The organism is Streptomyces mutabilis (genome assembly GCF_014649815.1).
Taxonomy (GTDB): domain Bacteria; phylum Actinomycetota; class Actinomycetes; order Streptomycetales; family Streptomycetaceae; genus Streptomyces; species Streptomyces mutabilis.
Genome location: NZ_BMTT01000008.1, coordinates 225,842 through 283,512, shown reverse-complemented (window position 1 = coordinate 283,512; position 57,671 = coordinate 225,842). Strand labels below are relative to the sequence as shown.

44 protein-coding genes and 2 tRNA genes (1 of these 46 cut by a window edge) are annotated in these 57,671 nt (G+C 71.4%); 30 read left to right on the top strand and 16 right to left on the bottom strand.

The annotated features are described in order from the left end of the window. The 3 genes from IE142_RS19160 to IE142_RS19150 form a co-directional block, all read right to left on the bottom strand. Positions 1-201 carry the 5' portion of a DUF3107 domain-containing protein gene (locus tag IE142_RS19160; RefSeq protein ID WP_043380210.1) on the bottom strand. 27 nt of this gene lie to the left of the window's left edge, so only the first 201 of its 228 coding nucleotides appear in the window; its start codon is at positions 199-201; its stop codon lies off the left edge, out of view. Between the two features lie 156 nt (positions 202-357). Next, positions 358-999, bottom strand: coding sequence for a TetR/AcrR family transcriptional regulator (locus tag IE142_RS19155; RefSeq protein WP_043383261.1), 642 nt, complete (start codon positions 997-999; stop codon positions 358-360). 214 nt (positions 1,000-1,213) lie between these two features. Further along, entirely contained in the window at positions 1,214-1,435 is a 222-nt protein-coding gene (locus IE142_RS19150; protein WP_043380209.1) for an Rv3202a family protein, read from the bottom strand. A gap of 246 nt (positions 1,436-1,681) precedes the next feature. On the opposite strand from IE142_RS19150, the gene IE142_RS19145 reads away from it, so the two are divergent. From IE142_RS19145 to moeZ, 7 genes are all read left to right on the top strand, one after another. After that, positions 1,682-2,704: an alpha/beta fold hydrolase gene (locus IE142_RS19145; protein ID WP_191886895.1), complete on the top strand. Its 1,023-nt coding sequence runs from the start codon at positions 1,682-1,684 to the stop codon at positions 2,702-2,704. Positions 2,705-2,712: 8 nt separating this feature from the next. After that, positions 2,713-4,404: a DUF3152 domain-containing protein gene (locus tag IE142_RS19140; RefSeq protein WP_191886894.1), complete on the top strand. Its 1,692-nt coding sequence runs from the start codon at positions 2,713-2,715 to the stop codon at positions 4,402-4,404. 214 nt (positions 4,405-4,618) lie between these two features. After that, entirely contained in the window at positions 4,619-6,601 is a 1,983-nt protein-coding gene (locus tag IE142_RS19135) for a DUF3492 domain-containing protein (protein ID WP_229830670.1), read from the top strand. Beyond that, complete coding sequence (locus tag IE142_RS19130; protein ID WP_229830669.1) at positions 6,598-7,755, top strand: hypothetical protein; 1,158 nt, start codon at positions 6,598-6,600, stop codon at positions 7,753-7,755. Before IE142_RS19135 ends, IE142_RS19130 begins: the two co-directional genes overlap by 4 nt. A 99-nt stretch (positions 7,756-7,854) precedes the next feature. Next, on the top strand, positions 7,855-8,889 hold the full coding sequence (locus IE142_RS19125) for an SDR family oxidoreductase (RefSeq protein WP_191886893.1): 1,035 nt from the start codon (positions 7,855-7,857) through the stop codon (positions 8,887-8,889). Continuing rightward, positions 8,877-9,635, top strand: coding sequence for a spherulation-specific family 4 protein (locus IE142_RS19120; RefSeq protein ID WP_191886892.1), 759 nt, complete (start codon positions 8,877-8,879; stop codon positions 9,633-9,635). The genes IE142_RS19125 and IE142_RS19120 overlap by 13 nt, the downstream gene beginning before the upstream one ends. A 63-nt stretch (positions 9,636-9,698) precedes the next feature. Then, positions 9,699-10,877, top strand: a complete 1,179-nt coding sequence (moeZ, locus tag IE142_RS19115; RefSeq protein ID WP_191886891.1) for an adenylyltransferase/sulfurtransferase MoeZ — start codon at positions 9,699-9,701, stop codon at positions 10,875-10,877. Positions 10,878-12,764: 1,887 nt separating this feature from the next. Here the strand turns inward: moeZ and IE142_RS19110 are convergent. The 3 genes from IE142_RS19110 to IE142_RS19100 all read right to left on the bottom strand — a co-directional run bounded on the left by IE142_RS19110 (position 12,765) and on the right by IE142_RS19100 (position 18,939). Next, the gene (locus tag IE142_RS19110) at positions 12,765-14,306 is read right to left on the bottom strand and encodes an alpha/beta hydrolase (RefSeq protein WP_191886890.1); all 1,542 of its coding nucleotides are present in this window, start codon (positions 14,304-14,306) and stop codon (positions 12,765-12,767) included. A 137-nt stretch (positions 14,307-14,443) separates the two neighbouring features. Next, on the bottom strand, positions 14,444-16,009 hold the full coding sequence (locus IE142_RS19105; RefSeq protein WP_191886889.1) for an alpha/beta hydrolase: 1,566 nt from the start codon (positions 16,007-16,009) through the stop codon (positions 14,444-14,446). Between the two features lie 122 nt (positions 16,010-16,131). Beyond that, positions 16,132-18,939 (bottom strand): lysylphosphatidylglycerol synthase domain-containing protein, encoded by a 2,808-nt coding sequence (locus IE142_RS19100; RefSeq protein WP_191886888.1) that lies wholly within the window; start codon positions 18,937-18,939, stop codon positions 16,132-16,134. Positions 18,940-19,124: 185 nt separating this feature from the next. Between IE142_RS19100 and IE142_RS19095 the strand changes: the two genes are divergently transcribed. The 5 genes from IE142_RS19095 (at position 19,125) to nudC (ending at position 29,985) form a co-directional block, all read left to right on the top strand. Beyond that, positions 19,125-19,514, top strand: coding sequence for an MGMT family protein (locus IE142_RS19095; RefSeq protein WP_306432574.1), 390 nt, complete (start codon positions 19,125-19,127; stop codon positions 19,512-19,514). Positions 19,515-19,861: 347 nt separating this feature from the next. Further along, positions 19,862-23,611, top strand: coding sequence for an ATP-dependent helicase (locus tag IE142_RS19090; protein ID WP_191886886.1), 3,750 nt, complete (start codon positions 19,862-19,864; stop codon positions 23,609-23,611). Between the two features lie 215 nt (positions 23,612-23,826). Beyond that, positions 23,827-27,471: an ATP-dependent helicase gene (locus IE142_RS19085; RefSeq protein WP_191886885.1), complete on the top strand. Its 3,645-nt coding sequence runs from the start codon at positions 23,827-23,829 to the stop codon at positions 27,469-27,471. A gap of 10 nt (positions 27,472-27,481) precedes the next feature. After that, the gene (locus IE142_RS19080) at positions 27,482-28,885 is read left to right on the top strand and encodes a dipeptidase (protein ID WP_191886884.1); all 1,404 of its coding nucleotides are present in this window, start codon (positions 27,482-27,484) and stop codon (positions 28,883-28,885) included. Positions 28,886-29,040: 155 nt separating this feature from the next. Beyond that, positions 29,041-29,985 carry an NAD(+) diphosphatase gene (gene nudC, locus IE142_RS19075; RefSeq protein ID WP_191886883.1) on the top strand — a complete coding sequence of 315 codons (945 nt, stop codon included), beginning with the start codon at positions 29,041-29,043 and terminating at the stop codon, positions 29,983-29,985. Positions 29,986-30,071: 86 nt separating this feature from the next. Here nudC and IE142_RS19070 read toward each other — a convergent pair whose 3' ends face one another. Next, on the bottom strand, positions 30,072-30,314 hold the full coding sequence (locus tag IE142_RS19070; RefSeq protein ID WP_004983675.1) for a mycoredoxin: 243 nt from the start codon (positions 30,312-30,314) through the stop codon (positions 30,072-30,074). A 202-nt stretch (positions 30,315-30,516) separates the two neighbouring features. On the opposite strand from IE142_RS19070, the gene IE142_RS19065 reads away from it, so the two are divergent. The 4 genes from IE142_RS19065 to IE142_RS19050 all read left to right on the top strand — a co-directional run bounded on the left by IE142_RS19065 (position 30,517) and on the right by IE142_RS19050 (position 34,066). Then, positions 30,517-32,718: an ATP-dependent DNA helicase UvrD2 gene (locus IE142_RS19065; protein WP_191886882.1), complete on the top strand. Its 2,202-nt coding sequence runs from the start codon at positions 30,517-30,519 to the stop codon at positions 32,716-32,718. A 196-nt stretch (positions 32,719-32,914) separates the two neighbouring features. Continuing rightward, positions 32,915-33,202, top strand: a complete 288-nt coding sequence (locus tag IE142_RS19060; RefSeq protein WP_370466377.1) for a hypothetical protein — start codon at positions 32,915-32,917, stop codon at positions 33,200-33,202. Positions 33,203-33,377: 175 nt separating this feature from the next. Beyond that, a complete protein-coding gene (locus tag IE142_RS19055; RefSeq protein WP_073724386.1) occupies positions 33,378-33,746 on the top strand; it encodes a WhiB family transcriptional regulator in 369 nt (122 codons plus the stop codon). Beyond that, positions 33,743-34,066 carry a putative WhiB-interacting protein gene (locus IE142_RS19050; RefSeq protein WP_191886880.1) on the top strand — a complete coding sequence of 108 codons (324 nt, stop codon included), beginning with the start codon at positions 33,743-33,745 and terminating at the stop codon, positions 34,064-34,066. Before IE142_RS19055 ends, IE142_RS19050 begins: the two co-directional genes overlap by 4 nt. Positions 34,067-34,173: 107 nt before the next feature. On the opposite strand, the gene IE142_RS19045 is transcribed toward IE142_RS19050, so the two are convergent. Both IE142_RS19045 and IE142_RS19040 read right to left on the bottom strand, forming a co-directional pair. Continuing rightward, entirely contained in the window at positions 34,174-35,571 is a 1,398-nt protein-coding gene (locus IE142_RS19045; RefSeq protein ID WP_191886879.1) for an ABC1 kinase family protein, read from the bottom strand. Next, positions 35,564-36,778: a TOMM precursor leader peptide-binding protein gene (locus IE142_RS19040; protein WP_191886878.1), complete on the bottom strand. Its 1,215-nt coding sequence runs from the start codon at positions 36,776-36,778 to the stop codon at positions 35,564-35,566. The genes IE142_RS19045 and IE142_RS19040 overlap by 8 nt, the downstream gene beginning before the upstream one ends. 268 nt (positions 36,779-37,046) lie before the next feature. Between IE142_RS19040 and IE142_RS19035 the strand changes: the two genes are divergently transcribed. The 4 genes from IE142_RS19035 to IE142_RS19020 all read left to right on the top strand — a co-directional run bounded on the left by IE142_RS19035 (position 37,047) and on the right by IE142_RS19020 (position 41,056). After that, positions 37,047-37,643, top strand: a complete 597-nt coding sequence (locus IE142_RS19035) for a M48 metallopeptidase family protein (RefSeq protein WP_191886877.1) — start codon at positions 37,047-37,049, stop codon at positions 37,641-37,643. A gap of 149 nt (positions 37,644-37,792) precedes the next feature. After that, the gene (locus IE142_RS19030) at positions 37,793-39,589 is read left to right on the top strand and encodes a TerD family protein (RefSeq protein ID WP_191886876.1); all 1,797 of its coding nucleotides are present in this window, start codon (positions 37,793-37,795) and stop codon (positions 39,587-39,589) included. A 13-nt stretch (positions 39,590-39,602) separates the two neighbouring features. Further along, entirely contained in the window at positions 39,603-40,283 is a 681-nt protein-coding gene (locus IE142_RS19025) for an AIM24 family protein (protein WP_030974882.1), read from the top strand. 17 nt (positions 40,284-40,300) lie between these two features. Then, entirely contained in the window at positions 40,301-41,056 is a 756-nt protein-coding gene (locus IE142_RS19020; RefSeq protein WP_191886875.1) for an AIM24 family protein, read from the top strand. Between the two features lie 60 nt (positions 41,057-41,116). Here IE142_RS19020 and IE142_RS19015 read toward each other — a convergent pair whose 3' ends face one another. Both IE142_RS19015 and IE142_RS19010 read right to left on the bottom strand, forming a co-directional pair. Beyond that, positions 41,117-41,632, bottom strand: coding sequence for an NUDIX hydrolase (locus IE142_RS19015; RefSeq protein WP_191886874.1), 516 nt, complete (start codon positions 41,630-41,632; stop codon positions 41,117-41,119). Further along, the gene (locus tag IE142_RS19010; protein ID WP_191886873.1) at positions 41,629-43,083 is read right to left on the bottom strand and encodes a zinc-dependent metalloprotease; all 1,455 of its coding nucleotides are present in this window, start codon (positions 43,081-43,083) and stop codon (positions 41,629-41,631) included. Before IE142_RS19010 ends, IE142_RS19015 begins: the two co-directional genes overlap by 4 nt. 192 nt (positions 43,084-43,275) lie before the next feature. On the opposite strand from IE142_RS19010, the gene IE142_RS19005 reads away from it, so the two are divergent. From IE142_RS19005 to IE142_RS18990, 4 genes are all read left to right on the top strand, one after another. Beyond that, positions 43,276-44,397, top strand: coding sequence for an SDR family oxidoreductase (locus IE142_RS19005; protein WP_191886872.1), 1,122 nt, complete (start codon positions 43,276-43,278; stop codon positions 44,395-44,397). A gap of 132 nt (positions 44,398-44,529) precedes the next feature. Further along, positions 44,530-44,991, top strand: a complete 462-nt coding sequence (locus IE142_RS19000) for a molybdenum cofactor biosynthesis protein MoaE (protein WP_043380156.1) — start codon at positions 44,530-44,532, stop codon at positions 44,989-44,991. A 165-nt stretch (positions 44,992-45,156) separates the two neighbouring features. Beyond that, a complete protein-coding gene (locus IE142_RS18995; protein WP_167343791.1) occupies positions 45,157-45,321 on the top strand; it encodes a hypothetical protein in 165 nt (54 codons plus the stop codon). 49 nt (positions 45,322-45,370) lie between these two features. Next, positions 45,371-46,465: a YlbL family protein gene (locus tag IE142_RS18990; protein WP_191886871.1), complete on the top strand. Its 1,095-nt coding sequence runs from the start codon at positions 45,371-45,373 to the stop codon at positions 46,463-46,465. 39 nt (positions 46,466-46,504) lie between these two features. Here IE142_RS18990 and IE142_RS18985 read toward each other — a convergent pair whose 3' ends face one another. Next, complete coding sequence (locus tag IE142_RS18985; protein ID WP_191886870.1) at positions 46,505-47,047, bottom strand: PPA1309 family protein; 543 nt, start codon at positions 47,045-47,047, stop codon at positions 46,505-46,507. Positions 47,048-47,211: 164 nt separating this feature from the next. Between IE142_RS18985 and IE142_RS18980 the strand changes: the two genes are divergently transcribed. The 4 genes from IE142_RS18980 (at position 47,212) to IE142_RS18965 (ending at position 52,718) form a co-directional block, all read left to right on the top strand. Beyond that, complete coding sequence (locus IE142_RS18980) at positions 47,212-50,199, top strand: UPF0182 family membrane protein (RefSeq protein ID WP_191886913.1); 2,988 nt, start codon at positions 47,212-47,214, stop codon at positions 50,197-50,199. A 74-nt stretch (positions 50,200-50,273) separates the two neighbouring features. Continuing rightward, positions 50,274-50,347: transfer RNA gene (locus IE142_RS18975), tRNA-Met, on the top strand. Between the two features lie 240 nt (positions 50,348-50,587). Then, positions 50,588-52,396, top strand: coding sequence for a tetratricopeptide repeat protein (locus IE142_RS18970; RefSeq protein ID WP_191886869.1), 1,809 nt, complete (start codon positions 50,588-50,590; stop codon positions 52,394-52,396). A 248-nt stretch (positions 52,397-52,644) separates the two neighbouring features. After that, a tRNA-Met gene (locus IE142_RS18965) sits at positions 52,645-52,718 on the top strand. A gap of 129 nt (positions 52,719-52,847) precedes the next feature. Here IE142_RS18965 and IE142_RS18960 read toward each other — a convergent pair. After that, complete coding sequence (locus IE142_RS18960; protein ID WP_029393677.1) at positions 52,848-53,264, bottom strand: Fur family transcriptional regulator; 417 nt, start codon at positions 53,262-53,264, stop codon at positions 52,848-52,850. A gap of 143 nt (positions 53,265-53,407) precedes the next feature. On the opposite strand from IE142_RS18960, the gene IE142_RS18955 reads away from it, so the two are divergent. Continuing rightward, on the top strand, positions 53,408-54,859 hold the full coding sequence (locus IE142_RS18955) for a catalase (RefSeq protein ID WP_191886868.1): 1,452 nt from the start codon (positions 53,408-53,410) through the stop codon (positions 54,857-54,859). Positions 54,860-54,945: 86 nt separating this feature from the next. On the opposite strand, the gene IE142_RS18950 is transcribed toward IE142_RS18955, so the two are convergent. Together IE142_RS18950 and hisN are read right to left on the bottom strand one after the other, a co-directional pair. After that, positions 54,946-55,347 (bottom strand): CBS domain-containing protein, encoded by a 402-nt coding sequence (locus IE142_RS18950; protein WP_043380147.1) that lies wholly within the window; start codon positions 55,345-55,347, stop codon positions 54,946-54,948. Between the two features lie 132 nt (positions 55,348-55,479). Beyond that, positions 55,480-56,280: a histidinol-phosphatase gene (gene hisN, locus IE142_RS18945; protein WP_191886867.1), complete on the bottom strand. Its 801-nt coding sequence runs from the start codon at positions 56,278-56,280 to the stop codon at positions 55,480-55,482. A 374-nt stretch (positions 56,281-56,654) separates the two neighbouring features. Here hisN and IE142_RS18940 point away from each other — a divergent pair, with 374 nt between their 5' ends. After that, positions 56,655-57,266 carry a TetR/AcrR family transcriptional regulator gene (locus IE142_RS18940; protein ID WP_191886866.1) on the top strand — a complete coding sequence of 204 codons (612 nt, stop codon included), beginning with the start codon at positions 56,655-56,657 and terminating at the stop codon, positions 57,264-57,266. 7 nt (positions 57,267-57,273) lie between these two features. Here IE142_RS18940 and IE142_RS18935 read toward each other — a convergent pair whose 3' ends face one another. After that, positions 57,274-57,597, bottom strand: coding sequence for a DMT family transporter (locus IE142_RS18935; RefSeq protein ID WP_019326978.1), 324 nt, complete (start codon positions 57,595-57,597; stop codon positions 57,274-57,276). Positions 57,598-57,671 lie beyond the last annotated feature (74 nt).

Sequence of the window (57,671 nt, the reverse complement as noted above, 5' to 3'; positions counted from 1 at the left end):
CGGGGACGGCTCGCCGATCTCGATGTAGGCGAGACGGTCGGCCGGCACCAGGACCTTGCGGCCGTGTTCGTCCACGAGGCTCAGCAGCTGAGACTTGCCGGCCAGTGCCTCGGCCACCACACGCTCGACCTCCTCGGCACTCTGACCGCTCTCCAGAACGATCTCGCGGGGCGCGTGCTGCACGCCGATCTTGACCTCCACGGCTATGTCCCTCCGACGGTCAGTGAAGTGCGCGATCTTCCGCGCTGTACCCAGCACACATTAGCCCGGTGAGGGGACGTACACGCTGCGCCGGAGAACGCCAGGAGCGAACACCCGACGGGAACAGGAGTCGCGTGCGTCCCGCCGTCCTGCCGGTCAGTGCTGCTCGGTGCCGTGCAGCGGGAAGCCGGCGATGCCCCGCCAGGCGAGCGAAGTCAGCAACTGCACCGCTTGGTCGCGCGGCACGCTGCGGTCACTGTGCAGCCACGAGCGGGCCACGACCTGGGCGAGGCCGCCCAGCCCGGAGGCCAGAAGCATCGACTCGGCCCGCGAGAGGCCGGTGTCCTCGGCGATGACGTCGCAGATGGCCTCGGCGCACTCGTTGGTGACCTTGTCGACGCGCTCGCGCACGGCCGGTTCGTTGGTCAGGTCCGACTCGAAGACCAGGCGGAAGGCGCCGCCGTCGTCCTCGACGTACGCGAAGTAGGCGTCCATCGTCGCCCGGACGCGCTGCTTGTTGTCGGTCGTCGACGCGAGCGCGTGCCGCACGGACTGGATGAGGGCCTCGCAGTGCTGGTCCAGCAGGGCGAGGTAGAGGTCGAGCTTGCCGGGGAAGTGCTGGTAGAGCACCGGCTTGCTGACGCCGGCCCGCTCGGCGATGTCGTCCATCGCGGCCGCGTGGTAACCCTGGGCCACGAATACTTCCTGTGCGGCGCCCAGCAGCTGGTTGCGTCGGGCTCGGCGGGGAAGGCGTGTGCCCCGCGGGCGTACCGCCTCTGTCTGCTCGATGGCTGTCACGCCGCCTCCCATAAGTCGTCCTCGTGCGGTGTGCGCCGCGTCGCCATCGTACTTTTCGGTAACCGCGGTGTGTGCGGTGCGAGCGCAGAATTTCACGGACCGGACGGTGGCGAAAGTCGCACAACTGGTTTCAAAAGGGTTCGGGCCGGGCAGAAATCACCCTCCTTCCTGCTCGGCGAGTCTTTCGCCGCTGATCCGCGGCCGTACCGGCCGCTCACCGGTAGTCGTCCTCGTCGTGCGAGACGACCCGGGCCTGCTCCGCCAGGTCGGCCTCGTTGGCGCGGTCCGGTTCGTGACCGGTGAGCGGATCGTCGCGCTCCGGTGCGATGTCCGCCTTCTGCTCGGCGGCGTCGGCGTCCGGTGCCTCGACGTCGAACTCCTCCGCTTCCGGCGCCTCGTCGTCGAAGGTCTCGGGGTCGGTCGGGTCGACGGTCATGCTGGGCTCCCTTTCTACGAACGTCCCTGAAGTGCAGGGGCCACACGCGGGTGCCCACTCCATGAGCGTAGGAGACACCCGATCCGGACGCCATGCGTCGTCCGCGGTGGCGCGGTGAGGGGGTACCCAGTGCGCCGCCGGCGCACCCGCGGTGCCGGCGCGAGTGCCCCGGTGATCGCTCGACGCCACGGCCCCTGTGATGGCGAACACATGAACCACTGCGTGATCGTCTCGTAACATTGCCGCATGTCTTCGACCGAGCCGCCGTCCGCGTCGCCCGCCAACGTGCTGCCGAAGGTCGCGGCCGTCAAGGTCGCGGACGGTGAGCGTCTCAGGTCGGTCCACCTGCCCGGCATCACCCTGACGGTGCGCTCGCGCCCACCCGCCCGCGCGGGACTGCCGCCGGCGCTCTACGTCCACGGTCTCGGAGGCTCCTCGCAGAACTGGTCGGCGCTCATGCCGTTGCTGGACGGCGTCGTCGACAACGAGGCCGTCGACCTGCCCGGCTTCGGCGACTCACCGCCACCGGACGACGGCGACTACTCGATCACGGGTCACGCCCGCGCGGTCATCCGATACCTCGACGCCTCCGGACGCGGCCCCGTGCACCTCTTCGGCAACTCGCTCGGCGGCGCCGTCACCACCCGCGTCGCCGCGGTGCGGCCCGACCTGGTGCGGACGCTGACCCTCGTGTCGCCCGCGCTGCCGGAGATCCGCGTGCAGCGCACCGCCGTGCCGACGGGACTGCTGGCGGTGCCGGGGGTGGCGGCACTGTTCACCCGGCTCACTCGGGAGTGGACCGCGGAGCAGCGGGTGCGCGGCGTGACGGCGCTCTGCTACGGCGATCCCGGCAGGGTGAGCGAGGAGGGCTTCCGCAACGCCGTCGAGGAGATGGAACGGCGGCTGCGACTCCCGTACTTCTGGGACGCGATGGCGCGCTCCGCCCGCGGGATCGTGAACGCCTACACGCTGGGCGGCCAGCACGCGCTGTGGCGACAGGCCGAACGGGTTCTCGCACCCACGCTCCTGGTCTACGGTGGACGGGACCAACTCGTCGGCTACCGCATGGCCCAGCGGGCCGCCCGCGCCTTCCGTGACTCCCGGCTGCTCACCCTGCCGGACGCGGGCCACGTGGCGATGATGGAGTATCCGGAGGCCGTGGCCACGGCGTTCCGCGAACTCCTCGCGGACACCGGGAAGCCGGCGGCCGTCGAGAGGACCGACGGGGTCGTCGAGGGCGAACCCGCCAACCAGAGCACAGGAGGCTGAGGCGCGACGTGGGACGCCACAGCCGACGCGGACCCGCATCCGAGCCCGCCGGCGCGGACACTTCCGCGCGGGAGAACCGGTCCGGCCTGCTGGGCCGCCGTCGGGCGCCCGAACCCCCGGCCGGGGAGCAGACGCCGCCGGGTGGCACGCCCGGCGCGCGATCTGGCGCGATACCGGGTGGGCCCCGGGGCTGGGTCGGCGGTGACCCGCAGGGTTACGCAGCCCAGGGGCGGGGGCCGGGGCCGAGGGAGGACACGCCGGCGCATGGGTTTCCGCAGGTCGGGTACGGGACGCCGGCGCACGGATCTCCACGCATACCAGACGGGACGCCGGCGCACGGAATCGCACGGGCCGCTGACGGTGTGCCGGTGCCCGGCCGGGCGAGGGGTGTGGACGGTACGCCGGCGCGGGGCGTTCCCAGGCTGCCGGACGGCACGCCGGCCCACGGTGTGCCGCGCGTTCGGGGCGGCCATCCCGAGCAGCGCGAACCCGGAGGCGGCTGGGGAGAGTTGAGCGGACGGTCCGGTGCGGGGTACGCCACTCCGGCGGGACCGCCCGCCGGCCCGCCCGCGCGCTCCGGGCCTCCCGGCGGGCCCGCGGGGCCAGGCGGTCCCTTCCCGCGGCAGCGGCAGGCGCCTCCGGGAGGGCCTCGTCAGGCGCCCCCGCAAGAACCTCGCCGGAAACCTTCAGGAGGGCCTCGCCAGGAGTACCTGGACGCCTTCGACGTGGACGGCGACGTCTTCACGCCCCGCTCCCCGCGCCGTACGGCCGTGTCCGCGCAGCCCGCCGATTCTTACGCCGCCGTCACCGACTGGAGCGCCGGCGACGGGCCCGGTGGCCGAGGGCCCGAGACCGACGCCGACGACGCGCCGCCCTCGGGCGAACCGGCGCCGGCCAAGGGCGGCAAGGGCAAGACCTTCACCGGCATCGCCGCGGCCGCCGTGACCACCGTGCTGGCGGTCGTCGTGGCCGGGCAGGTCGCCGACAGGCCGGACGGCGAGGGCGTGCGGTCGCAGTCCGCCACCGACCAACCCCGCGGCGCCCACGACTCCGCGTCGCGGACGGACGACAGGCTGACGCCCTCGGCGCCCGAGACGCAGTTGACGTACGAGCAGAAGATGGGCAAGACGTACCCGCTCAGTGCCACGCTCAAGGGTTCCGGCGAGTTCGAGGCGATCCCCGGCATCGCGAACGGGCCGGGGAAGGGGCAGCTGCACACCTACCGCGTGGACGTGGAACAGGGGCTCGGTCTCGACGGCGCGCTCTTCGCCGAGGCCGTCCACAAGACGCTCAACGACGACCGGAGCTGGGCCCACAACGGCGCCCACTCCTTCACACGCGTCTACTCCGGAGAGCCCGAGTTCGTGATCACGCTGGCCAGCCCCGGCACCACCGCCGAGTGGTGCGCCAAGTCCGGCCTGGACACGACCGTGGACAACGTGTCCTGCGACTCGGCCGCCACCCAGCGCGTGATGATCAACGCCTACCGGTGGGCGCAGGGCGCCGAGCCGTACGGCGACGACATCCACGGTTACCGGCAGATGCTGATCAACCACGAGATCGGCCACCGCATCGGCTACAACCACGTCACCTGCGACAAGGACGGCGAACTCGCCCCGGTCATGCAGCAGCAGACCAAGTTCATCGACCACGACGGAATCGACTGCCGCCCCAACCCCTGGGCCTATCCGAACGGTTGACCCGAAGGCGTGGCCGCCGCGTCGCGCGGAGTAGCCGCTTGATCCCTTAGCGCGACCGAACGTCATCCGCACGGGAAAGTTACGACCGTTCACCCCTTTTGGTGGCGCGATGGACAACCGTCCATCGCGCCACCGCCTTGTCCGCATACGTTCGTCCCGCTGCGAGCCGCCGGGCAGACGGCGGCTCCCTGGACGGGAGATCGGGGGTGCGCGCGTGCGCATCGGACTGCTTACGGAGGGTGGCTATCCGTATGTGAGCGGTGAGCCCGGGCTCTGGTGCGACCGGCTCGTGCGCGGGCTCGAGCAGCACAAGTTCGACGTCTACGCGCTCACCCGCAGCGAGCGTCAGGAGGCCGAGGGCTGGGTTCCGCTGCCGCCGCAGGTCGACCGCGTGCGCATCGCGTCGCTGTGGGACGCCGAGGACGACGGGGTCGTGTACGGACGGCGTACGCGCCGGCGCTTCGCCGAGTGTTACGGCGAACTGGCCGCGAGCCTGTGTGCGACCGCTCCCTTGAAGGCCTTCGGGGTTGCGGAGACGGCGGCGCCGCGAGCGGAGGCAACCGGTACCCACGACCACTTCGCCCATGAGGCGGACCGTTTCGCCAACGCGCTGTACGGCCTCGCCGAACTGGCCCGCCACGAGGGCGGCCTGCACCGCGCACTGCGCTCGGAGACCGCCGTACGTGCCCTGGAACGCGCCTGTCGCGCGCCCGGCGCCCACCGCGCCGCGCGCGAGGCGCGCGTCCCGGATCTGCTCACCGTCGCCGCACGCCTCGAACGGGCCCTGCGCCCCCTGTCGCTCGACTGGTACGAGGACGACGGCCTGGGTGCCGTCGACCTGTGCCACGCGGCCTCCGGCGGCACCGCCGCCCTGCCGGGCCTGCTCGCCCGGCACTTCTGCGAGGTGCCGCTGCTGGTGACCGAGTACGGGGTGCGGTTGCGGGCGCACTACCTCACGGAACCCGATGCGTCACCACCCGTACGGTTCCTGCTGGCCGCCTTCCACGGTCGGCTGGCCGCCGAGACCTACCGGAGCGCGGCCCTGATCACGCCTGGCAACACGCATGCCCGACGCTGGCAGGAGCGCTGCGGAGCCGAGCGCGCCAAGCTGCGTACGGTCCACCCGGGCATGGACGCGGCACCCTTCGCCGAGGCGGGCGAGTCGCCGGAGTGCGCCGATCCGCACACCCTGGTCTGGGTCGGCCGGGTCGAACCGGCCAAGGACCTCGTCTCGCTGCTGCACGCCTTCGCGGAGATCCGCCGGGCGGAGCCCAAGGCCCGCCTCAGGATCGTGGGCGGCCCGTCCGGATCCGAGGGCGCGGCCTACCTCGCCCATTGCAGGAACCTGGCCGCGCAGCTCTTCCCCGACGAGGCCGACGGCCCGCACGCCGTCGGCAGCAATCCGGTGTCTTTCGAAGAGACCGGCGGGCCGGAACTTCCCTCTCGCGCCGAGGCGTACGCGTCGGGAGCACTGGTGGTCCTCTCCAGCGTCGTCGAGGGGTTCCCGGCCGGCCTGGTCGAGGCCATGTTCTGCGGCCGGGCGACGGTGTCCACGGACGTCGGCGCGGTGGTGGAGGCCATCGGCGGCACCGGGCTCGTCGTGCCTCCGCGCAACCCTCGGGCACTCGCCGAGGCGTGCGTCGCCCTGCTGCGTGATCCCGAGCGCCGTGCGCGCCTGGGCGCCGCCGCGCGCGCCCGCGCACTGGAGCTGTTCACCGTCGAGCAGAACATCACGGCATTTCACAACATTTACCTCGACATCCTTTCGCGTACACCCGCGCGCCGCGTCGTCCTCGACGACACCGGTGAGCCACTGCCGTTCTCCGTCCCCGCCGAGGCACACGTCCCCGGGCGCTGGACGGACGCCAAGGTCCGTGCCGTGGCGCGAGGGGGCCCGGCCTGGGCGACGGACACTCCCGTCCGGGCCACGGTCCGGAGCTCGGAGACCGACGGGTCCCCCGGATCCGGGGGACCCGGGGGTTCCGGGGCATCGGAATCGGCTACTGGGGGAGGCCGGGCGGCGGTTCCGGCGTCGGTGGTCGAGGTGGCCGGGGCGGCGGTTCCGGCGTCGGTGGTCGAGGGGGCCCTGACGGTAGTTCCGGTGTCGGCGGTCGAGGGGGCCGGGGCAGCCTCCGGTTCCGTGGCCGAGGAGTCGCGAGCCACCGCCTCGGTTTCCGCGACCGAGGGGATCCGATGAGCGGCCTCGGTGAACTCGGTCCCGACCGGGGCCCGGTCCGGACCGAGGAGGTCGGTACACAGGTGCCGTCCGCCGCGCGCCGCGTCGCCGCGGACCCGGTGAAGGCCCTGATGCACCGGCACCGCGATCTCTGCGAACGCGCAGTGGACCCACTGGAGATCGTGGCCGGACTGGAGGCTCACGGCATCACCGACCGGACCGCCGCACGTTTCCGGCACCGGGACGTCTTCTCCCTCGCCGAAGAGATGTACGCCCGCGTCCCGCGCGACGCCGACACGCCCCCGCGCCCCACGGGCCGACCCACCCCCCGGGTGCAGACCGCCTGGGTCGTGCTCGCCGTGCTGCCGGGCGCCCTGTGCGCCGCCGCGGTGGCCGCCCTGCGCCTCACCGACGGCCGGCCACGCCTGGTCGCGGCCACCGCCGGAACGCTCGCGGTGGCCCTCGCTCTGCGCGCGTTACTGCGCCGAGGGCCGTTGAGCGCCACCGCGCGCACCTCCGCCACCTGGACCTGCTGGCTCGTCGGCTACGCCCTTCTGGGGGACGGCCTGCTCCGCGCCGCTCTCACCGGCGGCCCGGACGACCTGCCCGACGGAACCGCCGACGGACCGTGGCCCGTCACCGTCGCCCCCGTGCTGGCCCTCGCCCTGGCCTGCGCTCCCGCTGCCGCGAGCGCCCACTTCTTCGCCGTGCGAGCCCGCCGCAAACTGGCGGCCAGCCGGGGCCTGGCGGACTTCTCAGCCGCCGTACGCCCCCTGCTGACCGGCACGTTCGTCCTGTTCATCGGTGCCGTTACGGCCCTGGTGGCGCTGACCGGCGCCGTACTCCGGGAACCCGCCGCCTACCCGCAGGCGCTCACCCTGGGCGCCCTCCTCCTGCTCGCCCGCATGCTCACGGTGCACGGCCACACGCACGCCCCCGCGCTCGTTATCACCGCCGCGGCCACCGCGGAGGCGGCGGCCGTGGCCACGCTCTTCGCCGCCCGCCTCCCCGGCTGCGACTTCCTGGCCCTCCCAGTGGAGGCGCTGGTCGCCGCCTGGGGCCCGGCCGGTGTCCCGACCGCGGCGTGCGGCACCGGCGCCCTGGTCCTCCTGGTCCACGCGACCCGCCGCCTGACCAAGGCATCCGCTCACGCGGAGCCGGAGCACCCGCGTTGACCACATCCCCGGACACCCCTCACACGTCCGCACCACCCCCCGAAGGAGCCCTCAGATGACCACCTCCCGACCCGACGCCTCGGCACCGGGAGCCGCCCGATGAGAGTCCTGCTGATCGGCGCCAACGGCTACATCGGCCGCTTCGTCGCCGAGCGCCTGCTCGCCGACCCGGCCGTCCAGCTCACCACGCTGGGCCGCGGCGACGACGCCGACGTCCGTTTCGACCTCGCCAGCGGCAGCCCGGGCGCCCTCACCCGCTTCTTCGACGCGGTCCACCCCGGGGTCGTCGTCAACTGCGCGGGGGCCACCCGGGGCGGCGCGCGTGAGCTCACCCGGCACAACACCGTCGCCGTCGCCACCGTCTGCGAGGCCCTGCGCCGCAGCGGCTGCGGCGCCCGCCTGGTACAGGTCGGCTGCAGCGCCGAATACGGCCCGAGCCAGCCCGGCTCCTCCACCGCGGAGGACGCTGTACCCCGGCCCGGCGGCCCCTACGGCGTCAGCAAACTCGCCGCCACCGAACTCGTCCTCGGCTCCGGCCTGGACGCCGTCGTCCTCCGGGTCTTCTCACCTGCCGGCCCCGGCACCCCCGCGGGCTCCCCGCTGGGCCGTCTCGCCGAGGCCATGCGCCGCGCGATGCAGTCCGGCGACGGCGAGCTCAGGCTCGGCGGCCTCGGTGCGCAGCGCGACTTCATCGATGTCCGTGACGTCGCCCGCGCCGTCCACGCCGCCTCTCTCTCCGCCGCGCAGGGCGTCATCAACATCGGTTCCGGCCGTGCCGTGCGCCTGCGCGATGCCGCCGCGACCCTCGCCCGAGTGGCCGGCTACGGCGGAGCCCTGCACGAACTCGACGGCCCGCCCGGCGCGCTCCGGCCGACCATCGGCCACCCCCGCACCGAATCCGTCGCCCACCGCGTCGACGCCCTGGGCCACCACCGCCCCGAGCCCCTCGGGCACCGCGGCGAGCGCCCGGACGCCGAGCACGTGGCCCCGGTGGCCTACCCCTACCCGGACGGCTGCGGCAGTTGGCAGCAGGCCGATGTGCGCACCGCACGCGACCGGCTCGGCTGGCGGCCCCGGATCGCCCTCGAAGAGTCCCTCGCCGATATCTGGATGGAGGCGGCATGCCGTATCTGACCAGCGCCGAAGCGGGCGCCGCGAGCACCGACGTCCGTACCGGCCTCGGGGTCCCGGGGCTGGCCCACCCCCTCGTCGCCCCCGGCGAGTGGGCCGACCTGACCTGTCCCGGGGCGCCCTTGCACTGGGTCGTGCTCAACGTCGCCGACGGCCCCGGAGCCCACCCCGACCCACACTGCCTGAAGGCCGCCGGCAGGCTGCGCGACGCCGGGGTCCGCGTCCTCGGCCACCTCGACGCCGCGTACGGGGCCCGGAGTTTCGGCGAGCTGATCTCCGACGCGCACCGCTACCTCGACTGGTACCGGGTCGACGGCTTCCTCCTCGACCGCTGCCCGTCCGAACGGACCGCCCTCCCAGAGGTCCGTCGCACGATCGGCACCCTGCGCGTGATCCGTGACGGTGCCCACATCGTGCTCGGCCACGGCATCCACCCCCACCCCGGCTACGCGGAGAACGCCGACCAACTGATTACCTTCTCGGGCGCCTGGACCGACTACCGCTGGTCGCAGGCGGCCGAGTGGAGCGCCGACTACCCGCCCAGGCACTTCTGCCACTTCGTCCACGGCGTGCCCCGCGGGCACCTGGAGGAGGCGCTGCGGATCGCACGCTGGCAGGGCGCCGCGACGATCTACTTCACCGATCGCACTGACCGGGACGGCCGGAGCGGTCGGGTCGACCCCTGGGAGACGATGCCCGGCTACTGGGACGAGATCGTCTCGCGTATCGGGACGGGTGTCTCGGAATGAAAAAGGCCGTGGCAGTGTTGCGAGGAGAACAACCGTAATTACTGACCGACAAACGGAGTCCCCGTGTCGCTGCCACCCCTGGTCGAGCCGGCCGCCGAGCTCACCGTAGACGAGGTCCGCAGGTACTCCCGCCACCTGATCATCCCCGATGTGGGGATGGACGGGCAGAAGCGGCTGAAGAACGCCAAGGTGCTCGCCGTGGGCGCGGGCGGCCTCGGCTCGCCGACCCTTATGTACCTGGCGGCAGCCGGTGTCGGCACGCTCGGCATCGTCGAGTTCGACGAGGTCGACGAGTCCAACCTGCAGCGTCAGGTCATCCACAGCCAGGCCGACATCGGCCGTCCGAAAGCCGAGTCCGCCCGCGACACGATCAAGGGCATCAACCCGTACGTGGACGTGATCCTTCACCAGGAGCGGCTCGAGGCCGACAACGTGATGGACATCTTCAGCCAGTACGACCTGATCGTCGACGGCACGGACAACTTCGCGACCCGCTACCTGGTCAACGACGCCTGCGTACTGCTGAACAAGCCTTACGTCTGGGGCTCGATCTACCGCTTCGACGGCCAGGCCTCCGTCTTCTGGTCCGAGCACGGCCCCTGCTACCGCTGCCTCTACCCGGAGCCGCCGCCCCCCGGCATGGTCCCGTCCTGCGCCGAGGGCGGCGTCCTGGGCGTGCTGTGCGCGTCCATCGGCTCCATCCAGACCAACGAGGCCATCAAGCTCCTCGCGGGCATCGGCGAGCCGCTGGTCGGCCGCCTGATGATCTACGACGCCCTGGAGATGCAGTACCGCCAGGTCAAGGTCCGCAAGGACCCCGACTGCGCGGTCTGCGGCGAGAACCCGACCGTCACCGAGCTCATCGACTACGAGGCCTTCTGCGGCGTCGTCTCCGAGGAGGCCCAGGCGGCGGCCGCCGACTCCACGATCACTCCCAAGCAGCTCAAGGAGTGGATCGACGACGGCGAGAACATCGAACTCATCGACGTCCGCGAGCCGAACGAGTTCGAGATCGTTTCCATCCCGGGCGCCCGGCTGATCCCCAAGAACGAGTTCCTCATGGGCTCCGCCTTGGAGAGCCTCCCGCAGGACAAGAAGATCGTCTTGAACTGCAAGACGGGTGTCCGCAGTGCGGAAGTCCTGGCGGTCCTGAAGTCCGCCGGCTTCTCCGACGCCGTCCACGTCGGCGGCGGCGTGATCGGCTGGGTCAACCAGATCGAGCCGGAGAAGCCCGTCTACTGATCACCGGCTCCGCTGACCAGCGGGACTGACGAAGCCCACGGCTCTGACCAGTTCAGATGCCGTGGGCTTCTGTCGTTGTCGGTCGGTGTTGGGTGACCTCGCACGGCCCAGGGACGGCCCGACCCGTCAAGGGCTCGGCTTCACAACGTGTCCCAGAGTGATGAGGCCCACGCCGATGACAGCGACGGTCGGGTAGGAAAAGCCGCCGACCGCTACCAACAAGGCGCCGGTTCCCCAGACTCTCGGCTGTCGCACATGGCGTTGCAGCCACCGACCCGGCATGCGTCCCAGCAGCAGGCCGTGAACTCCCAGCACCGCACAGGCAAGCCACAGAGTGATCAGTGAAACCGCTCCAGCCAGCATCATGGTCGCGAACGCCGTCCCCACCACTCACCCCTGACACCGCGCTCCTGCGGTCGAGCGCCAGTTCGGCACGGGCGACGCGCACCGTACGGCCGAGGTCACTGGAACCTCCGTGACACAGTCAAGTGCTGCCGCCTGGCCCATGGAGTACCAGTTCGAAAGATCGCGTACGCGGATAGGCCCGACCTGGTAGGACGCTGATCTGCGTGTTCGCAGTGCGTTGACCCTGATCCCCTGGGTTCCCTCTGATGTGCCCTACCAACGGACACGCCGGGGGCACCGCGTGGAGGGTCAGGAGTGCTGCAGCAACAAGCTGCGACGCCCGTCAGCGCTCAAGGGGATGGGCTGCCTCTGGACTGCCATGTCAGCCGGATGATCCCGCTTCAGGGCTCGAGCCCGCACGCCGCTGCCGCACCACGGATACAGCCGCGACGACCGAGAGCATCAGGAAGAGCAGGGCACCCCCGCCCGACATCACCGCCAGTACGGCTGCCCCGCCGCCCCCGACATCATCTTCACGGGCGACTACGTGCGGATCGTTCGCCTGGTACCGGACGGCTAGCGATGTGCCGACGGAGCTCTTGCCGCCGCCACTGCCTACCGGAAGATCCGCCACCACGGTCCGCCCGTCGGCCTCGAACTTGACCTGGCAGTGGCCCATCATGCACGAGCCGCTCGTATGCAACGTCGCACGAGCCCGCTCGCCATCCTGGAGGGAGCGTAGGTGCTGAGCTGCCGGCAACATCACCAGTGTCGAGAGCGCGCCCAGTAGTAGGGCGAGTACCAGCGACGCTAGTAGGGGCGTGCGAGGCCCCAAGCCGCGGTTCTGCTGGTGTTCGCTGGATGCACCCGCCTTCGACATGCGGTCCAGAGCTCTCACCATCCGTTCAGTTCATGTCGAGGCGGCGTGATAGGTCTCACTTGCAGACTGCACCTCGCGTCCGTGTTGCTGACAGAGTAAGAAGTCTGCCGAGTTGGCATCATGTACTGATGCGGCACATCGGACACGGACTCGGCTGCCTGTTGTCGGCACCGAAGGGCGGCGGAGCGGCTTTGGGCTGGAGGCGCTTCGGGGCGAGTGATCTTGGCCCCGTAAGCTGATGGCGAGTCGGGCAGTCTGTGGACCTGCCCGTTGAAGCGCGACGTTGGGGTCAAGATTTCAGAGGCTCGCCCCAAGTGGCTGCCTGAAGTTGTGGGGCCGACCGCCCCAGCCACAGAGGGTGTCTTCCCATTTCACGCCCGCAGCCGCCGGGCGCGGCCAGCCGGGGCGAAGACCGGAGGCGGGCCGCGCCGTAGAGGCGGCGCGCGCCCGCGCCGTGCGCGGGCCTTGATGATGTAGGGAAAGCACTCTGATCACAGGACGTGTCCGGTCCCGGTAGATGCTTGACGGTTCGGTCCCAGCTGATGGTTGCAGTGGCCGTGTTCGGCCGTCTACTGAGCCTGCCCCGGCAGGCCGGGCCACGGCCACGGTTCCCGTACGGCGGGGGTTTCGCGCACCGCAGGTGCCCGGAGCCCCCGCCGTCGTCATGAGCAGACCTTGCCGTCCTCGGGCACCGTCCCGTTCAGCAGATATGCGTCCACGGCCGAGTCGACACAGTCGCTCCCACTCCCGTACGCGCCGTGTCCCTCGCCCTTCCAGGTGAGCATCACACCGACGTCCTCGCCCAGCTCGTCCGCCATCCTGCGGGCGCCCTCGTAGGGCGTGGCCGGGTCGCCGGTGTTGCCGACCACGAGAACCGGGGCCGCGCCGGGCGCGCTCACCTCCGGCGTTTCGTGCTGACCGGCCACCGGCCAGTCGTGGCACCAGCCGGCCGTGTCCCAGCCGAGGAAGGCCCCGAACACGGGGGAGACCTTCTCGAACCTCGGCAGCAGCTTCTTCGTCTCCTCCAGGGTCGGCCGCTGCTTGTCGTCCAGGCACGATATGACCCGCTGGGAGTGGGTCGTCGTGCCGTAGTGCCCCGAGGGGTCACGCTCGTTGTAGCCGTCGGCGAGCGCCAGCAGCTCCGAGCCGTCGCCCTCCTCGGCGGCCGACAGCGCACTGGTCAGCGCGGGCCAACCGGACTTGCTGTAGAGCGGCAGCACGATGCCCGTGAGTGCCAGCGTCTGTGTCAGCTTCCGCCCCGGTGAGGAGGTCGGCAGTGGCTCGGCGTCGAGCCGCTCCAGCAGGTCGGCGATCTTCCGCGACCCCTGCTTCGAATCCTGTCCGGTGGACTTCAGGTAGTCGTCCAGCGCGCGCTGGAAGCCCCTGGCCTGGTTCTCGGCGTGGCCCATAGTGTCGGCGCTCGGGTCCACGACCGCGTCGAGGATCATGCGCCCCACGTGCTCGGGGAACAGGTGGGCGTAGACACCGCCGAGTTCGGTGCCGTAGGAGATGCCGAAGTAGTGCATCCTGCCGTCGCCCAGGACGTGCCGCATCAGGTCCATGTCGCGGGCGGTGTCCGTGGTCGAGACGTGTGACATCAGCTCGCCGGCGGCCTTCTGGCACCCCTTGCCGAAGTCGGCGGCGTCCTTCAGGTACGCCTGTTCCTCGGTGGTGGTGTCCGGAGTGGAGTCCACGGACTCGGCGTCCTCGATCGCCTCGTCGCTGCGGCAGCGGATGCCCTCACTGGCGGCCACCCCGCGCGGGTCCCAGCTCACCAGGTCGTACCGCTCGTGCAGGGAGGAGACGGTGTCGGCGTAGGACGGCATCATGGAGACGCCCGAGCCGCCGGGGCCGCCGAAGTTGAACAGCAGGGACCCGATGCGCTCGTCGCCGGTGGCCTTGGCCCGAATCAGCGCCAGGTCGATGGTGTCGCCCTCCGGCTCGGCCCAGTCCAACGGAGCCTTGAGCGTGGCGCACTGCCAGTCGCCGTCCGGCGCGGGGGAGTCCGAGGTGCCCTTGCAGCGGCCCCAATCGAGTTGCTGGGAGGCCAAGGACTGGGGCACCCCCGACGGCGCCGCCGCCGACGGCCGGGCGCTGCTCGTACCCCCGTCGTCCTTGTCCTCCTTGGACGAGCCGCCGCTGCAGCCCGCCGTCAGCAGTGCGGCGGCGGCCGTCACAGCCGTCCACCGTACGAGACGCGTCATCGCACTCCCCCCTCGCAAGCCGTCCGACCGTGCGGCGGATGGCGGTCATGCCATGGTAGGCGGAGTGCGCCGAACCTGGTGCACCCTGTGGATAACGCTCTGACCTGCGAGTTCGCTCGACATCCGGGCAGTGCAAGTCAGGAGCAGACAGTGTCGGCGGCCGGGACCCTGCCGTCCAGCAGATAGCCGTGCACGGCGTCCTGCACACACTTGTTCTGGCTGTCGTAGGCACCGTGCCCCTGACCCTTGTACGTCAGCTCCACGCCGACCCCCTTGCCCAGTGCCTCCACCATCTTCCCGGCCCCCTCGTAGGGCGTGGCGGGGTCGCCGGTGTTGCCGATCACCAGGATCGGAGCCGCGCCGGGCGAGCTGACGTCGGGGTGGTCGCCGGCGCCGGGTACGGGCCAGCCGGTGCAGCTGAGCATGGACCAGGCGAGATAGTCGCCGAACACCGGCGAGGCCTTCCGGAACTCGGGCAGCTTGTCCTCGACGTACGCGGCGTCGTACCGCGGCTTGTCGTCGGCGCAGTTGACGGCGACGTTGGCGGCGGTGATGTTGCTGTACCGGCCGTTCTCGTTGCGCCCGTTCAGCGAGTCCGACAGCGCCATGAGGACCCCGCCGTCGCCGTCGTACGCCTGCACCAGGCCCTCGGTGAGGTACTCCCAGAAGTCCTTCGAGTACAGCGCCTGCGCGATGCCGCCGGTCGCGGCGGTCTGGGTGAGTTCGCGGGGGAAGACGCCGGGGATGGGTTCGCGGTCGAGGTCCTTCAGCAGCCGGGCGATACGGTCCTTGACGCCCTGAGCGCTGTCCCCGAGGGGGCACTCCTCGACTTTGGAGGCGCAGTCGTCGGCGAAGTTGTCGAGGGCGAGCTGGAAACCCTCGGCCTGACCGAGCGAGCCCTGTTCCGGGGTCTGGGTCGGGTCGACGACCGCGTCGAAGACGGCGCGGCCCACGTGCTCGGGGAACAGGTGGGCGTAGACGCCGCCGAGTTCGGTGCCGTAGGAGATGCCGAAGTAGTGCAGCTCGTCGTCGCCGAGAACCTGGCGCATCAGGTCCATGTCGCGGGCCGCGTCGGTCGTGGCCACGTGCGGCAGCACCCTCTTGGAGTTCTTCTCGCAGGCGGCGTTGAAGTCCTCCGTGTTCTCCAGCAGCACTCTGCGCTCGGCCGCGTCGTCAGGGGTGGCGTCCTGCTGGAAGTAGGCGTCGAGCTGCTTGTCGTCCAGACACTCCACGGGGGCGCTTCGCCCCACGCCGCGCGGGTCGAAGCTGACCAGGTCGTAGCGGGTGCGGAGTTTCGCGTAGTCCTGGCCGAACGCGGGGAGTGTGGTAACGCCGGATCCGCCCGGTCCGCCGAAGTTGAAGACGAGTGATCCGATCCGCCGGTCGGCCGGACCACTGGCCTCGGCCCGGATCAGCGCGAGGCCGATCGTGTCGCCCTGGGGGTCGTCCCAGTCGAGCGGTGCCTTCATGGTGGCGCACTGCCACTCGCCGCCGTCCGGCAGCGGGGACGGGGCGGAGCCTGCGCCTTCGGCCTCTGAGGGGGCCGGGCAGTCCTTCCAGTCGAGTTTCTGGGCCGCCAGGTCTCCGCTGTCCTCGGAGCCGCTCCTGGAGGCGTCGCTGCAGCCCGCCAGCAGGGCGGCGGTCAGGACCGCCGAGGTGACGACGGATAGGGCGGCCGCGCGCAGCCGGGAAGGGTTCGGCATGTGCCCATCGTGCGGTCGCGCGGAGCCGTGCGCTCGGGGCGGGAGCCGTACGAGGTACGCGGCACGGTCACCGGAGCGCGCTGCGTACCCCCGTACGACACGCTCCTCAGAGTGCTACAGCGCTACAGCGCTTCCTTCCGCGTCAGGTGGTTGAAGAACAGCCAGCCCGGCAGCACCGGCAGCCACAGCGTGAGCAGCCGGTACAGCAGCACGGCGGGTGCGGCGACTTCCTTGGGCAAACCTACGGCGATCAGGCCGACCGTCAGCGTCGCCTCCACCGCGCCCACGCCGCCCGGCGTCGGCGCCGCGGACCCCAGTGCGTTGCCCGCGAGGAAGACGACCGCGACGCTCGCCAGGCTGATCGACGCCGACTCGTCACCGAAGGCCCGGATCGAGGCGTCCAGGCACATCACGAAGCAGGCGGTGAGCAGCAGCATGCCGCCGATGCCGGTGATCAGCTTCTGCGGCCGCTGCAGCACGTCCAGCATGCGCGGCACGACGCCGGCGAAAAGCGACCGCACGCGCGTGACGACGAATTTCCGCAGGAACGGCACGGAGGTCACCACGAGCACGAGTACCGCCACCGTCAACAGACCCGCGATGACCGTGCGGGACGGAGTCAGTGACGGGGTCTTCTCGGTGCCGGTCAGATAGCCGAAGGACAGCAGCATCAGGATGTGACAACCGAGCCCGAACAGCTGCGACGCGCCGACACTCGCCACCGCGAGCCCCGGCCGTACGCCCGCGCGCTGCAGGAACCGGGTGTTCAGGGCGACGCCACCGACGGCCGCCGGGGCGACGATCTTCACGAACGACCCGGCGACCTGCGCGGCCACGGTCCGCAGGAACGGCACCCGCTCGGGCACGAACCCCAGCAGGGCCATCGCCGCCGCCACGTAGCTCGCCGCCGAGAACAGCACGGCCGCCGCGACCCAGCCCCACTCGGCGTTGGCGATCAGGGGGCCGAACTCGATGTGCGTGAGCTGGGTCAGCAGGAAGTAGGCCCCGATGGCCCCGGCGATGAAGCTGATCAGCGTGCGCGGCCGCACCCGCTCCAGGCGGGCCGGCTCGACGGGCGCCTGCGGCCTGATGCGCAGCACGGCGTGGCGGATCTGCGTGAGCAAGTCCTCCTCGCGCGCCTCCTCCAGCGCCTCGTCCACGGCCCGCTTCTCCGCCCGCTGCTCGGCACGCGCGGCCTTCTTCTCGGATTTCTCGAGCTTCCCGGACTTGGCGGTTCGGTCGGGCCTCTCGTGAGCCTGGTTCCCGTCGTCGCCGCCCGCCGCCTCGGCACGGGCCAGCTTCGTCTGCCGGGACGACTCCAGGACGGCTTCCCGCTCGCGCTGGGCCCGCTCCCGGCCGAGCCTGCGCAGCGTCGCACGGGTGGAGCGGCTGAGCGCGATGGGCTGGAGCATCGGCAGGCAGTCCGCCACGGCGTCGGGGCCGAGCACGGCCACGGCCGACGCGACCGCGCGTTCGGCGCCCACCCGCAGGCCGAGGGTCACCAGGAGCTGGGAGATGTCCATGCGCAACAGCAGGTCACCGGCGGCGATCTCGCCGATGCGCAGGTCCGTGAGGATCACCGTGCCGGAACGATCCACCAGGATCGCGTCGCTCACCAGCCTGCGGTGCGCGATGCGCCGGGACTGCAGAGCCCGTACCTGTTCCCAGGCGCCGCGCAGCAGCTCGTCGGTGATCTCCTCGTCGGGCAGCGAGTCGAGAGTGCGCCCGCCGGTGTGCTCGTACACGAGCATCACCGCGTCGGGGCCCAGCTCGGACGTCGCGATCAGTTTGGGGGCGTTCGCACCGGCCGCGATCGCCGCGTAGGCGAGCAGTGCCTCCTGCTCCAGGGCCTGGCGCAGGGACGGGAGGCTGCTGCGGGTGGCGAAGCCGCGCAGCGTGAGGTTGCGCCACGCGCGGTAGAAGAACCCCTGCGCCTGCTGCTCCCGGTCCACCACCGTCACGTCCAGGGGCCGGCCGTCCTCCAGGGTGACGAAGTAGCGACGTCCGCGGTCACCGGTCTCCGCGGTGTCCGATGACGCCTCCTCGCGGGCGGCGGTCACGGGGTGGAAGCCGACGGTACGCAGGCCCGCCATGAGCGTCCGGCCGGTGGGGCGCACGTTGGGGGAGCCGACCGAGTACAGCGTGCCGTAGGCCACGGTCCAGCCGATGAGGACCGTCAGGGTGATCGAGAAGGGTGTCGTGTAGCCCGTGACGAGCATGGAGAAGGCGTCGAGGAGCAGCACGATCCACAGCACCGCGCGCCACTTGGGTCTGCGTGACATGCCGACGGCCGTCATGTACGCGATGACCGGTGCCAAGTAGCCGTGCACGGGGTCGGTCAACGCGTGGATGTCGCCCGGCGACGGTTGGGTGAGCGCCTCCTGGATGGAGCCCGGGGCCGCCTTGGCGACCCACAAATCGGTGGCGAGTGTCACTCCGTGCGCGAGGACCGCCGCGAGTACGCCGTCGGCGATGCGCAGCCCGTCCCGCTTGATCAGCCGCTCGATCGCGAATGCGACCGGTACGAGGAGGATCGCGATGCTGGAGGCCAGCCCCGCGATCTTGATCAGCAGGTCGGGTGCCTGTCCGGTGCCCTTGTTGATGTCCTGTTCGAGGCCGGAGGTGGTGCCGTGCGCGAAGGCGGCGACGGCCAGCAGCACGGCGACGGCGAGCACGCCCACCAGGAGCCGCATCAGGTCGGAAGGGCGATGCACGCGCGCGGGGAGCAGCGGTTCGTCGCCCTCCACCTCGTCGATGTGGGCTACGTCGTCGGGGCCGGCGGCCGTCGCCGACCGGCCCGTGGCCGCGCGCCGGCCGGCCTTCTCGGGGCCGGTGCCCGCGGTGTCCGGGCGCGACGAGGAGTCATCCGCACGCGACGAAGAGACAGAGGTGCCCTCGGCGTCCTCGGGGTGCACACCCTGCTGTTTCATCGCCTCTTCTTGCTCTCGTATCACTGGTCACCGCCCGCACGATGGTGGCATGCCGCGTCGGCCTCGGCAGGCATCAGGGTGCCGGTGCGGGCCGCACAGTCTGCCGGAAGCGCCGCTCGCGGGCGAGGGAAGCGCACGGTCGCGACCGCGTCCCGTTGTCGGTGGGGTGGGGCAGTATGGGGCGGATGAGCGAGCAGAGCCTTCCGGACGACGACGCCCGCCCGGCGTACGCGGACACACTGCCCGAGTACGCCGAGCGGGTCCTCGAGGTGACCGAATCGATCCCGCCGGGCCGCGTCATGACGTACGGGGATGTCGCCGAGTACCTGGAGGAGGGCGGACCCCGGCAGGTCGGACGGGTGATGTCGCTCTACGGGGGAGGCGTTCCGTGGTGGCGCGTCGTCCGCGCGGACGGTGTCCTGCTCGCGGGGCAAGAACTGGAAGCGCTCGACCGCTACCGGGCGGAGGGCACGCCCTTGAAGGAGGCGAGCAGAGCCGCGGAGAGCCATCTGCCGCGCCTCGACCTGGAGAGGGCGCGGTGGGACGGCGGTGGACGCGCACAGGGTCACACTTGAAAGCTTCCGCCATCGAGCCCGCTGACGTGTGACCTGTGATCCGTAAGAGGGAAATGGGGCAGTTCGGTCACGTCCATGGCATGACGTACGTTCGTGGGGCGGGGGACACGCGCGCCACGAGCGAACCGACGGGCCTGAGGGACCTGACGGATCCCCGGGACCTGACGGTCCTGAGGAGCCTGAGGGGCAAAAGGGGTCCGAGGGACCCGAGGGAAGAAGAGGAAGCGCTGCTTCCACCTCACTCGTCGGCGTAGCGTCGGCCGCACGCGTCCCCCTCGCCCCGCGGCCACCGTCGTGCCCGCGGCGCGGACGGCCCATCAGAACACCCACCAGGACCGGCGAACCACGTGAGCTCCTCTTCCTCCACCCGAAACCCGACGCACCCCCAGGTGCGCCGGGGGAGCCGTGGCGCTTACCGACTCGTACGTACCCCACCGGCGCGAACTGACCCCCCTTGTCTGGACGCCGCCCAGCGCGCCGTGGTTGACCACCGGAGCGGGCCGCTGCTCGTCCTCGCGGGACCGGGCACCGGAAAGACCACCACCTTGGTCGAGTCCGTGGCGGACCGGATCGCCCGCGGCGGCGACCCCGAGCGGATCCTGGTGCTGACCTTCAGCCGCAAGGCGGCCGTCGAACTGCGCGACCGGATGGCGCTGCGCATGGGCGCCGCACTGGCCCCCAGGGCGACCACCTTCCACTCCTTCGGTTACGCCCTGGTCCGCGCCCACCAGGACAGCGAGCTGTTCGTGGAGCCGCTGCGGCTGCTGTCCGGCCCGGAGCAGGACGTGACGGTGCGCGAGCTGCTCGCCGGGCAGATCGACCTGGAGCGGTTCGGTCTCACCCACGTGCGCTGGCCCGAGGAACTGCGCGCCTGTCTGACGACCCGCGGATTCGCCGACGAGGTCCGCGCGGTGCTCGCCCGCAGCCGAGAGCTGGGCCTCGGCCCGGAGGCCCTGGGGGCCTTCGCCCGGCGCATCGGACGCCCCGACTGGGGGGCCGCCGCCGTCTTCCTCGCCGAGTACCTGGACGTGCTCGACCTGCAGGGCGTGCTCGACTACGCGGAACTGGTCCACCGCGCGGTGCTCCTCGCCCGCCGCCCCGAGGTCGCCGCGCAGCTGGCCGCCCGGTACGACGCGGTGTACGTCGACGAGTACCAGGACACCGACCCGGCCCAGGTACGGCTGCTGCACGCGCTGGCCGGCGGTGGGCGCACCCTCGTCGCCTTCGGCGACCCCGACCAGTCGATCTACGCCTTCCGGGGCGCGGACGTGAACGGCATCCTCGACTTTCCGGTCGCCTTCCCGCGCGCGGACGGCCGCCCGGCGCCGGTCGAGGTGCTGCGGACCTCGCGCCGCTCCGGGGCCGCCCTGCTGGCCGCCACCCGGTTGCTGACCCAGCGCATGCCGCTGCCCCGTCTCCCCGCTGACAAGGTGCGCGCCCACCGCGAGCCCGCCCCGGTCCGGGACGGCGGGCGCGTGGAGGCCTACACGTACCCGACCTCCGGCACCGAGCTGGACAACATCGCCGACATCCTGCGCCGGGCCCACTTGGAGGACGGCGTCCCGTGGAGCGACATGGCCGTCCTCGTGCGCGCGGGCTCCCGCACCATCCCGACGGTCCGGCGCGCCCTCACGGCGGCCGGTGTCCCTCTGGACATCGACGGCGACGACCTCCCCCTGCGCCACGAGCCGGCGGTGGCGCCCCTGCTGACGGCCCTGCGGGCCGTGGCGGAGGCGGAGGCCGGGGTGGACGGGCGGTCCGAGGTGGACACCGACGACGCGGGGACCTCGGCGCCGAGCGGGCGCGCCGGTGAGACAGGTGGAACCGTGTCCCGGGCGGGCACCGAGGGGGCTGGGGAGGAACAGCGCACGGTCGGCGCCCGGGACGAGGGGGCTGCGGGACCCGTAGTTGACGTCGAGGCCCGGAGGCAGGCCGGGGCCGACTTCGGTGCAGACGCCGCTGAGGACGTCGAGTCCGGCTCCGGCGACGACGTGAAAGGCGTCGAGTGCGGCTCGGGCGACGACGACGGGAGGGGTGTCGAGCCCGACACGCGATCCGGTGACCGAGCCGGAACCGGACCCGGAGCGCGAACCGGCGACGGGCCCGAAACCGGTTCCGGAGCCGCTGCCCAAGCCGACGTCGACGCCGTGACGGACTCCGGCGCCGTCACCGCACCCCCGCGCGGCGCACCCGTCCACCGCGCGGAGGACTCGTGCTGGCTCCCCACCGAGACCGCCCTCACCCTGCTCACCTCCCCCCTCGCCGGCATGGACGCCGCCGACCTGCGCCGCCTCGGCCGCGCCCTGCGCGAGGAGGAGCGGGCCGCCGGCAACCCGCTGCCACCGCCCTCGGACGAACTGCTCGCGCGGGCGCTGGCCGAGCCCGAACGGCTGGCCGTGCACGATCCCGCGTACGCGCGTGGTGCCCAGCGTCTCGGCGCGCTGCTGCGCAAGGCCCGCGAGCGCCTGGCGGGCGGGGGGAGTGCCGAGGAAGCGCTGTGGGACCTGTGGGAGGGCACTCCGTGGCCCACTCGCCTGGAGCGTTCCGCCCGGCGTGGCGGCGCCGCCGGACGCAACGCCGACCGCGACCTCGACGCCGTGTGCGCTCTCTTCGCGACGGCCGCGCGCGCGGAGGAACGCACCGGCGGCCGGGGCGCGCTGAACTTCCTTGAGGAGATCGACGCCGAGGACATCGCGGCCGACACCCTCACCCGGCGTGCCGTGCGCCCCGACGCCGTCCGCCTGATGACCGCCCACCGCTCGAAGGGGCTGGAGTGGCGGCTGGTCGTCGTCGCGGGCGTCCAGGAGGGACTGTGGCCGGACCTGCGTCGCCGGGGCTCCCTGCTGGAGGCCGACCGCATCGGCCGCGACGGGCTCGCCGAACCGCTCACCCCCGGCGCGCTGCTCGCCGAGGAACGCCGCCTGTTCTACGTGGCCGCCACGCGCGCGCGTGAGCGGCTCGTCGTGACCGCCGTGAAGGCACCGGCCGACGACGGGGACCAGCCCTCCCGGTTCCTGACCGAACTCGGTGTCGAACCCGCCGACGTCACCGGCCGCCCCCGCCGTCCCCTCGCCGTCGCGGCGCTCGTCGCCGAGCTGCGCGCCACCACGGTCGACCCCCGCGTCTCCGGGCCCCTGAGGGAGGCCGCGGCCCGCCGGCTGGCCCGCCTCGCCGCCCTCGCCGACGAGGACGGCCGCCCCCTGGTGCCGTCCGCACATCCCTACCGCTGGTGGGGCATGTGGGACCCGACCGAGAGCAAGGTGCCGCTGCGCGACCGCGACAAGCCCGTCACCCTCTCCGGCAGCGCCCTGGACCAACTGGCCAACACCTGCGCGCTGCAGTGGTTCCTGGGGCGCGAGGTGAAGGCCGACGCGCCCGCGACCGCCGCGCAGGGTTTCGGCAACGTGGTGCACGTCCTCGCCGACGAGGTGGCATCCGGGCACACCCCGGCCGACCTCGCCGTCCTCATGGAGCGCTTGGACTCCGTGTGGAACGCGATCGCCTTCGACGCGCCGTGGAAGTCGGCGCAGGAGAAGGCCAACGCGCGCATGGCGCTCGAACGCTTCCTCAAGTGGCACGTGATGGATCGCGCCGGACGTACGCCGGTGGCCAGCGAGCACGACTTCGACGTAACCCTGGAGGCGGGCGAGTACGAGGTGCGCGTCCGCGGCCAGATGGACCGCGTGGAGGCCGACGGCGACGGCCGCGCCTACGTCGTCGACTTCAAGACCGGCAAACAAGCACCCACCTCCGCGGAGGTGGCTCGCCACCCCCAGCTCGCCGTCTACCAGCTCGCCGTCCGCGCGGGCGCCGTCGACGAGGCCTTCGACGGCATCCGCCCCGAACCGGGCGGAGCCGAGCTCGTCCAGCTGCGCCAGGGCGCGCCCAAACGGGACGGCGGCGACACCCTGCCCAAGGTGCAGGCGCAGGAGTCCCTGGACGGGCCGGCGGGCGAGTGGGTCGGTGACCTGCTGGCCACGGCCGCGGGCAAGGTCCTCGACGAGCGGTTCACCCCGACCGCGGGCCAGCACTGCACCCACTGCGCCTTCCGCGCGTCGTGCAGCGCACGGCCCGAGGGGCGCCACGTCGTGGAGTGAGCTGCGGGAGCGGGCCGGGGTCGGGCCGGGCCGGAACCGGAGCGGGTCCCTCGTCGAAATGGCGGAAACGGTGACCAGAACCCGTGGGTACGTCGGTCGCGGCGGCGCCCGAGACCGGTGTGACATGTCGCACCACCCCCGCTGACCTGCGCTTGTCTGCGAATGCGTCGGCGACTCCGCACCCGCTGTCAGTGCCCGCGGCTAGCCTCTTGGACGTGCCCGCCCATCTCACAGATCCCGATCAGCTCAAGGAGCTCCTCGGTATCCCCTTCACCCCGGAGCAGACGGCCTGCATCATCGCGCCGCCCGCCCCGCAGGTGATCGTGGCCGGAGCCGGGTCGGGCAAGACGACGGTGATGGCCGCGCGCGTGGTGTGGCTGGTCGGCACCGGCCAGGTCGCCCCCGAACAGGTTCTGGGCCTCACCTTCACCAACAAGGCGGCCGGTGAACTCGCGGAACGCGTCCGCAGCGCGCTGATCAAGGCCGGGGTCACCGACCCGGACGTGCTCGACCCGGACTTTCCGCCCGGCGAACCGGAGATCTCGACGTACCACGCCTTCGCGGGCCGCCTCCTGACCGATCACGGACTGCGCCTCGGCCTGGAGCCGACGTCCCGGCTGCTCGCCGACGCCACCCGCTACCAGCTCGCCGCGCGGGTCCTGCGCGAGGCTCCGGGCCCCTATCCGGCGCTCACCCGCTCCTTCCCCGACCTGGTCGGGGACCTCCTCACCCTCGACGCGGAGCTCGCCGAGCACCTCGTACGCCCCGAGGACGTACGCGCGTGGGACGCCCGCCTCCTCGACTCCCTCCACGACGCCAGGCTCACCAACGCCGATCTGCGCAAGGTCCCCGAAGCCGCCGCCGCGCGCCGTGAACTCGCCGACCTGGTGATGCGCTACCGCGCCGCCAAACGAGAGCGTGACCTGCTCGACTTCGGCGACCAGATCGCCCTGTCCGCACAGCTCGCCGGGCTCCCCGAAGTGGGCCGCGTCCTGCGCGACCAGTTCCGGGTCGTCCTGCTCGACGAGTACCAGGACACCTCGGTGGCCCAGCGCATCCTGCTGGCCGGCCTGTTCGGCGGCGGCACCGGCCACCCCGTGACCGCCGTGGGCGACCCCTGCCAGGCGATCTACGGCTGGCGAGGTGCCTCCGTCGCCAACCTCGACGACTTCCCCGAGCACTTCGCGCACGCCGACGGCCGCCCCGCCGCCCGGCAGGCGCTCAGCGAGAACCGCCGCAGCGGCGGACGCCTCCTCGACCTCGCCAACGGCCTGGCCGAGCCCCTGCGCGCCATGCACGCCGGAGTGGAAGCCCTGCGCCCCGCCCCCGGCGCCGAACGCGACGGCACCGTCCGCTGCGCCCTCCTGCCCACCCACGCGGAGGAGCTCGACTGGATCGCCGACTCCATCGCCCACCTCGTGCGCACCGGCAAGGCGCCCGGCGAGATCGCCGTCCTGTGCCGCACGGCGACCGACTTCGCCGAGATCCAGGGCGCGCTGGTGGCCCGCGACGTGCCCGTCGAGGTCGTGGGCCTGTCCGGGCTGCTGCACCTGCCCGAGGTGGCCGATCTGGTCGCCGTCTGCGAAGTCCTCCAGGATCCCGGCGCCAACGCCTCCCTGGTCCGCCTGCTCACCGGCCCGCGCTGGCGCATCGGCCCGCGCGACCTCGCCCTCCTGGGGCGCCGCGCCCGGCTTCTGGTGAGTCACGCGCGCGTGGACGGCGACGGCGACCCCGACCGGCGGCTCGCCGCGGCCGTCGAGGGCGTCGACCCGTCCGAGGTGATATCGCTCGCGGACGCCCTCGACACCTTCCTGGAAACGCCGCTGGACGGCACCGGGGACGACGACGGGCTGCCCTTCTCACCCGACGCGCGCGTACGGTTCGCGCGATTGGCCACCGAACTGCGCGACCTGCGCCGGGCCCTCGCCGACCCGCTCATGGACGTACTGCACCGCGTCCTCGCCGTCACCGGCCTGGAGGTCGAGCTGTCGGCGTCCCCGCACGCCCTGGCGGCCCGCCGCCGCGAGACCCTGTCGAACTTCCTGGACGTCGCCGCGTCCTTCGCCGCGAGCGACGGCGAGGCCACCCTGCTCGCCTTCCTGGGCTTCCTGCGCACCGCCGCCCAGTACGAGAAGGGTCTCGACAACGCCCTGCCGGGTGGTGAGAACACCGTCAAGGTGCTCACCGCGCACAAGTCCAAGGGCCTGGAGTGGGACGTCGTCGCCGTACCCGGCCTGGTCACCGGCACCTTCCCCAGCGGCCAGGGACGCGAGAAGTGGACCGCCCAGGGCAAGGTGCTGCCGCACGCCCTGCGCGGCGACGCAGCCACCTTGCCCGACGTAGAGTCGTGGGACTCGCGGGGCCTGAAGGCCTTTCACGAGGCCATGAAGGAACACCAGCACACCGAGGAGCTCCGCCTCGGTTACGTCACTTTCACCCGCCCCCGCTCTCTGCTCCTGGGCTCCGGCCACTGGTGGGGCCCCAGCCAGAAGAAGCCCCGCGGACCGTCCGACTTCCTCACGGCCCTGTACGAGCACTGTGCCGCCGGACACGGCGAGATCGAGGCGTGGGCGGACGAACCCGCCGAGGACGAGGAGAACCCTGCCCTGCACCGGGCGGCCGCCGACCACGCATGGCCCCTGCCGCTCGACGACGACGCCCTCGCCCGCCGCCGGGCCGCCGCCGAGGCGGTCCTCGCCCACCTCGAGGACCTCGCCTCCCACGGGGACGACCACCCCGGCGCCACGCACGACCTGGACACCTACGACGATCCGGACTGGCCACCACCCGCCGACGACGACGCGCTCCTGGACGAAGGCGCCCCCGTCGACCCCGGCTGGACAGGGGAAGACCCCACCGACCGGGACTCCTGGACCACGGACCGCCCCACCGAGCCGCAGGAACCCACCACGCCGCCCCGCCCCACCACCACGCCACCGCGCCCGACCCCGCCATCCGACCGCGCTCCCGCACCACCGCACCCCACCGCCACGCAGGCGGGCCGCCCCACCGTCCCGCACCAGATGCCGCCTCCGGGCCGACCCGACGCCACCGACCTGCCCCGCCCCCACCCGCAGGAGCCGGCAGGCCCTGCCCACGCCTCCCGCCGAACCGCCGCCCCCACCGGCCTCACCCCGGAGGAGGCGCGCACCGTCGCATCCTGGGACCGCGACCTCGACGCCCTCACCGGCGAGCTCCTGCGCGCGCGGGAGAGCGTCACCGAGGTCCGTCTCCCGACATCGCTGACCGCTTCCCAGTTGCTGAGCCTGGCCGCCGACCCGGACGGTTTCGCGCAGGAGCTGGCCCGCCCCATGCCCCGCCCGCCCCAGCCCGCGGCCCGCCGTGGCACCCGTTTCCACGCCTGGGTCGAGGCCCGCTTCGAACCGCTGACGCTGCCCCTGCTGGAGCCGGAGGAGTTGCCCGGCGGTGACGCCGAGATCGCCGACGAACGCGACCTGGAGTTCCTGAAGGACGCCTTCGAACGCACCGAGTACGCCCGCCGCATCCCCTACCGCGTGGAGGCGCCGTTCCAGCTCTCGCTCGCCGGACGAGTCGTACGCGGCCGCATCGACGCCGTCTACAAGCAGGGCGACGGCGAGACGGCCACCTACGAGATCGTCGACTGGAAGACGAGCTGCACCGGCACCGCGGACCCGCTCCAGCTCGCCCTCTACCGCCTCGCCTGGGCAGAGCAGCAGCGGGTACCTCTGGAGTCGGTCACCGCGTCCTTCCTGTACGTGCGCACGGGCGAAGTGGTGCGGCCCGTCGGGTTGCCGGACCGTGCCGCGCTGGAGAACCTGCTGCTGGCCGACCCGGTCGGTGACGAACCGCACGATCAGGGTGCCGACGCGGGCCGATAGGCTCGTGAGCATGAGCGACACCCCGGACAGCGCTGTCCGTACGTACATCGAGCAGCACCGCGCCGCCTTCGTCGACGACCTCGTCGAGTGGCTGCGCATCCCGTCCGTGTCGGCCCAGCCCGACCACGCGACCGATGTGCGCCGCAGCGCCGACTGGCTCGCCGCCAAACTGAGGGAGACCGGCTTCCCGACCACCGAGGTGTGGCCCACCCCGGGCGCCCCCGCCGTGTTCGCCGAATGGCCCTCCGGCGACCCGCAGGCACCTACGGTCCTCGTCTACGGCCATCACGACGTGCAGCCCGCCGCCCGCGAGGACGGCTGGCACAGCGAGCCCTTCGAACCCGTCGTCCGTGGGAACCGCCTCTACGCGCGGGGGGCGGCCGACGACAAGGGACAGGTGTTCTTCCACACACTCGGCGTCCGTGCCCACCTCGCCGCGACCGGCCGCACCGCCCCCGCGGTGAACCTCAAACTATTGATCGAGGGCGAGGAGGAATCCGGATCCCCGCACTTCCGCACCCTGGTCGAGGAACGCGCCGACCGGCTCGGCGCCGACGCGGTGATCGTCTCCGACACCGGTATGTGGTCCGAGGACACTCCCACGGTGTGCACCGGCATGCGCGGCCTCGCGGAGTGCGAAATCCGGCTGCACGGACCCGACCAGGACATCCACTCCGGATCCTTCGGCGGCGCCGTCCCCAACCCGGCCACCGCCGTCGCCCGCCTGGTCGCCGCCCTGCACGACGAGCACGCGCGCGTGGCGATCCCGGGCTTCTACGACGGCGTGATCGAGCTCACCGATCACGAGCGCGCCCTCTTCGCCGAACTGCCCTTCGACGAGGCGCAGTGGCTGCGCACGGCCAGGTCCCGCGCGGCCCACGGAGAGGCCGGTCACACCACTCTGGAGCGCGTCTGGGCACGCCCCACCGCCGAGGTTAACGGCATCGGCGGCGGTTACCAGGGCCCGGGCAGCAAGACGATCATCCCGTCGTCCGCCATGGTGAAGCTGTCCTTCCGGCTGGTCGCGGGCCAGGATCCTGACCACGTCGAGAAGGCTGTCCGCGCCTGGGCCGCCGAGCAGGTGCCCGCCGGGATCCGCAGCGAGATCACCTTCGGCGCGGCCACCCGACCGTGCCTGACCCCGCTGGACCACCCGGCGCTTCAGTCGGTCGTCCGCGCCATGAGCCGCGCCTTCGAAAAACCGGTCCGCTTCACCCGCGAGGGCGGCTCCGGACCGGCCGCCGACCTTCAGGAGGTGCTGGGCGCACCGGTCCTCTTCCTCGGCATCTCCGTCCCGTCCGACGGCTGGCACGCCCCCGACGAGAAGGTGGAACTGGACCTGCTGCTCAAGGGCGTCGAAACTGCCGCCCACCTGTGGGGTGACCTGGCGGAGTACTGGCGCCACGCACCCTGAGCGGCCGTTCGGTCCGGGACCGGACCGGCACCGCGCGCGGCACACTGGAAGGGCCGCCGCACCGCCGAGCCCTCCCCGACCCGGTCGCCACCCGCCGCACGACCCGCTGAACCGCCTGCCGAACCGAAACGCCACCGGGGGAGTTGGAAGCACCCGTGACCACCTGGACCGACCACACCGCCGACCGTCCCATCTCGCTCACCGCCCCGAGCGGCATCGACCGTGCCGCCCACCACCGCCTCGACGAGGCCTGGCTCGCGGCGGCGTGGAGCCACCCCTCGACGCGCTGTTTCGTGGTCTCCGGCGGTCAGGTCCTGATCGACGAGACGCCCGACGGGCGGACCGAACTCGTCATGACCCCGTCCTTCGAAGCGCCGCTGACCGAGGCCCACCGCTACTTCCTCGGCACCGACGAGGACGGCGTCAGCTACTTCGCCCTCCAGAAGGACTCCCTGCCCGGACGCATGGACCAGTCCGCCCGCCCGGCCGGCCTCCGCGAGGCCGGCCTGCTCCTGTCGCCCCGCGACGCCGGCCTGATGGCCCACGCGGTGGCCCTGGAGAACTGGCAGCGCCTGCACCGGTTCTGCTCCCGCTGCGGCGAGCGCACCGTCATCGCCGCGGCCGGCCACATCCGCCGCTGCCCCGCCTGCGGAGCCGAGCACTACCCCCGCACCGACCCCGCGGTGATCATGGCGGTGACGGACGCCGAGGACCGCCTCCTGCTCGGCCGCCAGGTCCACTGGCCCGAGGGACGCTTCTCGACGCTCGCCGGGTTCGTGGAGCCCGGCGAGTCCATCGAGCAGTCGGTACGCCGCGAGGTGCAGGAGGAGGTCGGAGTCACCGTCGGTCCCGTCGAGTACGTCGCCAGCCAGCCCTGGCCCTTCCCGTCCAGCCTGATGCTGGGCTTCATGGCCCACGCCACCTCGACCGAGATCAACGTCGACGGCGACGAGATCCACGAGGCCCGCTGGTTCTCCCGCGACGAACTGGGGGCCGCCTTCGAGTCCGGCGAGGTGCTCCCGCCCTACGGCATCTCCATCGCGGCCCGCCTGATCGAGCTCTGGTACGGCAAACCGCTGCCCACCCGCGGCGCCTTCTGAGGCGAGACACAGACAGAGGGGTGGCCCTCCCCACCGGGGAGGGCCACCCCTCTGCTTACCGCGTTCCTAACGTCCTGCCGTACCGCTTACGCGCCGATCTTCTGCTTCACCTGCGCCAGCGAGGGGTTCGTCAGCGTGGAGCCGTCCGGGAACAGCACGGTCGGCACCGTCTGGTTTCCGCCGTTCGCCTTCTCCACGAACGCCGCGGACTCCGGGTCCTGCTCGATGTTGATCTCGGTGTACGCAATGCCCTCGCGGTCCATCTGGCTCTTCAGCCGACGGCAGTAGCCGCACCACGTGGTGCTGTACATCGTCACAGTGCCCGGCATGTCTCTCGCGCTCCTTCGGCGGCTCGGCAAAATCGGCGGCCCCTGAAGGCCGCACGTAGGGAACGCCCGCGGTGGCTCCACCATTCCCGCGTCCTGCCCGCGCCGATCCCGCCGCGTGACGCCTGCCGCATTGGTACGACTATCGGTGCGTGCCTGTGGACAACCGACGCACCCATCACGCGCGACCTGGCAGCATGGCGGAGTGACAGCAGCAACGCACTCCACTTTCTTCCCGCAGGTACCGGACTCGGCCGACGCGGTGCTCGAAGGGCTCGACCCCGAGCAGCGCGAGGTGGCGACCGCCCTGCGCGGTCCGGTGTGCGTACTGGCGGGCGCCGGCACCGGCAAGACCCGGGCGATCACCCACCGCATCGCCTACGGGGTACGCGCCGGCATCCTCCAGCCCACCAGCGTGCTCGCCGTCACCTTCACCAATCGTGCCGCCGGGGAGATGCGCGGCCGGCTGCGCCAGCTCGGTGCCGCCGGCGTGCAGGCCCGTACCTTCCACTCGGCGGCGCTGCGCCAGCTCCAGTACTTCTGGCCGAAAGCGATCGGCGGCTCCCTGCCCAGGCTCGTCGACCGCAAGATCCAGCTCGTCGCCGACGCGGCGGCCGCGTGCCGCATCCGTCTCGACCGTGGCGAGCTGCGCGATGCCACCGCCGAGATCGAGTGGTCCAAGGTGACCCAGACCGTCCCCGCCGACTACGCCCTCGCGGCGGCCAAAGCCGGTCGCGAGGCGCCCCGCGACCCGGCCGAGATCGCCCAGCTCTACGCCGCATACGAGGACCTCAAGCGTGGTCGCGGGGTGATCGACTTCGAGGACGTGCTGCTGCTGACCGTCGCCGTCCTTCAGGACCGGCAGGACGTCGCCGAACAGGTCCGCGCCCAGTACCAGCACTTCGTGGTCGACGAGTACCAGGACGTCAGCCCCCTCCAACAGCGCCTGCTGGAGCTCTGGCTCGGTGACCGCGACGACCTGTGCGTGGTCGGTGACGCGAGCCAGACCATCTATTCGTTCACGGGAGCAACCCCCGACCATCTGCTCGACTTCCGTAGCCGCCACCCCCGTGCCACCGTCGTCAAACTGGTCCGTGACTACCGGTCCACCCCGCAGGTCGTCCACCTCGCCAACGGCCTGCTCGCCCAGGCCCGCGGCCGGGCCGCCGACCACCGTCTGGAGCTGGTCTCCCAGCGTCCCGCGGGCCCAGAACCCGTCTACACCGAGTACCCCGACGAACCGGCCGAGGCGGAGGGTGCCGCCCGCCGCATCCGCGAGCTCATCGACTCGGGCGTGCCGGCCGCGGAGATCGCGGTGCTGTTCCGCACGAACTCCCAGTCGGGGACCTATGAACAGGCTTTCGCCGACGCCGGGGTTCCCTACCAGCTGCGCGGTGCGGAGCGCTTCTTCGACCGCCCGGAGGTGCGCAAGGCCCACAGCGCCCTGCGGGCCGCGGCGCGCTTCGGCGGCAACGACTCCTTGCTCGACGACGCCGTGGACCTGCCCTCCCAGGTGCGCGCCGTGCTGTCCGGGGAGGGGTGGACACCCGAGCCACCGGCCGGTTCCGGTGCGGTCCGCGAGCGCTGGGAGTCGCTGGCCGCCCTGGTCAACCTCGCCCAGGACTTCGCCGCCACCGGTGCCGGCGCCACGCTGAGCGACCTCGTCGCCGAACTCGACGAGCGGGCGGGCGCCCAGCACGCCCCGACGGTGCAGGGCGTCACCCTCGCCTCCCTGCACTCGGCCAAAGGTCTGGAATGGGACGTCGTCTTCCTGGTCGGCGTCGCCGAGGGCATGATGCCGATCACCTACGCAAAGACCGACGAGCAGATCGAGGAGGAGCGCCGTCTCCTGTACGTCGGCGTCACCCGCGCCCGTGAGCGCCTGCACCTGTCCTGGGCGCTCGCCCGCTCGCCCGGCGGGCGGGCCAACCGCCGTCCCAGCCGCTTCCTGAAGGGGCTGCGGCCCGGCTCGGGGCCCTCCGGCGGGGGAACGGCAGCCGGCGGGTCCGGGGGCGTGGAGCGTGGCTACGGAAGCAGCGGTGCCCCGACCGTCGCCCCGAGACGGACCCGTCGGACACCTGCCCGCTGCCGGGTCTGCGGGCGCACGCTCACCGACGCGGGTGAAATGAAGCTGATGCGCTGCGAGGACTGCCCGTCCGACATGGACGAGGGCGTCTACGAGCGGTTGCGCGAGTGGCGGGCGGTCCAGGCGGGGCTCAGCGGGCAGCCCGCGTACTGCGTCTTCACCGACAAGACGCTGATGGCGATCGCCGAGTCCGTCCCGGAGGACGAGCACGAGCTGGCACGGATCCCAGGGGTCGGGATGCGCAAGCTCAACCGCTACGGAACCGATGTCCTCGCCATCTGTGCAGGCCAGGCGGGTGCGGGGCTTGACGAGGATGGCTGATACGAACTCGTCGAAAAAATAGTTTGCGCATGCCCCGGGAATCCCCATAGGTTCTTGGTCACGGGAACGGTGGCCTTCCCGGAGGCCCTGAACCCGTGTTGTACTTGCATATCCGCGGACTGGTTCGTCCAGTCCCCTTAGACGCCGAGAGGAGGCGAGCCCAGTGATCAGCATCAACTTCAGCTCCACCGCCAAAATGACCGATCGCTCGGCCGTCTCCCTGTGCATGCTCGGCGCCTCGAACCCGGGCACCGGTCTGTCCGGCATTCGTGCCGTGCGTCCGGCGTCCGCCTCCGTTGCCCCCGCGGGCCTTCCCGTCCGTGAGCGCAATGAGCGACCGACCCAGGCACTGGAAGCAGCAGTAGTGGCACAGGCGCAGGCCTATGCCTTTACCGCGGCCGGTGCCGGATTCCGGAAGCAGACGACGCAGCACCACCTGATGTGGGCCTTCCGTGGGCCAGAACCCTGGAGTGATCCAGCCTGATCGTCGATCAGGCCGGCGCCTTCAGGGCCGCGGAACCCCATCCGGGATCCGCGGCCCTTCTGTTTGTCCCCGAACGGGGACGACAGCACGAAGGAGCCTCGGGACAAGAAAAGAACCCGGTACCAAGCCGCCAACCGGCCGACCGGCCGGCACGACCAGACGAGGAAGACCAACCGTGCAACTCGAAGCGCACGCCCCGTCCGTACCGCCTTCCGACACGATCCCCAAGCCCGGCCCCACGGAGGACCCCACCTTGACCCCGCTCACCGCGCTCACCGCGCTCGACGACGCCATCGAGAACCTCGGTGTGCCCGTCCCCTGCCGCTCCTACGACCCGGAGGTCTTCTTCGCGGAGTCGCCGGCGGACGTCGAGTACGCCAAGTCCCTCTGCCGTACCTGCCCGCTGATCGAGGCCTGCCTCGCCGGCGCCAAGGAGCGGCGTGAGCCCTGGGGCGTCTGGGGCGGCGAACTGTTCGTCCAGGGTGTCGTCGTCGCCCGGAAGCGGCCCCGTGGCCGCCCGCGCAAGAACCCGGTCACGGCATGAACACCGCAGGAACGATCGACAGCCCCCTCACGCACGACCCCAAGAAGCAGGCCCCGATGAAGCCGTCCACCCACGACATCGCAGGCTCCGCGCCTGAAGACTTCACCACCAGCGACGCGAAGGACTCGCGTCAGAACAGGACCCGCGAGATGCAACTCATCCCAGAAGCTCTGGCTCGTGCGCATATGCACGACCGGCTGCACGAGGCCGAGCAGGAGCGCCGGGCACTGCACGTGGCGACCGCTCGCCGGATGCAGCGCCGGGCCGAGCGCGCGTCGATGCGTGCCCGGCGGGCGCTCGCCATGGCCGTCATGCAGTAACCGATCACCCGAAGCGGTGGCCTCCCGACCCGGGAGGCGAAGCCCTCCCCTGCGGGGGCCGGTACGTCCGAACGGACCGGCCCCAGCGCCTTTTCACGTCCGGTCGCTCACGCCTCCGCTGCCGGTTCCTCCACCTCGTACGCCTCCTGCTCGCACGTCTCCCCTTCGCCGTCCTCGGGGAGGAAACCCACCAGCCAGTCCTCCAGTTCGTCGCGCAGCCGCACCGTCGCGCCCAGTTGGCACAGCACGCCGATGGTGCTCAGGGTCACGCGGTGGATCAGGAGGTAGGCGGGCGGCAGGTTGAGCTGCTTGGCCAGTTGGTACGCGGGGGAGCGCGGGTCGCCGATACGAGCCGCCTGGCTCCGCATCCAGCCGCGGGTGAAAGTGAACTGATCGACCCGGGCCGGCTCGATGATCGGCAGAAGGTAGTCGAGGACGGCGTCGGGGTCCAGCTCTATCGACTCCTTGACGAAGCCTTCGGAGCAGAGCATCTCGTAGACAGCGTCCGCCTCGCCGTCCAGTGTCATGCGCAGAGCATCCCCGATGGGCTCGGGCAGACCGCCCGGGAGGCGGTCGACCGTGCCGAAGTCCAGAACACCGAGACGCCAGTCGTCGTCACCGTCCGGCCCGCCGGGCAGCAGTCGGAAGTTGCCGGGGTGCGGGTCGGCGTGCAGGAGGCCGGTGCGGGCCGGGCCCGAGAAGAGGAAGTGCGCGAGCAGTTGACCGGCCCGGTCGCGCTGCCGCGTTGTGCCGTCCGCGATGATCTCCGACAACGGGGTGCCGTCCATCCATTCGGTGACCAGCACCTCTTCGCACTGGTGCACCACGTCCGGCACCACGATGTTCGGGTCGTCCGCGAACTCCTCGGCGTGGGTGCGCTGTGCCTGCGCCTCCAGGTCGTAGTCCAGTTCCTCGGAGACCCGGTCCTTCAGCTCCGTGAGCAGGGGCTTGACGTCCATACCGGGGACCAGCGGGCCTAGCAGACGGGCGAAGCGGCTGAGCTGGTTCAGGTCGGACAGCAGGGCTTCGCCGGCGCCCGGGTACTGCACCTTGACCGCCACTTCGCGGCCGTCGTGCCACACCGCGCGGTGCACCTGGCCGATGGAGGCCGCCGCGGCCGGCTTGTCCTCGAACTCCAGGAACAGATCGGGCCAGTCCTCGCCGATCCGCTCGGCGAGGACGGCGTGCACCGTGCGCGTCGGCATGGGTGGTGCCGCCTCCTGCAGCTTGGTCAGGGCCGCCCGATAGGGCCCGGCGACCTCCTCGGGCAGCGCCGACTCGAAGACGGACAGTGCCTGCCCGAACTTCATCGCCCCGCCCTTGAGCTCGCCCAGCACCTTGAACAACTGCTCAGCCGTACGCTGCTGCAGCTGCTGGCCGACGATCTCCGCGGACTCGCCCACGATTCGCTTGCCGAGCCCCCAGGTCGCCCGCCCGGCGAAGCCGAGCGGGAGCGCGGCGAGCTTGGCGGTCCGGGTGACCGCCTTGCGCGGAAGATCAGACATGCGCCCTCCAAATCCCAGCCGGCCGGACGGGTTCTGCCTCACGGCGCACTCCCGCTGACGGCCCTTGCCCAGCCATTGTCGCGCGCCGGTCCCCATCCTCGGAGGTGTGTTCCCGCTTACCTTTTCCGGCGGCTTCGCAGGGGCACGCGGGGTGGGCCGGAACCGGCCGCGTGTGCCACCGCAGACCGGGCAGCGACACCTCCCAGCGTGCGCCGACGCTGGAGGGCGTCCCGCCGTCCAGGAAGGCGAGGGCATGGGCCGCCGCCAGCCCGGCGACCGTCGTGGCCAGGGTGAGGTCGCAGGGCGGAACCATTCGGCGGCCGCCGGAGCGCCACTGGGCCACCAGCCGGGGCCAGGCCTGGTCCCGGTCGGCGCGGTCCGCCTGAAGACACCTCGAGCACCCCGTCTCACCGGGCAGAACCAGGGGGCCGACCACGCCGGTCCCCTCGACGACACCGGCGTACAGGTGGGGCGTACCGGAGGCCATGAGGGCTTCCGCGGCGTCGGGGTCGGGGGCGTGCACCGCGACGTCGTCGCGCGGAGCGACGATCACCAGGGAGAATCCCGGGGTGCCCTCGTCCGGCGGCGTCGCGGGCCCACGGCGTGGTGGCCGACCCGGGGCAGCCCGGCGGACGACACGACGCGCCGTCTCGTCCCGGCGGTCGCCGACGGACTCCGCGGGGAGCCCCCCCGGGGCGACGTCCCACGGTTCGACGCACCCGCCGTCGAGCACGTCGACCTCGCCGACGCCCGCGCCGGACAGCAGGCCGGCCAGCACCGCGCCCACCCGTCCCGCGCCCCTCACGCGGACCCGCAGGGCTCGCCGCGCGGCCAGGTGTCTCATCGCTTCCCCCGGTGCGGATGTGGTCAGGGATAGGGAGGCCAGGTCGGGCCGGAGCCGGTCGAGCACCTCGCTCTTCTCCCGCAGGGCGTCGGCGTCCGGCCCGCCGCCCCTGGAGTCGTCGAGAAGCCCGGCTCGGGCGAGCCGCTCGACCACCCGGTCGACGTGTCCGTCCGGCAGATCCATGCGGCGTCCCTCCTCACGCAGGAGAGCCCGCCCGCGGGTGCCGTTGAGCAGTTCCAAGAAGCTGCCCGTCGCCGTGTCCACCGGACCGAGCGTCAACGCGTGTGCGGGCGTCATCCCGAACTGCACGGTGTTCAGATCGCGCCAGCCGCGCCTGAGCGCGGGCTTCACCATCGGATGCATGCCAGACCCCCCGTAGGTCTTCCAGTCCTGCCTCGAACGTCGTCATGGGTCCGGCGGTGGTCGTCCGCGTGCCGGTCCGCGTGGTCGGTCGCGGATCCGCCGGCGAGTGCCAGCATGCCTCGGCGGACGCCGAGGCGTCGAAAGTTGTCCACAGGTGGTGGGTATTCGTCCTATGAATCCGGCGTACACGTCGAGCGAGGCGTGCCGGATCGGGGCCGAAGCGTCCCGGAGCCGGGACTTCCCCGTGTGCAGCGGGTAACGTCGTGGCGTGTCCGCCGACCCACTGCACCGCGCCGGGGCGCCCCAGCGCACACCGACGAATCCGCCGCCGAACGGCCCGGCGACGAGCGCGATCGAGGTCCGCAGGAGCACCCGGCGACGCCGGACGGTCTCCGCGTACCGCGAGGGCGATCGCACCGTCGTGCTGATCCCCGCCCGCATGTCCGAGGCGGAGGAGCAACGCTGGGTGAGCGTCATGCTGGACAAGCTCGCCGCCCAGGAGAGCAAACGCGTTCTCGGCGACGCCGAACTCGCCGAGCGCGCCGAGCGCCTCTCGAACCAGTACCTCGACGGGCGGGCCCGGCCCGCCTCGGTTCGCTGGGTGACCAACCAGAACACGCGCTGGGGCTCGTGCACCCCGTCCGAGGGAAGCATCCGGTTGTCGCACCGCCTCCAGGGCATGCCCGAGTACGTCGTCGACTACGTCCTCCTGCACGAACTGGCACACCTGCTCGTTCCCGGCCACGGGCCCCGGTTCTGGCGGCTGCTGGAGGCGTATCCGCGGACCGAGCGGGCCCGGGGGTACCTTGAGGGTGTGGTCGCCGCCGACCGGCTGCCGGACGTACCCGACGCCCGCAGGGAGTAGTGCGCACCCCCGGGATACGCCCCGGCGGGCGGTACGCCACGGCCGCGCACGGGTTCTGTACCGGGTCTGTACCGACTTCTTCCGGCGTCCAAGATTGCCGTTAGCCTGGCGCGACGCACTCGCATTCGGATGGGGGACGGTCGTAACGCATGGCCAGGGAATTCCAACGCGGCCACAAGGCCAGGATCAGTGACCTCACCGCGGGCACGGATCTGTACGTAGGCGTGCAGATGTCGGGCCCCGGGTTGAGCTTCGACATCAGCTGCTTCGGTCTCGACGCCGACGAACGGCTGTCGGACGACCGGTACTTCGTGTTCTTCAACCAGCCGAAGACCCCCGAGGAGTCCATCCAACTCCTGGGTGCGCAGGCGGGTGACACGGAGTCGTTCCGTGTCACCCTCGACAGGATCCCGCCGCAGATCCAGAAGCTGTCCTTCACGGCGACGATCGACGGTGCGGGGCAGATGTCGCAGGTCGCCTCCGGATACATCCGGATCGTCGCGGGCGGCGAGGAGGTTGCCCGGTATCCGTTCAGCGGCTCGGAGTTCTCCACCGAGCGCGCCGTGATGCTGGGCGACTTCTATCTGAAGGACGTGTGGCGGTTCGCCGCCGTCGGACAGGGCTTCGACGGCGGGCTGGACGCGCTGCTGAGGAATTTCGGCGGCGAGGTGGCCGAGGAAGAGGCCCCCGCACCGCAGCAGCCGCAGGCCGGTGCCGAGGGTGCCGCCCCCGGTTTCGCGCCGCCGGCCCAGGCGTCGGCTCCCCCCGCTTTCGGCGCTCCCGCCGCTCCTGCGCCGGCCCCGGCTCCCGGGCCTCTGGCTGCTCCGCAGGGCTTCGCCCCGCCGGCCGGCGCCACTCCGCCGCCGACGCCCGCCCCGGCACCCGGTTCCGACGTGCACGCCGCGCAGACGATCGTCGCGCCCATGAACACGCCGCCGGGCGGCTCCCCGGTGCCTCCGCCGGTCCCGGCGCCCGGGCCGTACGGCCAGCCGGGCCAGCAGCCGCCGCACGGTCAGGTGCCGGGGCAGACCGCCCCGCCGCCTCCCGGCTACGGCCAGCTGCAACCGCCACAAGTGCCACACCAAACGCAAGCACCTCACGCGCCCCAGGCCGCGGCCCCGCCTGCCGGGTATGGCCACCCGACTCCGCCTCCGGGGTACGGCCACCCGACTCCGCCTCCGGGTTACGGCCAGCCGACCCCGCCCCCTGGCTACGGCCAGCAGGCACCCTACGGATCCCCGCAGGGCATGCCTCCGGGCGCAGCACCCCAGAGTGCGCAGCAGGGCGCCGGTGTGACCGCCGCACTACAGCAGTTCCGCGAGACCGCGACCGGGCAGCGCTGGACCCAGCAGAACAAGAAGCTGGTCCGCGTCGACCTCGGCGCGGACGGTCAGCCCGTGCTCGCACGGCAGGGCAGCATGGTGCTTTACCAGGGCAAGGTCGACTTCAGCTACAAGGGCGCCGGATTCGCCGGCCGGGTCGTGGGCAACGCCACCGGTCAGGAGATGCAGCTCATGCGCTGCACCGGCAAGGGCCAGGTATTCCTCGCCGAGAACTCCGCGATGCTGCACCCCATCGAGCTCCAGGGCGACGCCATCTGCGTCTCCGCGGAGCACGTCCTCGCCTTCGACGAGAGTCTCCAGTACGAGGTCCGTCGCATCGAGGGACACGGCATCCCCGGCGGCGCGCTGTTCACGATGCAGTTCCAGGGCACCGGCACGATCGTCGTCAAGACGCACGGCGTGCCCGTGGTGCTGCCGGTCACGCCCACCACCTTCGCCGACTGCAACGCGGTCGTCGCCTGGTCGGCCGCCGCACAGGTGGTCGTCTCCAGTCAGGTGCGGATGCGCCGCAACTCCTACGCGGGCGACACGGGCGAAAGCGTCAACCTGCAGTTCCGGGCCGCGCCCGGCAACTTCGTCATCGTCCAGCCGTACGAGATCTGAGGGAGAGCCCGACATGAACCAGCCGCTCGCGGGCTACGCTCCCGCACCGGTCACCGCCCGCATGGAGAACCACGGCAACCACATGCTGAAGGTCGCCATGCAGACCGGCAACGACCTCCTCGCGCGCGTGGGCTCGATGGTGGCCTACGAGGGCTTCGTCCAGTACGAGCCCAACCCGCCGGCCGTCCGCCAGATCGCGAAGGACTGGATGACCGGCGAGGGCGCGCCCCTGATGAAGTGCTCCGGCGACGGCCTGCTCTACCTCGCCGACTACGGCGCGAACGTCGTCGTCATCAACCTCAACGGCGACGGGATCTCCGTCAACGCCACCAACCTGCTCGCCTTCGACGCCCACCTGACGTGGGGCGTGGAACGGGTCAAGGGGCTGGCCAAGTTCGCCGGGCAGGGGCTGTGGAACACGAAGATCTCCGGACAGGGCTGGGTCGCCCTCACCTCCCGCGGCAAGCCGATCGTGGTCGACTGCGGCGGTGGCGAGGACGAGACGTACGTCGACCCCGACGCCCTCGTCGCCTGGTCCCCGAACCTGAAGGTGAAGGGCAAGCGCAGCTTCAAGGCGCAGTCACTGATCGGCCGCGGCAGCGGAGAGGCCTACCAGATGGCCTTCTCCGGTCAGGGCATCGTCGTCGTCCAGCCCAGTGAGGACAGCACCGACCGCCTTCGGGTCCGGGGCTGAGGGGAAGCCAGAACACCATGCAGAGCCCGCTTTTCGCCTACAACGACCAGCAGACCCAGGAAGCCTGGAGCCTGCAGAACAAGCACATGCTCCGGGTCGCCCTGGAGGGCCACGACGACGTGCTCGCCCGCAAGGGCACGATGGTCGCCTACCAGGGGCTCGTCGAGTTCGACGCCGAGTACCAGACCAACAACCAGTCACGCGCGCGTGCGCATACCGGTGAGGGCCTGGACCTGATGCGCTGTCACGGGCAGGGCACGGTCTTCTTCGCCAACCTCGCCCAGTGCGTCCACGTGATGGATGTCGACCAGGACGGCCTGACCGTCGACAGCAGCTATGTGCTGGCGATGGACTCCTCCCTGCACCACGAGGTCATCGCGGTCGACAGCCTGTACGGCATCTCCGGCTCGGGGAAGTACCAGCTCAACATCACCGGGCGCGGCAAGGTCGCCCTGATGACCTCCGGCTCCCCGCTGCTGCTGCAGGTGACGCCCGACAAGTACGTCAACTGCGACGCCGACGCGATCGTCGCCTGGTCCACCGGCCTGCGCGTGCAGCTGCAGGCTCAGACGCACTCGACCGGCGTGTGGCGGCGCCGGGGCAGCACCGGTGAGGGCTGGGAGCTCAGCTTCATGGGCAGCGGCTTCGCGCTGGTCCAGCCCAGTGAGCTGCTGCCGCCGCAGAACGCGCAGATCGGCTCGGGCGTCGCCGCCCAGTACGGCATGGGCCAGCAGGGGGCCCGCGGTCAGAACCAGGGCAACGTCTGGAGCTGAGCGCGGGGTACTACCGCAGTCCGGTAAGGGGTGATCGCCAATGCGCTCACCCCTTACCGGTCACAGGCGGGCGCGGGTCGCCTCGAGCAGGCGTACGACCGACTCGTCGGCCACGTCCGCGACCTCGGAGTAGGGGAACCAGCGCAGGTCCAGGGACTCGTCGCTGATGGCCTCCACGGCCCCGTCCGGAGCCAGGGCGGCGTACTGGACGTCCAGATGCCAGGCGCACGGCGTGTGGTGGCGGTCCAGCCGCACGGGACCGCCGGGGAGCAGGGTCAGCCCGGCGATGCCGGACTCCTCCGTGCCCTCGCGCAGGGCGGCACGCGCCAGCGTCTCGTCGGCGGGCTCGCAGTGGCCGCCCATCTGCAGCCACATGCGCAGCTTCCTGTGGAGGGTCAGCAGGACCCGCTCGCGCAACGGATCGATCACCATGGCACTCGCCGTGACGTGCCCGTCCGCGCAGGCCTTCCACATGCCGTCCGGATGCGTCACGAGATGGTCCAGGTACACCCGGCGCAACTCGTCCTGGCCCTCGTACGCCTTCAGGACCAGGACGGCGTCGTCGTGGAGGCTCACTCGCTGTCGTCGCCCTTGCCCTCGGCCTCGTCGGAGCCCTTCTCGTCCTTCTTCTTCAGGTCGGGCTTGCCCGCCGCCTCGCCGAGCATCTTGTCCAGCTCGGAGAAGTCGAGCTGCTCGCGGTGGACGAAACCGTCCGGGTCGTCCAGGTCGGTCGCGGTCGGCAGCATGTCTGGGTGGGCCCACAGGCCGTCCCGGCCGTCGACACCGCGCGCGTCCGTCAGGGACGCCCACAGACGGGAGGCGTCGCGCAGGCGGCGCGGGCGCAGCTCCAGGCCGATCAGCGTGGCGAACGTCTGCTCCGCCGGGCCGCCCGAGGCGCGCCGGCGGCGCAGCGTCTCGCGCAGCGCGTCGGCGGAGGCTAGGCGCGGCTTGGCGGCGGCGTGCACCACCGCGTCCACCCAGCCCTCGACCAGCGCCAGAGCCGTCTCCAGGCGAGCCAGGGCCGCCTTCTGCTCCGGGGTGTCCTCCGGCTGGAACATGCCCTGCTGGAGAGCCTCCTGCAGCTGCTCGGGGTTCTGCGGATCGAACTGGCCGACCACGTCCTCCAGCTTGGCCGTGTCCACCTTGATGCCTCGGGCGTAGCCGTCGACGGCGCCGAACAGGTGCGAGCGCAGCCACGGCACGTGCGCGAAGAGGCGCTGGTGGGCCGCCTCACGCAGGGCGAGATAAAGCCGCACCTCCTCCTGGGACACGCCGAGGTCCTTGCCGAACGCCTCGATGTTCGCCGGCAGCAGCGCGGCCTTGCCGACCGGACCGAGCGGCAGGCCCACGTCGGTCGAGCCGACGACCTCGCCGGCGAGGACGCCGACGGCCTGCCCGATCTGCGTGCCGAACATGGCGCCGCCCATGGAGCGCATCATGCCGATCAGCGGGCCGGCCATGGCCTGCATCTCCTCGGGCAGCACGTCACCCATGGCGGTGCCGACGCGCTCGGCGACCGGGTCGACCAGCTCGCGCCAGGCGGGCAGGGTCGCCTCGACCCACTCCGCGCGGCTCCACGCCACCGAGGTGCCCGCGCCCGAGGGCAGGGCCGTCGCGTCGTCCAGCCACAGGTCGGCCAGGCGGACGGCCTCCTGGACGGCGTTGCGTTCGGCGGGGCCGACGCTGGCGTCCTTGGTGCCGTCCGGTGTGCCCTGGGCGACCGTCTGGCGGGCGATCTGCTTGGCCATGTCCCAGTTCACCGGACCGCCCTCGTAGGAGAGCATCTGGCCGAGCTGCTGGAACGCGGCGCCCAGGTCGTTGGGGTTCATGGAACCGAACATGGCGGCGAACGGGTTGTCCGCACCCGGGCCGCCGGGGCCGCCAAGGCCTCCGGCCCCGGGCATCCCGAAACCGAACGGGCTGGCCGGTCCCTGACCACCGCCGCTCTGCTGGTCCTTCTTCTTGCCCTCGTCGCCGTCGTCCGGCTCCTCCGGCGGAAGGCCGAATCCGAATGGGGTGTCACTCACGGGGTTCCTCGGCTGGTAAGGCCGCCGGTTCTTTCCGGCGGCACGGCTGCCCGACTTCACCACCCAGCGTAGACACCCGGGGCGGTTCGGGCCTCGGTGCTTCGCCGACTGACGGCCTGCGGCAGGATGGATGCCACCTGGTACGTACGCGTCGAGCGCGCCCGTACTGAAGACAACCGCTGGAGACGCCCGGTGAGTTCCCCAGATCCGCAGGTTCGCGCAGCGCGAAACCAGTCAACCAGTTCCGCCCGCCCCGGCGCGCGCGGACCCGTCGTCGCGGTGACCGGTGCCGCGTCCGGGATCGGGGCGCTCCTCACCGAGCGGCTCGCCGCGTCCGACGAGGTCAGACAGGTCGTGGCCATCGACGAACGGCGTGGGGACTGCGCGGCGGCCCGGTGGCAGGTCCTGGACGTGCGGGACCCGGCCATCGCCGAGAAACTGCGCGGCGCGGACGTGGTCGTGCACCTGGCGCTCGACCTGGACCTGGAGACCGACGCGGGTGCCCGGACCGCTTACAACGTCCGGGGGACGCAGACCGTCCTCACCGCCGCCGCGGCGGCCGGCGTGCACCGGGTCGTGCTCTGCACCTCCGCCATGGTCTACGGCGCCCTCCCGGACAACGAGCTCCCGCTTTCCGAGGACGCCGAGCTGCGCGCCACGGCCGAGGCCACGGGCGTCGGCGACCTGCTGGAGATCGAGCGGCTCGCGCGACGCGCGCCCCGGGCGCATCCCGGTCTGAATGTGACCGTCGTCCGGCCGGCGGTGCTGGTCGGAGGCGTGGACACCGCACTGACCAGGTACTTCGAGTCACCCCGGCTGCTCGTCGTGGCCGGGTCGCGGCCGGCCTGGCAGTTCTGCCACGTCGACGACCTGTGCAGCGCCCTGGAGTACGCGGTGCTGGAGAAGGCCGACGGTGAGCTGGCCGTCGGGTGTGACGGCTGGCTGGAGCAGGAGGAAGTCGAGGAGCTCAGCGGCATCCGACGTATGGAGCTGCCCTCGACGGTCGCGCTCGGTGCGGCGGCCCGTCTGCACCGCATCGGCCTGACGCCCTCCCCGGCCGGGGATCTCGCGTACACGATGTACCCCTGGGTGGTGAGCGGCAGCCGGCTGCACGATGCGGGATGGCGGCCGAAGTACACCAACGAGGAGGTGCTGGCGGAGCTGCTGGACGAGGTCTCCGGGCGGCGCACGGTCGCCGGGCGGCGCCTCGGGCGCAAGGACGCGACGGCTGCGGGAGCCGCCGGAGCGACGGTGGCGCTGCTGGGCGCGGCCGCGGTGGTGCGGCGGGCGCGGAAGGCCCGGCGCCGGATCTGATCGTGGTGGGCCTCCGTTCGCTGCCCCCGTCGTCCGTGTCGGCGGCGCTGCAGGAGGCTGCGAGGCGGTACGCGCGCGTGCCGGGCGATCACGCTATTCCGCGGGTGCCGTGCCGTGGGGCACGATGGGCGTATGGCAACCACGAACGACCACCCCGGTGAGCTGGCCGCCCCGGACCCCGTGAAGCTGATCGGCATTCGGGAGACGCCCCTCTCCGTGGACGAGGTCTTCCGGGCCGTCGGGGACGACGCGGCCGGAGGCACCGCGTTGTTCGTGGGCACCGTGCGCAACCATGACGGGGGCACCGACGTAGATCGGCTCGGGTACTCCTGCCATCCCAGCGCGGAGGCCGAGATGCGACGGATCGCCGAGAAGGTCGTCGCGGAGTACCCCGTACGGGCGCTCGCGGCCGTCCACCGTGTGGGGGATCTGGAGGTCGGCGATCTGGCCGTGGTCGTCGCCGTGTCCTGTCCGCACCGCGGCGAGGCCTTCGAGGCATGCCGGAAGCTGATCGACGACCTCAAGCACGAGGTGCCGATCTGGAAGCATCAGACGTTCTCCGACGGAACCGAGGAGTGGGTGGGCGCCTGCTGAAGGGACCCCGGGCCGCCCGGTGCACCCGAACGCCGAATCGAATCCTCCTGCGTCCCTGTCGTCGCTCCGGTTGCGTAACCGGCCCCCCGGCGTGAGCGTTGTCACTGCGGATGGTTAATCTGCTGATCAGTCAGTAGCGGACGCTCATGGGGTTGGGAGGTCGGCATGGCAGCGCTTGCCTGGTTGCTGATTCCGCTCGTGGCTGCTGTCGGCGCGGGGCTGTGGGGCAGTTGGGCCAACCGGACGCGCAAGGTCCGCAGTGACGGCCCCGAACTGGACGGGTACGCCCGCTTCCGCGAGGCGATGGAGCGACCCCGGACCGGGGCCTGACCGAACGCCCTGACGGTGTTCTGACAGCCGCGTCCCGTACTGTCGTGCCATGCCACGCCGTACCGCAACGATGCTCGCCTCCACCCTGATGCTGATCGCGCTCCTGTGTGCGGGTGTGTTCATCCCCGTGCCGTACTCGGAGATGTCCCCGGGGCCGACGGTGAACACCCTGGGGGATCACGACGGCGAGCCGGTGCTGCAGATCGACGGTCACAAGACCTACGAGGCGAGTGGTCACCTGAACATGACCACGGTCCGGGTCACCAGCGCCGAGTACAAGATGAACCTCGTGGAAGCGGTCTACGGCTGGCTGGCACACGACAACCGCGTGGTGCCGCACGAGACCCTCTACCCGGACGGCAAGACCGAGGAAGAGGCCACCCAGGAGAACGCCGAGGAGTTCAGCCAGTCCCAGGAGAGCGCCAAAGTGGCCGCTCTGAAGGCCCTGGACATCCCGGTGCAATCCTGGGTGGTTGTCTCCACGGTGGTCAAGGACTCCCCGGCCGAGGGCCGGCTGCATGCCGGTGACGTGATCAAGGCCGTGGACGGAACGACCGTCCGGAAGCCCGCCGACGTCGCCGAACTGGTGACCAAGCACGAACCCGGCCAGGACGTCGACTTCACGATCGTGCCCGCCAAGGAGCAGGCCGACGCGGAGAAGGAGGGCCGGACGCCCACCAGGACGGAAAAGATCACGGTCCCCACCGCGACCTCCGACGACGGCGGTGAGAAGCGCGCCATCGTGGGGATCTCCGCCGGCACCGACCACACGTTCCCGTTCACCATCGACATCAAGCTGGCCGACGTCGGCGGTCCGAGCGCCGGTCTGATGTTCGCCCTCGGCATCTACGACAAGCTCACGCCGGGCGACCTCACCGGCGGCAAGTTCGTCGCCGGCACGGGCACGATCGACGACACCGGCAAGGTCGGACCGATCGGCGGCATCGGGATGAAGACCATCGGCGCGCGTGACAAGGGCGCCAAGTACTTCCTGACTCCCGCGGACAACTGCGCGGCCGCCGCCGAGGACACCCCCGACGGGCTCACCCTGGTCAAGGTGGACACCATCGACGACGCCCTCGGCGCGCTGGAGGACATCCGCTCCGGAAGGACGGCCGACCTGCCGACCTGCGCCAAGGGCTGATCGGCGAGGCCGCCGCGTACAGGCCCCGGTCCCTACCCCCTACTCCTCGAAGGTCGCCGACAGCGCCTGGGCCAGCCCCGGCACCAGGTCGGAGCCCGTGAGGACCTCCGTGGCGGAGTCCTTCTCCCGCAGCCGCAGGGCGGAGTCGCGGGCACCGTCGCGCAGCACCGCGACCGTCATGCGGACCTCCTGGCGTTCCGGGTGCTCCGCGACCCACTGCGCCAGTTTGGCCTCGTTCAGGCCCTGCGGAACCTGGGCCTCGGCGGACGGCGGCAGCATCAGGCGTTCCACGACGAGGGCACAGCCGACCACCGCGTCCGGCCAGGCGATGGTGCCCAGGAACTCGTCGAGCGGCTGGTCCGTTGGAATTTCGTCCTGCTCGATCGGGGTCAGGCCGGAGCTCTCCGACTCGTCCTGAAGACCGAGCCGGTCCGCGAGCGAGGGCTGATCGGCCCTCAGCCGCGCGGTGTCGACAAGTGCAAAGAGGCGTGCGGGCTGGTCCCAGCCGAGTCCGGAGACGTACTCGTCGATCTCGAGTACGGCCCGGGTGAGGGGGCTCGCTGCCATGGGGGTGTTGGACATGGTCACAATCCTGCCTCGTTACTGGCCCGAATCGGGAACCGAGTAAACGATGAGTAAGTTGCATAAGTGTGGGCCCACGATCACGGGGGCGCACGGGGGGCCCACGAACCCGAGGGCCTGACGAATCAACAGCGAACTTCGAGGTGCGCACCTTGGCTTTCCAGATGCCGGACCGCGGCGGAGGCCCCCCGACGGGGCCGCGGATGAGAATGGGCCGCCCGTCCCGGCGTGTCCGAACCCTGCTGATGACACTCGGTGTCCTCGCCGTGCTCGGCATGGCGTTCACCATGTTCGCCGGGTTCTGGACGGACTGGCTCTGGTACCGGTCGGTCCACTACTCGTCGGTCTTCACGACGACCCTGTGGACCAAGATCGGTCTCTTCTTCGTCTTCGGCCTGCTCATGGCCCTCGCCGTCGGGTTCAACATCTGGCTGGCCCACCGGCTGCGCCCGCCGCTGAGCGCCATGTCGATGGAGCAGCAGAACCTCGACCGGTACCGGATGGGTATCGCCCCGTACAAGAAGTGGCTGCTGCTCGGTATCACCGCCCTGGTCGGCCTCATCGCCGGCGCTTCCGCGTCCGGTCAGTGGCGGACCTGGCTGATGTGGGTCAACGGCGTCCCCTTCGGGCAGAAGGACCCCCAGTTCAAGCTGGACGTCGCCTTCTACGCCTTCGACCTGCCCTGGTACCGGTTCCTGCTCGGCTTCGGCTTCGCAGCCGTGATCATCTCCGTGATCGCCGCCGCGCTCACCCACTACCTGTACGGCGGGCTCCGCGTCACCAGCCCGGGCGCGCGCGCCACGGCCGCGGCCACCGGGCACCTGTCGGTGCTCATCGGGGTCTTCGTCGCCCTCAAGGCGGTCGCCTACTGGCTGGACCGGTACGGGCTGGCCGTGAAGTCCAGCGACTTCAAGGCCACGGACAGCTGGACGGGCCTCAGGTACGTCGACGCCAACGCCTATCTGCCGGCCAAGACGATCCTGTTCTGCATCGCCGTCATCTGCGCCCTGCTGTTCTTCGCCACCATCTGGCGGCGCACCTGGCAGCTCCCGGTGATCGGCTTCGGCCTGATGGTGCTGTCCGCGATCCTCATCGGCGGTCTGTACCCGGCGCTCGTCCAGAAGTTCCAGGTCCAGCCGAACGAGCAGGCCAAGGAAGCGCCGTACGTCGAGAAGAACCTGGCGGCGACGCGCGAGGCCTACGGCATCGAGGGCACGCAGGTCGCGGAGTACCCCGGTGTCAGCGAGACCAAGGACAAGACCAAGCTCCGGGACGACGCGAACGCCGCCGCGTCCATCCGGATCATGGACCCGAACGTCATCTCGCCGACGTTCCAGCAGCTCCAACAGATGCGTAACTACTACGCGTTCCCGACCAACCTGGACGTCGACCGCTACTCCAAGGACGGCAAGGACCAGGACACGGTCATCGGTCTGCGCGAGCTGAACCTGGCGGGCATCCCGAAGAAGAACTGGATCAACAACCACTTCCGCTACACCCACGGCTACGGGGTGGTCGCGGCCAAGGGCACCGAGGTGGACTCCGAGGGGCGCCCGGTCTTCACCGAGTCCAACCTGCCGTCCGAGGGCGACCTCGGGACGTACGAGCAGCGGATCTACTACGGCGAGAAGACCAACACGTACTCGATCGTCGGTGGTCCCCAGAAGGAGATCGACTACTCCGACGACTCCGGGGAGAAGACGTTCAGCTACAAGGGGGACGGCGGGGTCGACCTGTCCAACCCGATCAACCGGGCGGCGTACGCGGCGGCGTTCAGCGAGCCGCAGATCATCTACTCCGGTGCCATCGGCGAGGGTTCGCGGATCCTGTACAACCGCACGCCCAAGGAGCGCGTCGAGGCGGTCGCGCCGTGGCTGACCATCGACGGTGACGCCTACCCGGCGGTGGTGGACGGCCGTATCCAGTGGATCGTCGACGCCTACACGACGACGAACGGCTACCCGTACGCCTCGCGCACGACGCTCGGCGACACCACGGCCGACTCGCTGACCGCGGCCAACGATCAGCGGGCGGTGGTGGCCCAGCAGAACCAGGTCAACTACATCCGCAACTCCGTGAAGGCGACCGTCGACGCGTACAGCGGTGACGTCAAGCTCTACCAGTGGGACGAGAAGGACCCGGTCCTGAAGACCTGGATGAAGGCCTTCCCGAACACGGTTCAGGACAAGAGCGAGATCTCCGACGAGCTGATGGCGCACCTGCGCTATCCGCAGGACCTGTTCAAGGTCCAGCGCGAGCTGCTCACCCGCTACCACGTGAAGGACGCCAACACGTTCCTCAGCGGCAGCGAGGTGTGGCAGGTGCCGGACGACCCGACCAACAAGTCGGGTGACGCGGTGCCGCCGTACTACCTGAGCATGAAGATGCCCGACCAGGAACAGCAGGCCTTCTCGCTGACAACGACGTTCACACCCAACGGCCGCGACAACCTCAGCGCGTTCATGGCGGTCGACGCCGAGGCGGGGACGGAGGGCTACGGCAAGATCAGAATCCTGAAACTGCCGACGAGCACCACCGTCAACGGTCCCAAACAGGTGCAGAGCCAGTTCAACTCCGAACAGGACATCGCCGAGTCCATCAGGCTCCTGAGAGGTGGTGACTCGGAGGTCGAGTACGGCAACCTGCTGACGGTGCCGCTCGACGGCGGACTGTTGTACGTCGAACCGGTCTACGTGCGCGGTGGCGATCTCAAGTACCCGCTGCTGCGCAAGGTGCTGGTGAGTTACGGGGGCAACACCGCCTTCGAGAACACCCTCGACGAGGCTTTGAACAAGGTCTTCGGGGCGCAGGCGGCCGAGACCGATCCGCCGGCGGACGAGGGCGAGGGCACGACCGAGCCACCGCCGACGTCCACCAACCCGACGGTCCGGGAAGCGCTGAGTGACGCGCAGGAGGCCTTCGACGCCGGCCAGAAGGCGTTGGAGCAGAAGGACCTGGCCGCGTACGCCGAGGCGCAGAAGGATCTGGAGGAGGCGCTGAAGCGGGCCGAGGAGGCCCAGGCCAGGACCGACCAGGGCGCCGGCGGCAAGAACGGTGACGACGAGAGCGGGGACAAGGCAGGGGACGGCGAGGCCGGTCCGAGCGCGGCGCCGTCCGGCGATACCGGCGGCGGGGGCTCGGGCAGCGGCTGACCGCCTTCTCCGAGCCGGCCGTCAGAGCTGGTCAGAGCCCATCCCGCGCCGTGCTAGGGTTGTGAACACAACGGCGCGGGGTGGAGCAGCTCGGTAGCTCGCTGGGCTCATAACCCAGAGGTCGCAGGTTCAAATCCTGTCCCCGCTACTAAAGTTCGTGAGCTTTGTGCGAACGACCACGAAGGCCCGGATTCCGAAAGGGATCCGGGCCTTCGTGGTGTGCGAACGCATGTGCCGGTGAGGTCGACGGCCGCGCCGCCAGGGGAAGTTGGGGAGATCTGTGTTTGACTTGTCTCCCTGTGGGCATGTCGACAAAACGCTGAAGTGACCTCACTGGCTGCGGTATACCGGATGTACCCAGGTTGCAGGTGGTGCGACGATGGACGTTATGGGGGACATGGTAAATCTGTTCGGGACAGGGCGTTTTGCGCAGCCGTCCGATCAGGAGGAGCCCACGGACGAGGCTCAGGAGGCCGCCGACGAGGCCGCCGAGGAAGTACGCCGACGGCTGGCCGCCGAAGCCGGTGACGTCGAGGCGATGAGCGTCCTCGGCGCGATGCTGCTGCGTCGCGGCGACTTCGACGGAGCCGAGTCCCACCTGCGTGCCGCCACCGCCGCCGGCGACCGGGCCGCCGCCAACAACCTGGGTGTCCTGCTGCACCAGCGCGGATACGCCGACGAGGCCGCGGGGTGGTGGCGGATCGCAGCTGTCGCCGGTTCCGCCGCCGCCGCCCACGCGCTGGGGCGGCACTTCCGCGAGCGCGGGGACGAGCCCGCCGCCGAGTACTGGCTGTGCCAGTCCGCCGAGCAGGGCCATGTCCTCGGCGCCTACGCGCTCGCCGACCTGCTGGAACACCGTGGTGACGAGGCGGGCGCCGAGCGGTGGATGCGGGCAGCGGCCGAACGCGGGCACCGCGAGGCCGCGTACCGGCTGGCCCGGACGCTGGACCGGCGCGCCGGGCAGAAGCGTGACGAAGGTGACACCGACGCGGCCGACGAGGCCGAGCAGTGGTACCACCAGGCCGCCGCACGCGGCCACCGGCGGGCCGCACTGCACCTCGGGACGATCTTGGAGAAGCGGGGCGAGCTCAAGGAGGCCGGTCGCTGGTACCTCACGTCCGCCAAGGACGGCGAGGCCCGCGCCGCCTGCGCGCTCGGCTTCCTGCTGCGGGACGCCGGCGACACCGAGAGCGCCGCCGTGTGGTGGCTGCGGGCCGCCCAGGACGGCGACGGCAACGCCGCCAACGCCCTCGGCGCGCTGCACGCCGAGCGCGGCGAGACCCAGACCGCGGAGCGCTGGTACCGCGCCGCGATGGACGCCGGGGACGACAACGGGGCGTACAACCTCGGGCTCCTCTGCGCCGACCAGGGTCGCACCACACAGGCCGAGCAGTGGTACCGGCGGGCCGCGTACGCCGGGCACCGGGAGGCGTCCAACGCGCTCGCGATCCTGCTGCTGCGCGCCGGGGACGAGACGGGTGCCGAGCCCTGGTTCTCCAAGGCCGCCGAGGCAGGCAGTGTCGACGCCGCCTTCAACCTGGGCATCCTGCACGCCGGACGGGGCGAGGAGCGGGCGGCGCTGCGCTGGTACGAGCGGGCCGCCGCCGCCGGGCACACGGAAGCGGCGCTGCAGGTGGGAATGGCGCGCATGCGTGACGGTGACGAGCGCGAGGCCGAACGGTTCCTGCGGTGCGCGGCGGGCGGCGGCAGCGCGGAAGCCGCGTACCGACTGGCGACGGTGCTCGACGCGCGCCGGCCGCTGACGCCGGCGCACGAGCTCGGCGAGCCGGCGCAGGAAAAGTCCGAGTGCGAGGAGTGGTACGAGCGGGCGGCCTCCCAGGGGCACCGGCGGGCCCAGGTGCGGGTCGGCATGATGGCCGCGGCGCGGGGCGACGTGGTGGAGGCGGCACGGTGGTACCGGGAGGCAGCCGAGTCCGGGTCGCGCAACGGCGCCTTCAATCTGGGGCTGCTGCTGGCCCGCGAGGGGAGCGAACCGGAGGCCGTCGTGTGGTGGCGGCGGGCCGCCGACGCCGGGCACGGGCGGGCGGCGCTGCGACTGGCGCTGGTGTGCGCGCGGCGGGGGGAGCTGGCGGAGGGGCAGTGGTGGGCGGACCGGGCGGTGTCGCTGGGGCCGCGGGAAGTGGGGGAGCGGGCGGCTCGGTTGCGGGATGCGTTGCGGCAGGAGTTGTCGGCGTGACGCGGGGCGCTGTGCTGGGCTGAGGCGGGTTCGTGGGCTCGCCGGCGAGGGTGCGGGCCGGGGGCGGGAGTCGCGGCCCGGCGTCGCGGGGTGCCGCTTCGCCCACCCGTGCCGCCCCGGCGGAGCGACTGCCCGCGGCTACGCGGGACGGGTGGGTGCAGCGGCTACGCGGTACGGGGCCCGCAGCTACGCGGTGCGAAGGCGATTTGCTTCTGGTCGTCGGGTTGACGTAATGTTTCGTTCATCGCCGCGGGGTGGAGCAGCTCGGTAGCTCGCTGGGCTCATAACCCAGAGGTCGCAGGTTCAAATCCTGTCCCCGCTACTGAAGGCCTAGGGCCGGAATCCGAGAGGGTTCCGGCCCTAGGTGCGTTAGGGTCACGGCGGGCCCTTGAGGGTACGGGAAGGCCCCGGCACCCATCGGTGCCGGGGCTTCGCGCGAGTGTGGTGGACCCTACGCCGCGGCGCAGTTCGGGCAGGTGCCGCGGTACGTGACCTCGACGTCCGAGACGGTGAAGCCGAAGCGCTCCGAGTCGGGGAGGTCGGCCAGCGGATTGCCGGTCGGGTGGACGTCGCGGATCGCGCCGCACTGGGCGCAGACCAGATGGTGGTGCGGCCGGTGCGCGTTCGGGTCGTACCGCTTGGCGCGCTTGTCCGTCGCGACTTCCAGTACCTCACCGAGCGTGACCAGCTCGCCGAGGGTGTTGTAGACGGTCGCCCGGGAGATCTCGGGAAGCTTGTCCACGGCCCGGGCGTGCACCTCGTCGGCCGTCAGGTGGACGTGTTCGCCGTCGAGGACCTCGGCCACCACGCGCCGCTGCGCGGTCATGCGCCATCCGCGTCCACGCAGCCGTTCCAGTAGGTCACTCATACAGGTCAGCCTAACAGCAAGGGGAACCGGGTCCCGAACGGGTGTGACTTTGGAGTCTTACTTGACTTAGACATTGTCCATTGTAGGATCGGGAACGGCATTAGCCAAGGGACAGGTTTTGCAGATTGGCGCAGGAGGCGTACGTGACTCAGGGACCGCTTACGACGGAGGCCGGTGCTCCGGTAGCCGACAATCAGAACAGCGAGACTGCGGGCGTCGGCGGCCCCGTGCTCGTCCAGGACCAGCTTCTTCTGGAGAAGCTGGCCCACTTCAACCGTGAGCGCATCCCGGAGCGTGTCGTGCACGCCCGCGGTGCCGGTGCCTACGGCACCTTCACGGTCACCGCCGATGTCACCAAGTACACGCGCGCCGCGTTCCTCTCCGAGGTCGGCAAGGAGACGGAGACCTTCCTCCGCTTCTCCACCGTGGCCGGCAACCTCGGTGCGGCGGACGCCGTCCGCGACCCGCGTGGCTTTGCGCTGAAGTTCTACACCGAAGAGGGCAACTACGACCTCGTCGGCAACAACACCCCGGTGTTCTTCATCAAGGACGCCATCAAGTTCCCCGACTTCATCCACACGCAGAAGCGCGACCCGTACACGGGCTCGACCGAGATGGACAACGTCTGGGACTTCTGGAGCCTGTCGCCCGAGTCGACGCACCAGGTGACCTGGCTGTTCGGTGACCGCGGCATCCCGGCGTCGTACCGCCACATGGACGGCTTCGGTTCGCACACCTACCAGTGGAACAACGAGGCGGGCGAGGCCTTCTGGGTCAAGTACCACTTCAAGACGGACCAGGGCATCAAGTGCCTCACCCAGGCCGAGGCCGACAAGCTCGCCGGTGAGGACCCCGACTCCCACCAGCGCGACCTGCGCGAGGCCATCGAGCGGGGTGACTACCCGTCCTGGACCGTCGGCGTGCAGATCATGCCCGTCGCCGAGGCCGCGACGTACCGCTTCAACCCGTTCGACCTGACCAAGGTGTGGCCGCACGCGGACTACCCGATCGTCTGGTTCGGCAAGCTGGAGCTCAACCGCAACCCGGAGAACATCTTCGCCGAGGTCGAGCAGTCGATCTTCTCCCCGGCGCACTTCGTGCCCGGCATCGGCCCGTCCCCGGACAAGATGCTGCAGGGCCGCCTCTTCGCGTACGGCGACGCCCACCGCTACCGCGTCGGCATCAACGCCGACCACCTGCCGGTGAACCGTCCGCACGCCACCGAGGCGCGCACCAACTCCCGTGACGGCTACCTGTACGACGGCCGCCACAAGGGCGCGAAGAACTACGAGCCGAACAGCTTCGGCGGCCCGTTCCAGACGGACCGTGCGCTGTGGCAGCCGGTCGCGGTCTCCGGTGTCACCGGCGAGACCGAGGCTCCGTCGCACGCCGAGGACAACGACTTCGTCCAGGCGGGCAACCTCTACCGGCTGATGACGGACGAGGAGAAGGGCCGCCTGATCGACAACCTGGCGGGCGCCATCTCGAAGGTCTCGCGTGAGGACATCATCGAGCGCGCGATCGACAACTTCCGTCAGGCCGACGGTGACTTCGGCAAGCGGCTGGAGGCCGCGGTCCAGGCCCTGCGCGGCTGACACATCCAGCACTGGACCGCTTGTCGTGGCGGCGGGCCGGATCCCCGGGGACGGGGGTCCGGCCCGTTTCGCGTTCCGCGTGCGGTTCAGGCCGGTACGTGCTGCGCCCCCTCCCGGGCCGGGACCCAGCAGCGGATGATGTCGCGGACCGACACGATGCCGGCCGGCTCGCCGCGGTCGAGGACGATCAGGTGACGGAAGCCGCCGTGCGCCATCGCCCGGGCGGCCTCCTCCACGGTCCAGGACGGCGCGGCGAACACGACGTCGGTGGTGGTGTGGGCGTGGGCGCGCTCGGTGTCCGGGTCCTGGCCGAGACCCACGGAGATGAGGACGTCGCGCTCGGTGAGGATGCCGATGCCGCCGGCGTCGGGGTCGTGGACCACCGCCGCGCCGACGCGGCGCGCGGACATCAGGGCGGCGGCCTGGCGGAGGGTGTGGGCTGGGCCGATGGTGAGGACGACCGTGCTCATGGCTTCGCGGACGAGCATGGGTGGAGCCACCTCCTGCCGGTGAATCCATGAGTCAGTTCATGGATTCACAAGGTCACAAGTAGGGGGACTCTCAGAGTGGCAGGCAAAGGGCGGGTCAACAAGGGGGCGGTCGCAGCGCGTTGAGGGTGCTCAGTAGCGCTGGTTGAGGTAGCCGAGCAGCTCGTCGTGGAGCCGGCCGTTCGACGCTGCCGCGTTGCCGCTGTGCGGACCGGGGCGGCCGTCGAGGCCCGTGAAGGTGCCGCCCGCCTCGGTGACGATGATCGCGTTCGCGGCCATGTCCCAGAGGGAGAGCTCGGGTTCGGCGCAGATGTCCACCGAACCCTCGGCGACCATCATGTACGGCCAGAAGTCGCCGTACGCGCGGGTGCGCCAGACCTCGCGGGTCAGGTCGAGGAAGCCGTCCAGCCGGCCCTGTTCCTCCCAGCCGCTGAGCGAGGAGTACGCGAAGGAGGCGTCGGAGAGTGTGGAGACCTGGGAGACCTGGAGCCGGGAGGCCGAGGTCAGGCTGCGGCCGGTGAACGCGCCGTGGTCCTTCACCGCCCACCAGCGGCGGGCGAGGGCGGGGGCGGAGACGAGGCCGACGACGGGCCGGTAGCCCCCCTCGCCCGCCTCCATCAGGGCGATGAGGGTGGCCCAGACGGGAACGCCGCGGACGTAGTTCTTGGTGCCGTCGATCGGGTCGATGATCCAGCGGCGTGGGCCGGCGCCCTCCGTGCCGTACTCCTCGCCGAGGACGGCGTCGCGGGGGCGGGCGCGGGCGAGATGACCGCGGATCAGCTCCTCGGCGGCCTTGTCCGCTTCACTCACCGGGGTCATGTCCGGCTTGGTCTCGACCTTGAGGTCGAGGGCCTTGAAGCGGTCCATCGTCGCCGCGTCGGCGGCGTCCGCGAGGACGTGGGCGAGGCGGAGGTCGTCGAGGTAGTCGGGCATGCGGGTCACGGTATCCGGCGGGGGTGGCGCGGGGCTACCAGGGGTTTGGCGGGCGTGGCGGGCGCGGGCGCGTGGCGGTGGGGGCGGGGCGGTGCGCGGCGTTGGTGCAGGCGCGGGTCCGTTGGTGCTGGGCGGGGGCTGGCGTCGGGGCCCGGCGTGGCGGGGTGCCTCCCCCACGCTCGGCTTCTCCCCCACGCTGGGGGCACCTCCCAGGCCGTTCAGGCACTGGGGGAGGCACGACTGCCCGCAGCTGGGGCGGCAGGCGACTGCCCTCAGCTACGTGGGGTGACTGCCCGCAGGAGTGTGCGAGGGGCCTTGACAGTGGTCGCATACCCGTCAAATCTGGGCGAGAAGTCGCTCGGCCCGAGGAGGCGATGGTGCCTGCAGCCCGGGAGTCCTTGCTCGATGCCGCCTTCACGGCCCTGGCGCGTCGGCCCTGGCCCGCCGTGCGGATGGTGGACGTGGCGGCGGCGGCCGGGGTGTCCCGGCAGACGCTCTACAACGAGTTCGGGAGCAAGGAGGGCCTCGCCCGGGCGCTCGTCCGCAGGAAGGCGGACGGGTACCTGGCCGGTGTGGAGCGCGCGCTCGCCGGTGGCGGCCCGGGCACCCATCGCGAACGGCTCACCGCGACCGCCGAATGGACCGTCTCCGCCGCCCGCGAGAACGCCCTGGTACGGGCAATGCTCACCGGCTGCTGGAGCGAGCGCCTGCCCTCCCCGCCCCTGACTGCGGTGCCGTCCGCCTCCGTCGTGCCGGCCCAGCGTCGGGCCGACGGCCCACTGCCCTCGCCCGGTGACTTCGTCGCCCTGGTCCGCGACCGTGCCGTCGCCGCCCTGAACGGCGCCCCGTCACCGGACACCCTGGACCTTGCCCGCTCCTGCGAGCTCGCGGTGCGCCTCGCCCTGTCCTGCGTCATGGCCCCGCCCGGAGAGGGTGGGGTCGCGGAACTCGTGCGCACCGTCCTCCCGCGCCGGTCGACGTCCTGAGGCCTGGTCAGTGCGCCGAGCCCGACAACTGCAGCCCGATCACGCCGATGATGACCAGGCTGATCGAGACGATCTTCAACGTGGAGACCAGGTCGCCGAGGAAGACCATGCCGTAGATGGCGGTGCCGGCCGCACCGATGCCGGTCCACACCGCGTACGCGGGACCGACGTCGAGCTTCTTCAGCGACATCGTCAGCAGACCGAAGCTGCCCAGCGCGAACACGCAGAAGGCGATGGTGGGCCAGAGGCGGGTGAAGCCGTGCGACAGCTTCAGACAGACGGCGAAGCCGGTTTCGAGCACCCCGGCCACTATGACCAGCAGCCACGCCATGTCATGTCCTCCCGTAGTCCCGTCGTACCGTGACCGCTGCGGCCGGCTTTGCTCAGGCTTGGCTCCGGCTCGGT

Excerpts from the sequence above, each read along its gene's own strand:
- IE142_RS19150 (WP_043380209.1), bottom strand. The coding sequence starts at position 1,435 with ATGACCGTCGACCCGACCGACCCCGAGACCTTCGACGACGAGGCGCCG.
- IE142_RS19145 (WP_191886895.1), top strand. The coding sequence starts at position 1,682 with ATGTCTTCGACCGAGCCGCCGTCCGCGTCGCCCGCCAACGTGCTGCCG.
- IE142_RS19130 (WP_229830669.1), top strand. The coding sequence starts at position 6,598 with ATGAGCGGCCTCGGTGAACTCGGTCCCGACCGGGGCCCGGTCCGGACC.
- IE142_RS19125 (WP_191886893.1), top strand. The coding sequence starts at position 7,855 with ATGAGAGTCCTGCTGATCGGCGCCAACGGCTACATCGGCCGCTTCGTC.
- IE142_RS19120 (WP_191886892.1), top strand. The coding sequence starts at position 8,877 with ATGCCGTATCTGACCAGCGCCGAAGCGGGCGCCGCGAGCACCGACGTC.
- IE142_RS19110 (WP_191886890.1), bottom strand. The coding sequence starts at position 14,306 with ATGACGCGTCTCGTACGGTGGACGGCTGTGACGGCCGCCGCCGCACTG.
- IE142_RS19105 (WP_191886889.1), bottom strand. The coding sequence starts at position 16,009 with ATGCCGAACCCTTCCCGGCTGCGCGCGGCCGCCCTATCCGTCGTCACC.
- IE142_RS19100 (WP_191886888.1), bottom strand. The coding sequence starts at position 18,939 with ATGAAACAGCAGGGTGTGCACCCCGAGGACGCCGAGGGCACCTCTGTC.
- IE142_RS19095 (WP_306432574.1), top strand. The coding sequence starts at position 19,125 with ATGAGCGAGCAGAGCCTTCCGGACGACGACGCCCGCCCGGCGTACGCG.
- IE142_RS19080 (WP_191886884.1), top strand. The coding sequence starts at position 27,482 with ATGAGCGACACCCCGGACAGCGCTGTCCGTACGTACATCGAGCAGCAC.
- IE142_RS19070 (WP_004983675.1), bottom strand. The coding sequence starts at position 30,314 with ATGCCGGGCACTGTGACGATGTACAGCACCACGTGGTGCGGCTACTGC.
- IE142_RS19060 (WP_370466377.1), top strand. The coding sequence starts at position 32,915 with ATGACCGATCGCTCGGCCGTCTCCCTGTGCATGCTCGGCGCCTCGAAC.
- IE142_RS19050 (WP_191886880.1), top strand. The coding sequence starts at position 33,743 with ATGAACACCGCAGGAACGATCGACAGCCCCCTCACGCACGACCCCAAG.
- IE142_RS19045 (WP_191886879.1), bottom strand. The coding sequence starts at position 35,571 with ATGTCTGATCTTCCGCGCAAGGCGGTCACCCGGACCGCCAAGCTCGCC.
- IE142_RS19040 (WP_191886878.1), bottom strand. The coding sequence starts at position 36,778 with ATGCATCCGATGGTGAAGCCCGCGCTCAGGCGCGGCTGGCGCGATCTG.
- IE142_RS19030 (WP_191886876.1), top strand. The coding sequence starts at position 37,793 with ATGGCCAGGGAATTCCAACGCGGCCACAAGGCCAGGATCAGTGACCTC.
- IE142_RS19025 (WP_030974882.1), top strand. The coding sequence starts at position 39,603 with ATGAACCAGCCGCTCGCGGGCTACGCTCCCGCACCGGTCACCGCCCGC.
- IE142_RS19020 (WP_191886875.1), top strand. The coding sequence starts at position 40,301 with ATGCAGAGCCCGCTTTTCGCCTACAACGACCAGCAGACCCAGGAAGCC.
- IE142_RS19000 (WP_043380156.1), top strand. The coding sequence starts at position 44,530 with ATGGCAACCACGAACGACCACCCCGGTGAGCTGGCCGCCCCGGACCCC.
- IE142_RS18995 (WP_167343791.1), top strand. The coding sequence starts at position 45,157 with ATGGCAGCGCTTGCCTGGTTGCTGATTCCGCTCGTGGCTGCTGTCGGC.
- IE142_RS18990 (WP_191886871.1), top strand. The coding sequence starts at position 45,371 with ATGCCACGCCGTACCGCAACGATGCTCGCCTCCACCCTGATGCTGATC.
- IE142_RS18985 (WP_191886870.1), bottom strand. The coding sequence starts at position 47,047 with ATGTCCAACACCCCCATGGCAGCGAGCCCCCTCACCCGGGCCGTACTC.
- IE142_RS18980 (WP_191886913.1), top strand. The coding sequence starts at position 47,212 with ATGCCGGACCGCGGCGGAGGCCCCCCGACGGGGCCGCGGATGAGAATG.
- IE142_RS18970 (WP_191886869.1), top strand. The coding sequence starts at position 50,588 with ATGGGGGACATGGTAAATCTGTTCGGGACAGGGCGTTTTGCGCAGCCG.
- IE142_RS18960 (WP_029393677.1), bottom strand. The coding sequence starts at position 53,264 with ATGAGTGACCTACTGGAACGGCTGCGTGGACGCGGATGGCGCATGACC.
- IE142_RS18950 (WP_043380147.1), bottom strand. The coding sequence starts at position 55,347 with ATGCTCGTCCGCGAAGCCATGAGCACGGTCGTCCTCACCATCGGCCCA.
- hisN (WP_191886867.1), bottom strand. The coding sequence starts at position 56,280 with ATGCCCGACTACCTCGACGACCTCCGCCTCGCCCACGTCCTCGCGGAC.
- IE142_RS18940 (WP_191886866.1), top strand. The coding sequence starts at position 56,655 with ATGGTGCCTGCAGCCCGGGAGTCCTTGCTCGATGCCGCCTTCACGGCC.
- IE142_RS18935 (WP_019326978.1), bottom strand. The coding sequence starts at position 57,597 with ATGGCGTGGCTGCTGGTCATAGTGGCCGGGGTGCTCGAAACCGGCTTC.